Source organism: Streptomyces sp. NWU339, assembly GCF_003143855.1.
Classification (GTDB): Bacteria; Actinomycetota; Actinomycetes; order Streptomycetales; family Streptomycetaceae; genus Streptomyces.
In genome coordinates this window covers 1-54,615 of sequence record NZ_QFRK01000048.1, presented here as the reverse complement: position 1 = coordinate 54,615, position 54,615 = coordinate 1, and the positions used below count along the sequence as shown (strand labels likewise).

General features: G+C 73.0%; 53 protein-coding genes, 1 tRNA gene, 2 pseudogenes and 1 riboswitch. Of the genes and pseudogenes, 24 read left to right on the top strand and 32 right to left on the bottom strand.

Annotation, left to right across the window (positions count from 1 at the left end):
• Nucleotides 1–43: 43 nt before the first annotated feature.
• Together DIZ27_RS35485 and DIZ27_RS35480 are read left to right on the top strand one after the other, a co-directional pair.
• Nucleotides 44–577 (top strand): annotated as a pseudogene (locus tag DIZ27_RS35485) (DUF475 domain-containing protein); the annotation flags it as partial.
• A gap of 157 nt (nt 578–734) precedes the next feature.
• Nucleotides 735–1,472 (top strand): Tellurium resistance, encoded by a 738-nt coding sequence (locus DIZ27_RS35480; protein WP_109382522.1) that lies wholly within the window; start codon nt 735–737, stop codon nt 1,470–1,472.
• A 36-nt stretch (nt 1,473–1,508) separates the two neighbouring features.
• Here the strand turns inward: DIZ27_RS35480 and DIZ27_RS35475 are convergent, their stop codons facing one another.
• Nucleotides 1,509–2,435, bottom strand: coding sequence for a TerD family protein (locus tag DIZ27_RS35475; protein ID WP_109382521.1), 927 nt, complete (start codon nt 2,433–2,435; stop codon nt 1,509–1,511).
• Between the two features lie 185 nt (nt 2,436–2,620).
• On the opposite strand from DIZ27_RS35475, the gene DIZ27_RS35470 reads away from it, so the two are divergent.
• The 3 genes from DIZ27_RS35470 (at nt 2,621) to DIZ27_RS35460 (ending at nt 7,390) form a co-directional block, all read left to right on the top strand.
• Nucleotides 2,621–3,787 carry an HpcH/HpaI aldolase/citrate lyase family protein gene (locus DIZ27_RS35470; RefSeq protein WP_109382520.1) on the top strand — a complete coding sequence of 389 codons (1,167 nt, stop codon included), beginning with the start codon at nt 2,621–2,623 and terminating at the stop codon, nt 3,785–3,787.
• A 112-nt stretch (nt 3,788–3,899) separates the two neighbouring features.
• On the top strand, nt 3,900–6,578 hold the full coding sequence (locus tag DIZ27_RS35465; protein WP_109382530.1) for a phosphoribosyltransferase: 2,679 nt from the start codon (nt 3,900–3,902) through the stop codon (nt 6,576–6,578).
• On the top strand, nt 6,578–7,390 hold the full coding sequence (locus tag DIZ27_RS35460; protein ID WP_109382519.1) for an HAD family hydrolase: 813 nt from the start codon (nt 6,578–6,580) through the stop codon (nt 7,388–7,390). Before DIZ27_RS35465 ends, DIZ27_RS35460 begins: the two co-directional genes overlap by 1 nt.
• Before the next feature lie 68 nt (nt 7,391–7,458).
• Here the strand turns inward: DIZ27_RS35460 and DIZ27_RS35455 are convergent, their stop codons facing one another.
• Both DIZ27_RS35455 and DIZ27_RS35450 read right to left on the bottom strand, forming a co-directional pair.
• A complete protein-coding gene (locus tag DIZ27_RS35455) occupies nt 7,459–7,686 on the bottom strand; it encodes a zinc ribbon domain-containing protein (protein ID WP_109382529.1) in 228 nt (75 codons plus the stop codon).
• Between the two features lie 72 nt (nt 7,687–7,758).
• The gene (locus DIZ27_RS35450) at nt 7,759–9,201 is read right to left on the bottom strand and encodes a hypothetical protein (protein ID WP_109382518.1); all 1,443 of its coding nucleotides are present in this window, start codon (nt 9,199–9,201) and stop codon (nt 7,759–7,761) included.
• A 268-nt stretch (nt 9,202–9,469) separates the two neighbouring features.
• Here DIZ27_RS35450 and DIZ27_RS35445 point away from each other — a divergent pair.
• Nucleotides 9,470–9,541: transfer RNA gene (locus tag DIZ27_RS35445), tRNA-Val, on the top strand.
• A gap of 66 nt (nt 9,542–9,607) precedes the next feature.
• On the opposite strand, the gene DIZ27_RS35440 is transcribed toward DIZ27_RS35445, so the two are convergent.
• Nucleotides 9,608–9,961 carry a hypothetical protein gene (locus DIZ27_RS35440; protein WP_109382517.1) on the bottom strand — a complete coding sequence of 118 codons (354 nt, stop codon included), beginning with the start codon at nt 9,959–9,961 and terminating at the stop codon, nt 9,608–9,610.
• Between the two features lie 106 nt (nt 9,962–10,067).
• On the opposite strand from DIZ27_RS35440, the gene DIZ27_RS35435 reads away from it, so the two are divergent.
• Nucleotides 10,068–10,307, top strand: coding sequence for a DUF2277 domain-containing protein (locus DIZ27_RS35435; protein WP_109382516.1), 240 nt, complete (start codon nt 10,068–10,070; stop codon nt 10,305–10,307).
• 43 nt (nt 10,308–10,350) lie between these two features.
• Here the strand turns inward: DIZ27_RS35435 and DIZ27_RS35430 are convergent, their stop codons facing one another.
• The 4 genes from DIZ27_RS35430 to DIZ27_RS35415 form a co-directional block, all read right to left on the bottom strand.
• Nucleotides 10,351–10,953: a DedA family protein gene (locus DIZ27_RS35430; RefSeq protein WP_109382515.1), complete on the bottom strand. Its 603-nt coding sequence runs from the start codon at nt 10,951–10,953 to the stop codon at nt 10,351–10,353.
• 168 nt (nt 10,954–11,121) lie between these two features.
• A complete protein-coding gene (locus DIZ27_RS35425) occupies nt 11,122–11,574 on the bottom strand; it encodes a DoxX family protein (RefSeq protein ID WP_109382514.1) in 453 nt (150 codons plus the stop codon).
• 292 nt (nt 11,575–11,866) lie between these two features.
• Nucleotides 11,867–13,570: an alkaline phosphatase D family protein gene (locus tag DIZ27_RS35420; protein ID WP_109382513.1), complete on the bottom strand. Its 1,704-nt coding sequence runs from the start codon at nt 13,568–13,570 to the stop codon at nt 11,867–11,869.
• A 67-nt stretch (nt 13,571–13,637) separates the two neighbouring features.
• A complete protein-coding gene (locus DIZ27_RS35415) occupies nt 13,638–14,282 on the bottom strand; it encodes an HNH endonuclease family protein (protein WP_109382512.1) in 645 nt (214 codons plus the stop codon).
• Between the two features lie 423 nt (nt 14,283–14,705).
• On the opposite strand from DIZ27_RS35415, the gene DIZ27_RS35410 reads away from it, so the two are divergent.
• Nucleotides 14,706–15,287, top strand: a complete 582-nt coding sequence (locus tag DIZ27_RS35410; protein ID WP_109382511.1) for a TMEM165/GDT1 family protein — start codon at nt 14,706–14,708, stop codon at nt 15,285–15,287.
• Nucleotides 15,288–15,539: 252 nt separating this feature from the next.
• The gene (locus DIZ27_RS35405; RefSeq protein ID WP_109382510.1) at nt 15,540–16,232 is read left to right on the top strand and encodes an HAD-IA family hydrolase; all 693 of its coding nucleotides are present in this window, start codon (nt 15,540–15,542) and stop codon (nt 16,230–16,232) included.
• Nucleotides 16,233–16,244: 12 nt separating this feature from the next.
• Here the strand turns inward: DIZ27_RS35405 and DIZ27_RS35400 are convergent, their stop codons facing one another.
• Nucleotides 16,245–17,441 (bottom strand): peptidoglycan-binding protein, encoded by a 1,197-nt coding sequence (locus DIZ27_RS35400; protein ID WP_109382509.1) that lies wholly within the window; start codon nt 17,439–17,441, stop codon nt 16,245–16,247.
• A 184-nt stretch (nt 17,442–17,625) separates the two neighbouring features.
• Between DIZ27_RS35400 and DIZ27_RS35395 the strand changes: the two genes are divergently transcribed.
• The gene (locus DIZ27_RS35395; protein WP_109382528.1) at nt 17,626–19,767 is read left to right on the top strand and encodes an MDR family MFS transporter; all 2,142 of its coding nucleotides are present in this window, start codon (nt 17,626–17,628) and stop codon (nt 19,765–19,767) included.
• 46 nt (nt 19,768–19,813) lie between these two features.
• Here DIZ27_RS35395 and DIZ27_RS35390 read toward each other — a convergent pair whose 3' ends face one another.
• On the bottom strand, nt 19,814–20,305 hold the full coding sequence (locus DIZ27_RS35390; RefSeq protein WP_109382508.1) for a GNAT family N-acetyltransferase: 492 nt from the start codon (nt 20,303–20,305) through the stop codon (nt 19,814–19,816).
• 125 nt (nt 20,306–20,430) lie between these two features.
• Between DIZ27_RS35390 and DIZ27_RS35385 the strand changes: the two genes are divergently transcribed.
• Complete coding sequence (locus DIZ27_RS35385) at nt 20,431–21,117, top strand: hypothetical protein (protein WP_109382507.1); 687 nt, start codon at nt 20,431–20,433, stop codon at nt 21,115–21,117.
• Between the two features lie 5 nt (nt 21,118–21,122).
• Complete coding sequence (locus DIZ27_RS46135; RefSeq protein ID WP_181383843.1) at nt 21,123–21,632, top strand: hypothetical protein; 510 nt, start codon at nt 21,123–21,125, stop codon at nt 21,630–21,632.
• A 30-nt stretch (nt 21,633–21,662) separates the two neighbouring features.
• On the opposite strand, the gene DIZ27_RS35375 is transcribed toward DIZ27_RS46135, so the two are convergent.
• Nucleotides 21,663–22,097 (bottom strand): DUF1992 domain-containing protein, encoded by a 435-nt coding sequence (locus DIZ27_RS35375; RefSeq protein ID WP_109382506.1) that lies wholly within the window; start codon nt 22,095–22,097, stop codon nt 21,663–21,665.
• Nucleotides 22,098–22,248: 151 nt separating this feature from the next.
• Here DIZ27_RS35375 and DIZ27_RS35370 point away from each other — a divergent pair, with 151 nt between their 5' ends.
• A complete protein-coding gene (locus DIZ27_RS35370; protein ID WP_109382505.1) occupies nt 22,249–22,641 on the top strand; it encodes an FHA domain-containing protein in 393 nt (130 codons plus the stop codon).
• A gap of 30 nt (nt 22,642–22,671) precedes the next feature.
• Here DIZ27_RS35370 and DIZ27_RS35365 read toward each other — a convergent pair whose 3' ends face one another.
• Complete coding sequence (locus DIZ27_RS35365) at nt 22,672–23,343, bottom strand: O-methyltransferase (protein ID WP_109382526.1); 672 nt, start codon at nt 23,341–23,343, stop codon at nt 22,672–22,674.
• A 315-nt stretch (nt 23,344–23,658) separates the two neighbouring features.
• Between DIZ27_RS35365 and DIZ27_RS35360 the strand changes: the two are divergent.
• A pseudogene (locus tag DIZ27_RS35360) lies at nt 23,659–25,737 on the top strand (bifunctional glycosyltransferase 87/phosphatase PAP2 family protein).
• A 172-nt stretch (nt 25,738–25,909) separates the two neighbouring features.
• On the opposite strand, the gene DIZ27_RS35355 reads toward DIZ27_RS35360, so the two are convergent.
• The 8 genes from DIZ27_RS35355 to DIZ27_RS35320 all read right to left on the bottom strand — a co-directional run bounded on the left by DIZ27_RS35355 (nt 25,910) and on the right by DIZ27_RS35320 (nt 35,084).
• Nucleotides 25,910–26,326, bottom strand: coding sequence for a transglycosylase SLT domain-containing protein (locus DIZ27_RS35355; protein WP_109382504.1), 417 nt, complete (start codon nt 26,324–26,326; stop codon nt 25,910–25,912).
• Nucleotides 26,327–26,685: 359 nt separating this feature from the next.
• Entirely contained in the window at nt 26,686–27,537 is an 852-nt protein-coding gene (locus DIZ27_RS35350; RefSeq protein WP_109382503.1) for an ECF transporter S component, read from the bottom strand.
• Complete coding sequence (locus DIZ27_RS35345) at nt 27,534–29,210, bottom strand: ABC transporter ATP-binding protein (RefSeq protein ID WP_109382502.1); 1,677 nt, start codon at nt 29,208–29,210, stop codon at nt 27,534–27,536. The genes DIZ27_RS35350 and DIZ27_RS35345 overlap by 4 nt, the downstream gene beginning before the upstream one ends.
• Complete coding sequence (locus DIZ27_RS35340) at nt 29,207–30,319, bottom strand: energy-coupling factor transporter transmembrane component T (RefSeq protein WP_109382501.1); 1,113 nt, start codon at nt 30,317–30,319, stop codon at nt 29,207–29,209. Before DIZ27_RS35340 ends, DIZ27_RS35345 begins: the two co-directional genes overlap by 4 nt.
• A 55-nt stretch (nt 30,320–30,374) precedes the next feature.
• Nucleotides 30,375–31,037: an SCO2322 family protein gene (locus DIZ27_RS35335; protein WP_109382500.1), complete on the bottom strand. Its 663-nt coding sequence runs from the start codon at nt 31,035–31,037 to the stop codon at nt 30,375–30,377.
• Nucleotides 31,034–32,308 carry a prenyltransferase/squalene oxidase repeat-containing protein gene (locus tag DIZ27_RS35330; protein WP_109382499.1) on the bottom strand — a complete coding sequence of 425 codons (1,275 nt, stop codon included), beginning with the start codon at nt 32,306–32,308 and terminating at the stop codon, nt 31,034–31,036. The genes DIZ27_RS35335 and DIZ27_RS35330 overlap by 4 nt, the downstream gene beginning before the upstream one ends.
• Nucleotides 32,309–32,419: 111 nt before the next feature.
• Nucleotides 32,420–32,556: riboswitch (cobalamin riboswitch) on the bottom strand.
• A 118-nt stretch (nt 32,557–32,674) separates the two neighbouring features.
• A complete protein-coding gene (locus tag DIZ27_RS35325) occupies nt 32,675–34,063 on the bottom strand; it encodes an endo-1,4-beta-xylanase (RefSeq protein ID WP_109382525.1) in 1,389 nt (462 codons plus the stop codon).
• A 292-nt stretch (nt 34,064–34,355) separates the two neighbouring features.
• Nucleotides 34,356–35,084: a TetR family transcriptional regulator gene (locus tag DIZ27_RS35320; protein WP_375232038.1), complete on the bottom strand. Its 729-nt coding sequence runs from the start codon at nt 35,082–35,084 to the stop codon at nt 34,356–34,358.
• 207 nt (nt 35,085–35,291) lie between these two features.
• Between DIZ27_RS35320 and DIZ27_RS35315 the strand changes: the two genes are divergently transcribed.
• The 3 genes from DIZ27_RS35315 to DIZ27_RS35305 are packed head-to-tail and all read left to right on the top strand — an operon-like array spanning nt 35,292 to nt 38,529.
• Nucleotides 35,292–36,716: a glycosyltransferase family 4 protein gene (locus tag DIZ27_RS35315; protein WP_258308687.1), complete on the top strand. Its 1,425-nt coding sequence runs from the start codon at nt 35,292–35,294 to the stop codon at nt 36,714–36,716.
• Nucleotides 36,710–37,456: a class I SAM-dependent methyltransferase gene (locus tag DIZ27_RS35310; protein ID WP_109382498.1), complete on the top strand. Its 747-nt coding sequence runs from the start codon at nt 36,710–36,712 to the stop codon at nt 37,454–37,456. The genes DIZ27_RS35315 and DIZ27_RS35310 overlap by 7 nt, the downstream gene beginning before the upstream one ends.
• On the top strand, nt 37,453–38,529 hold the full coding sequence (locus DIZ27_RS35305) for a prenyltransferase (protein ID WP_109382497.1): 1,077 nt from the start codon (nt 37,453–37,455) through the stop codon (nt 38,527–38,529). The genes DIZ27_RS35310 and DIZ27_RS35305 overlap by 4 nt, the downstream gene beginning before the upstream one ends.
• A 39-nt stretch (nt 38,530–38,568) precedes the next feature.
• On the opposite strand, the gene DIZ27_RS47770 is transcribed toward DIZ27_RS35305, so the two are convergent.
• The 5 genes from DIZ27_RS47770 to DIZ27_RS35285 all read right to left on the bottom strand — a co-directional run bounded on the left by DIZ27_RS47770 (nt 38,569) and on the right by DIZ27_RS35285 (nt 41,896).
• Nucleotides 38,569–38,694: a hypothetical protein gene (locus DIZ27_RS47770; protein ID WP_258308689.1), complete on the bottom strand. Its 126-nt coding sequence runs from the start codon at nt 38,692–38,694 to the stop codon at nt 38,569–38,571.
• Between the two features lie 67 nt (nt 38,695–38,761).
• Nucleotides 38,762–39,055: a hypothetical protein gene (locus DIZ27_RS35300; RefSeq protein ID WP_109382496.1), complete on the bottom strand. Its 294-nt coding sequence runs from the start codon at nt 39,053–39,055 to the stop codon at nt 38,762–38,764.
• Between the two features lie 134 nt (nt 39,056–39,189).
• A complete protein-coding gene (locus DIZ27_RS35295) occupies nt 39,190–40,011 on the bottom strand; it encodes a DUF5336 domain-containing protein (RefSeq protein WP_109382495.1) in 822 nt (273 codons plus the stop codon).
• A gap of 157 nt (nt 40,012–40,168) precedes the next feature.
• Complete coding sequence (locus tag DIZ27_RS35290; protein ID WP_109382494.1) at nt 40,169–41,173, bottom strand: N-acetylmuramoyl-L-alanine amidase; 1,005 nt, start codon at nt 41,171–41,173, stop codon at nt 40,169–40,171.
• Between the two features lie 60 nt (nt 41,174–41,233).
• On the bottom strand, nt 41,234–41,896 hold the full coding sequence (locus tag DIZ27_RS35285) for a class I SAM-dependent methyltransferase (protein ID WP_109382493.1): 663 nt from the start codon (nt 41,894–41,896) through the stop codon (nt 41,234–41,236).
• 194 nt (nt 41,897–42,090) lie between these two features.
• Between DIZ27_RS35285 and DIZ27_RS35280 the strand changes: the two genes are divergently transcribed.
• Together DIZ27_RS35280 and DIZ27_RS35275 are read left to right on the top strand one after the other, a co-directional pair.
• Nucleotides 42,091–43,527, top strand: a complete 1,437-nt coding sequence (locus DIZ27_RS35280; protein WP_109382492.1) for an MFS transporter — start codon at nt 42,091–42,093, stop codon at nt 43,525–43,527.
• A 276-nt stretch (nt 43,528–43,803) separates the two neighbouring features.
• Complete coding sequence (locus tag DIZ27_RS35275; protein WP_109382491.1) at nt 43,804–44,547, top strand: class I SAM-dependent methyltransferase; 744 nt, start codon at nt 43,804–43,806, stop codon at nt 44,545–44,547.
• Here DIZ27_RS35275 and DIZ27_RS35270 read toward each other — a convergent pair.
• Entirely contained in the window at nt 44,491–45,063 is a 573-nt protein-coding gene (locus DIZ27_RS35270) for a response regulator (protein WP_109382490.1), read from the bottom strand. The genes DIZ27_RS35275 and DIZ27_RS35270 overlap by 57 nt on opposite strands.
• 94 nt (nt 45,064–45,157) lie before the next feature.
• On the opposite strand from DIZ27_RS35270, the gene DIZ27_RS35265 reads away from it, so the two are divergent.
• Nucleotides 45,158–46,015 carry a MaoC/PaaZ C-terminal domain-containing protein gene (locus DIZ27_RS35265; protein WP_109382489.1) on the top strand — a complete coding sequence of 286 codons (858 nt, stop codon included), beginning with the start codon at nt 45,158–45,160 and terminating at the stop codon, nt 46,013–46,015.
• Nucleotides 46,016–46,131: 116 nt separating this feature from the next.
• Here the strand turns inward: DIZ27_RS35265 and DIZ27_RS46130 are convergent, their stop codons facing one another.
• Both DIZ27_RS46130 and DIZ27_RS35260 read right to left on the bottom strand, forming a co-directional pair.
• Nucleotides 46,132–46,299 carry a hypothetical protein gene (locus tag DIZ27_RS46130; RefSeq protein ID WP_181383841.1) on the bottom strand — a complete coding sequence of 56 codons (168 nt, stop codon included), beginning with the start codon at nt 46,297–46,299 and terminating at the stop codon, nt 46,132–46,134.
• Between the two features lie 114 nt (nt 46,300–46,413).
• The gene (locus DIZ27_RS35260; RefSeq protein WP_258308685.1) at nt 46,414–47,775 is read right to left on the bottom strand and encodes a hypothetical protein; all 1,362 of its coding nucleotides are present in this window, start codon (nt 47,773–47,775) and stop codon (nt 46,414–46,416) included.
• 197 nt (nt 47,776–47,972) lie between these two features.
• On the opposite strand from DIZ27_RS35260, the gene DIZ27_RS35255 reads away from it, so the two are divergent.
• Genes DIZ27_RS35255 through DIZ27_RS35245 form a run of 3 tightly spaced genes read left to right on the top strand, consistent with a single transcriptional unit; the run spans nt 47,973 to nt 50,992 of the window.
• Nucleotides 47,973–48,890: a Nif3-like dinuclear metal center hexameric protein gene (locus DIZ27_RS35255; RefSeq protein WP_109382487.1), complete on the top strand. Its 918-nt coding sequence runs from the start codon at nt 47,973–47,975 to the stop codon at nt 48,888–48,890.
• Nucleotides 48,887–49,630, top strand: a complete 744-nt coding sequence (locus DIZ27_RS35250) for a zinc ribbon domain-containing protein (protein WP_109382523.1) — start codon at nt 48,887–48,889, stop codon at nt 49,628–49,630. The genes DIZ27_RS35255 and DIZ27_RS35250 overlap by 4 nt, the downstream gene beginning before the upstream one ends.
• 12 nt (nt 49,631–49,642) lie before the next feature.
• Nucleotides 49,643–50,992 (top strand): bifunctional RNase H/acid phosphatase, encoded by a 1,350-nt coding sequence (locus DIZ27_RS35245; protein ID WP_109382486.1) that lies wholly within the window; start codon nt 49,643–49,645, stop codon nt 50,990–50,992.
• Here the strand turns inward: DIZ27_RS35245 and eda are convergent.
• The 4 genes from eda to DIZ27_RS35225 form a co-directional block, all read right to left on the bottom strand.
• Nucleotides 50,967–51,629 carry a bifunctional 4-hydroxy-2-oxoglutarate aldolase/2-dehydro-3-deoxy-phosphogluconate aldolase gene (gene eda / locus DIZ27_RS35240; protein WP_109382485.1) on the bottom strand — a complete coding sequence of 221 codons (663 nt, stop codon included), beginning with the start codon at nt 51,627–51,629 and terminating at the stop codon, nt 50,967–50,969. The two genes, DIZ27_RS35245 and eda, sit on opposite strands and share 26 nt — an antisense overlap.
• Nucleotides 51,630–51,701: 72 nt before the next feature.
• Nucleotides 51,702–52,484 (bottom strand): peroxide stress protein YaaA, encoded by a 783-nt coding sequence (gene yaaA / locus DIZ27_RS35235; protein WP_109382484.1) that lies wholly within the window; start codon nt 52,482–52,484, stop codon nt 51,702–51,704.
• A 50-nt stretch (nt 52,485–52,534) separates the two neighbouring features.
• On the bottom strand, nt 52,535–53,134 hold the full coding sequence (locus tag DIZ27_RS35230) for a hypothetical protein (RefSeq protein ID WP_109382483.1): 600 nt from the start codon (nt 53,132–53,134) through the stop codon (nt 52,535–52,537).
• A complete protein-coding gene (locus tag DIZ27_RS35225; protein WP_109382482.1) occupies nt 53,131–53,889 on the bottom strand; it encodes a MerR family transcriptional regulator in 759 nt (252 codons plus the stop codon). The genes DIZ27_RS35230 and DIZ27_RS35225 overlap by 4 nt, the downstream gene beginning before the upstream one ends.
• A 134-nt stretch (nt 53,890–54,023) precedes the next feature.
• Here DIZ27_RS35225 and DIZ27_RS35220 point away from each other — a divergent pair, with 134 nt between their 5' ends.
• Nucleotides 54,024–54,590: a Uma2 family endonuclease gene (locus DIZ27_RS35220; RefSeq protein ID WP_109382481.1), complete on the top strand. Its 567-nt coding sequence runs from the start codon at nt 54,024–54,026 to the stop codon at nt 54,588–54,590.
• The last annotated feature ends 25 nt before the right edge of the window (nt 54,591–54,615 follow it).

Below are 54,615 nucleotides of genomic sequence, written 5' to 3'. Positions count from 1 at the left end.
ACAAGGAGTATCGTCGGCTGCGTCAGATGTGTATATGTGACAGCTGATCACCTACATGATCGTGGGCGGACTCTCCGGCTACTTCGAGGACAAACTCGAAGAGGAGGAGGAACGCGAGCACGAGGAGGAGGAGAGGGCCGTGCGCGCCGGGAAGCCCCGCTCGGCGGTCGCGCTGGCCGGCAAGGCCGCGTTCTTCATGTTCCTCTACCTGGAGGTCCTGGACGCGTCCTTCTCCTTCGACGGTGTGATCGGCGCCTTCGCCATCACCAACGACATCGTGCTGATGGCCCTGGGCCTGGGCATCGGCGCCATGTACGTCCGTTCGCTGACGGTCTACCTGGTCCGCCAGGGCACCCTCGACGAGTACGTCTACCTGGAGCACGGCGCGCACTACGCCATCGGCGCGCTCGCCGCCCTGCTGCTCGTCACGATCCAGTACGAGATCAACGAGATCATCACCGGCCTGATCGGTGTCGTCCTGATCGGCGCCTCCTTCTGGTCCTCCGTGCGCCGCAACAAGGCGATCGCGGCGGCCGGGGGGACCCCGGAGAAGACCGAGGTCCCGTCCGGGGTGTGACTGCCCTCCGCGTGAGGAACGCTCTGTTCGGGGCGGCCGTCGAGGACCACTCCTCGGGGCCGCCCCGTCGGCCGTTGCGGGGGCGGCGGAACAGCGGGACGGCGGGACGGCACGGCGGCGGGGCCGGCGGGGTTCCACGAGCGGACTTGGGGCGGGAATGAGATTTCTGGACGGACTGTGGCGCGGGAAAGAGACCGCCTTCGACTCGGGCAACGCGGCCACCAACGCCATCGAGCTGACCAAACGGCACGCGCAGGTGTCCCTGACCAAACAGGGCGCGGCCAACGGCCATCTGCGGATCAACCTGAGCTGGCGGATGCGCACCTCCGACCTGGGCGGCGCCCAGCGGGAGAGCCTGCTGCGGCACCCGCTCAAGGCGCTCAAGCCCCCGGAGGTCGTCGCCCACAGCCAGAGCATGGTCAACGTCGACCTGGACCTGGGCTGTCTGTACGAACTCCAGGACGGCACCAAGGGCGTGGTCCAGCCGCTCGGCGGCTTCCTCGGCGACGTCAACGCGGCGCCGTACGTCAAGCTCAGCGGCGACGACCGGTTCGGCTCGGCCTCCGGTGAGACGATCTACGTCAACCTGGACCACCGCGAGCACATCAAACGCCTGCTGGTCTTCGCGTACATCTACGACCAGACGCCCGCGTTCGACCGTACGCACGCCATCGTCACCCTCTTCCCGAGCAACGGCCCGCGGATCGAGATAGGTCTGGACGAGCGCCATCCGCAGGCCCGCTCCTGCGCGGTGGTGATGATCGAGAACGTCAAGGGCGAGATCGTGGTCCACCGCGAGGTGAAGTTCGTCTACGGCTTCCAGGCGGAGCTCGACCGCCTGTACGGGTGGGGCCTGCAGTGGGGCCGCGGCTTCAAGTCGAAGGTGGACCGTTAGGGCCCCACCCGGGCCGGGGCCCCGTCGGACCGGGCCCTACCGTCCGATGAACTGAGGCCCCTGCGGGGGCAGACGGAAGTCGGGGTCGGGGGCGCCGGGCGCGGGGGGCGGGTAGCCGTAGCCGGACGGCGCTCCCGCGGCGGCCGCCGCGGGAGCCGCCTGCGGGTAACCGTAGGCGGGCCGCCCGGTCGTCTGCGGGTAGCCGTACGCCGGCTGCGCGGCCGGGGGCTGCTGCGGCGGATACCCGTACGCGGGCTGCGCCGGCACCCCTGCCGGCTGCTCGGGCGGCAGGGGCCCGGACAGGTCCGCCGCGGCCGGGGCCTGCGGCTGGGTCAGCGCGTCGGGACGGACCGGGGTCCCGGTCGTGCCGGACGTGTCCGGGCGGCCGGGGTCGGCAGCCGAGGGGTCCTGCGCCGCCTCCGACTCGTCCACCGAGATGCCGAAGTCCGTCGCCAGGCCCTTCAGCCCGTTCGAGTAGCCCTCGCCGAGCGCCCGGAACTTCCAGCCCTCCCCGCGCCGGTACAGCTCACCGCAGATCAGCGCCGTCTCCTGGCCCGTCTCCGGCTTGACGTCGAAGTACGCCAGCGGCTCCGCTTCGGGCGCCTGCGCGTCGAACAACAGGATGCGCAGCGTGTGCACCTGGTCGAAGGTGACGCCGTCCGCCGACGCCACCAGCAGGATCCGCCCCACGCCGTCCTCGACCCCGTCGAGGTCTGTCTGGATCGTGTCGGTCAGACCCTCGGCGACCCGCTTCTTGCCGAGCCGCCACACCGTGCCGGACGGGTGCCGGGGCTGGTTGTAGAAGACGAAGTCCTCGTCCGAGCGCACCCGGTCGTCGAGCCCCAGGAGCAGCGCGGACGCGTCCACGTCCGGCACACCCTGCCCCGGGGACCAGCGCAGGACGGCGCGTACCGTGGTGGCTTGGAGCGGGACGTTCGACCCCTTCAGCATGGCGTGCGTCATACGGTCATCCTGCCCTCTCCGTCCTGATCACGACAATGCGGGGGGTGGCGAGACGGTATGGGAACGACACGGTCGGGCCACCTCGAGTTCACACCGGGCGGGAACCGCCGACATCGTTCCGTACGTACTATTACCGGCCACCTTCCGACATTCCACAGCATGCCCAACGGCCACGGGGGAGTTCAATGCGTCACTTCGGACAGATCGCCCCGGCGGTGCGGAAACGTCTCTTCTACCGGGAGCCGGGCGTGTTCACGCAGGAGTCACCGGCCCAGCTGCTCTCCACGGCGCTGGGCGCCACGCTGTACAGCCCCGCGACCCGCCCCCGGCTCGCCGACGACATCGTCAAGCAGGCCGGGCGCGGTGTGGTCTCGATGGTGCTGTGCCTCGAGGACTCCATCGGCGACGAGGACGTGCTCGCCGGCGAGGTGAACCTCGTCCGTCAGTTCGCCGACCTGGCCGACCGGCCGGCGGCCGATCTGCCGCTGCTGTTCATCCGGGTCCGGACCCCCGACCAGATACCGGACCTCGTCCGGCGTCTCGGCCCGGCCCTCTCGCTGCTGTCCGGATTCGTTCTGCCGAAGTTCACCGAGGAACGCGGCGTGCCCTTCCTGGAGGCCCTCGCCCTCGCCGAGGCCGAGAGCGGGCACCGCCTCTTCGCCATGCCGGTACTGGAGTCGCCGGAGCTGCTCTACCGCGAGACACGCGTGGAGACCCTCGAAGGCATCCTCCGCGCGGTCGACAAGTACCGCGACCGGGTCCTCGCCCTGCGCCTCGGCGTGACCGACTTCTGCTCCCCGTACGGGCTGCGCCGCGGCCCCGACATGACCGCCTACGACATCCAGATCGTCGCCTCCGTGATCGCCGACGTGGTGAACATGCTGGCCCGCGCCGACGGCACCGGATTCACCGTGACGGGACCGGTCTGGGAGTACTTCCGGGTCCAGGAACGCATGTTCAAGCCACAACTGCGGCAGAGCCCCTTCCTGGAGGTACAGGCCGTGGAACTGCGCGCGACACTGATCGAGCACGCCATGGACGGCCTGCTGCGGGAGATCTCCCTCGACCGGGCCAACGGACTGCAGGGCAAGACCTGCATCCACCCCTCGCACGTGCTGCCCGTGCACGCGCTGTCCGTTGTCAGTCACGAGGAGTACAGCGACGCGCAGGACATCCTCCGGCCGGAACGCGACGGCGGGGGTGTCATGAGGTCGGCGTACACGAACAAGATGAACGAGGTGAAGCCGCACCGCGCCTGGGCCGAGCGGACCCTGTTGCGCGCCGAGGCCTTCGGCGTGGCCAACGAGGACATCGGGTTCGTGGAGCTGCTCGCGGCCGGCCTGGCGGAGTGACGTACCGGAGCGACGGCGAGAGGCTCGGAGAAGACAGTGAGAAGGCAGTGAGAAGGCAGTGAACGAGGCAGTGCGCCGTGAGGCGCGCGACGGGTCGCAGGCCGGCGCGGGCATGACCGGCGGGAGCGTCTGGCCCGGGAGCTGGGTCGCGGAGCGGCTGGGTGTCGAACTGGCCGGCGACGACCGGTTGACCGGGATGCTGGGCCTGGCCCTGCGCCGCAACCCCAAGCGGGCCCACCTGCTGGTGTCCAACGTCCTCGGCAAGCACGTGCCCAGCCCGCCGTCCGTCGTGTACGGCCACGGTGTCGCCCTCGGCCGCCGGGTCCGCGAACTGCTGGGCGAACAGGCCCACCGGGCCGTGGTCCTCGGGTACGCGGAGACCGCGACCGGCCTCGGCCACTCGGTCGCCGACGGCCTGGGCGTCGCTCCCTGTCTGCACTCCACCCGCCGCCCGGTCCCCGGGGTGGCCACGGCGGGCGGTTTCGAGGAGTCCCACTCCCACGCGACCTCGCACCTGCTGCTCCCCGAGGACGCCGGGCTGCTGGCCGGGGACGGGCCGCTGGTCCTGGTCGACGACGAGTTCTCCACCGGCAACACGGTCCTGAACACCATCCGCGACCTGCACGCGCGCCATCCTCGGCGGCGGTACGTGGTGGTCGCCCTGGTCGACATGCGCTCGCCCGCCGACGCCGGGCGGCTGGACGGGTTCGCCCGCGAGATCGGGGCGCGGATCGACCTGGTGACGACCGTGTCGGGCACGGTGCGGTTGCCGGAGGGCGTCCTGGAGAAGGGACAGGAGCTGGTGGCGCGGCACGAGGGTGCCACGGGGGGTGCTCGGTCGACTGCGGCGCCGTCCGGATCTGCGGCCACCGCCGCACGGGCGCGAGCAACCCAAGCCGGCCCGCACCCGAGCGACAAGCTCACGCGCGTGGATCTGCGCTGGCCCTCCGGCCTTCCCGACGGCGGGCGGCACGGGTTCACGCCCGAGCACCGCGCCCGCCTGGAGAGCGCACTCCCCGACATGGCGGCCCGTCTCGCGGAGGCGCTCCCCGACGGCGCCCGCCGCGGCCGCGGCCGCATACTCGTCCTCGGCTTCGAGGAGCTGATGTACGCCCCGCTCCGCCTCGCCCACGCGCTGGAACAGAAGCTGGCACCGGAACCGGAACCGGGGCAGAGGCCGGGGCAGGCGGCGGCCGGGGCGACCGGCACCGAGGTGCGCTTCTCGACCACCACCCGCTCACCCGTCCTCGCCGTCGACGACCCCGGCTACGCGATACGCACCCGACTGGTCTTCCCCGCCCACGACGACCCCGCCGACGGCCCCGGCGAGCGCTACGCCTACAACGTCGCGGGCGCCGGCTTCGACGCCGTCGTCGCGGTCGTCGACTCGGCCGCCGACACCCCCGCGCTGCACGCGCCCGGCGGTCTGCTGGCCGAGCTCGCCGCGCACACCCCGCAGGTCCTCCTGGCGGTCATACCGTCGTACGTCCCCGCGCCCTCTCACGGACCCGCCGGACCCGACGTACCCGCCGGACCCGACGTCCTCGAAAGGCCCGCCTCCATGCTGCCCGAGCCCCTCCGCGGCCCCGCCTTCTCCTCGTACGCGCCCGAGGAGGTCGGCTGGCTGCTCCAGGACCTCTCGGACGTCACCCTGGAGGCGCCGACCGAGGAGCGCGAGGAGGCCATCCAGAGCGGCGGCGCGCACTACGCCGAGTCGCTGCCCGTCGAGTACCAGCCGAGCGAGCAGTACCAGCGGCTGTTCCACGCGGCCCTGGAGGTCTCGGCGGCCCGCCTCGCCCACGCGGTCGGCGTGGTCACCGAGACCGTGCTCGCCGAACTCCCCCACTCTCGACTTCTCCCCCACTCTCGGCTTCGCTCGAGCGGGGGGACCCCCATGAGCGGGGGGACCCCCACACCCCGCCCGGTACTCGTCTCCCTGGCCCGCGCCGGCACCCCCGTCGGCATCCTGATGCGCCGCTGGGCCCGGCACCGGCACCAACTCGACCTCCCGCACTACGCCGTCTCCATCGTCCGCGGCCGCGGCATCGACGCCAACGCACTGCGCTGGCTGGCCGAGCATCACGACCCCCGGGACGTCGTCTTCGTCGACGGCTGGACCGGCAAGGGCGCCATCACCCGTGAACTCGCCCAGGCCGTCCAGGAGTTCGAGAAGACCCACGGTGTCACCGGCTTCGACCCGGAGATCGCGGTGCTGGCCGACCCCGGCTCCTGCGTACGGACCTACGGCACCCGCGAGGACTACCTGATCCCCTCCGCCTGCCTCAACTCGACCGTCTCCGGCCTCGTCTCACGCACCGTGCTGCGGGCCGACCTGGTCGGCCCGGACGACTTCCACGGCGCCAAGTTCTACCGCGAACTCGCCGACGCGGACGCCTCGGTGGCCTTCCTGGACGCCGTCTCAGCCCGCTTCCCCGAGGTCACGGACGCCGCCTGCGCCCAGGCCAAGGAACTGCTCGCCACCGACCGCACCCCCACCTGGGAGGGCTGGGCCGCCGTCGAGCGCATCAGCGAGGAGTACGGCATCCACGACGTGAACCTCGTCAAGCCCGGCGTCGGCGAGACCACCCGGGTGCTGCTGCGCCGGGTGCCCTGGAGGATACTGGCGCGGTCCGGGGCGGGCAGCGACCTCGACCACGTCCGGCTGCTGGCCGAACAGCGGGGCGTCCCCGTCGAGGAGGTCGACGGACTCCCGTACACCTGCGTCGGGTTGATCCACCCCCGGTACACGCGCGGCGCGACCGGCGCCGACGGCAGGGCGGTGACCCGCTGATGCCCGTCCTCGTCGCCAGTGACCTCGACCGCACGCTCATCTACTCCACCGGCGCGCTCGCCCTGGCCGTGCCCGACGCCGAGGCGCCCCGCCTGCTGTGCGTGGAGGTCTACGAGAGCCGCCCGCTGTCCTTCATGACGGAGACGGCGGCCGGGCTGCTCGCCGAACTCGGTGACAGCGCGGTGTTCGTACCGACGACCACCCGCACCCGCGAGCAGTACGGGCGCATCAGCCTCCCCGGCCCCCCGCCGGCCTACGCCATCTGCGCCAACGGCGGCCATCTCCTGGTCGACGGCGTGTCCGACCCCGACTGGCACGCCCGGGTGACCGCACACCTCGCCGCCGAGTGCGCCCCGCTCTCCGAGGTGCAGGACCATCTGCTGCGGACCGCCGAACCGGCCTGGACCCTCAAGCACCGGGTCGCCGAGAACCTCTTCGCCTACCTCGTCGTCGAGCGCCGGCTGCTGGACGAGGAGTGGGTGAAGGAACTCGCCGTGTGGGCGGAGAACCGGGGCTGGACGGTCTCCCTGCAGGGGCGCAAGATCTACGCCGTACCGAAACCGCTCACCAAGAGCGCGGCCATGCGTGAGGTCGCCCGCCGCACCGGCGCCGACCTCACCCTCGCGGCCGGCGACTCCCTCCTCGACGCCGACCTGCTGCTCGCCGCCGACCGGGGCTGGCGCCCCGGCCACGGCGAACTGGCCGACGCCGAATGGACGGCCCCCGGGATCACGGCACTGCCCGAGCGCGGGGTGCCGGCCGGCGAGCGCATCCTGCGGGAGTTCCTGCACACGGTGCGCGCGCCGCACTGACGGAACCGGCGAGGACCCCGCCGAGGGGCGGGGTCCTCGCCGTCGGTGCCGGGGAGCAGCCGGGCCCGTCAGCCGCAGCAGCCCCCGCCGCAGCAGCCACCACCCCCGCCGCCCCCGCCCGCGCGGGGTGCGGCGGCAGGGGCGGAGGCGGCACCGCCCACGGCGACCGTGGACAGGAGCTTCACCGTGTCGTCGTGTCCCGACGGACAGTCGGCCGGGGCGGCGGACTCCGCCATGGGACGGCTCAGTTCGAAGGTGTCGCCGCAGGTCCGGCAGCGGTACTCATAACGAGGCATGAGCACAGGCTAACCGGCCGCCCCTGTTCGTGGCGGGGGAGCGGGGCGCGGGAGCGACGTGCCGGTCGGGCCCTAGCCTGCGGAGCCGCCGCGGTCCTCGCGGATCAGGGCCACCACCTGTGCCACCGAATCGCGGACCGCCTCCGTCTCCGTCAGGAAGTGCCAGTAGTCGGGGTGACGGCCCTCCAGGGCGTCGACGGCCCGGTCCAGGCGGGCCACGGCGGCGTCCAGCGGTCGGGCGTGGCGCGGGTCCGGGGTGTGGCGGCCGGCCATGGCCAGGCGCTGGGCGTCCCGGACGGCGAAGCGGGTGCGTTCGATCTCCTGCTCGGGGTCCTTCTGCACGGCGTTCAGCCGGCGCAGCCGGTCACCGGCGGCGGACACGGCCTCGTCGGTCGTGTTCAACAGCGCCCGTACGGTCGACAGCAGGGCGGTCGCGTCCGCCCAGCGCTGTTCCTCACGCGCGGTCCTCGCCTCGGCGAGCCTGCCCTCGGCCTGGCGCACGTGCTCCGCGGCCACCTCGGGGACGCGCTGCAGGTCCTGCCAGCAGGCGGCGGTGAAGCGGCGGCGCAGCTCGCTGAGGACGGGTTCCACCTGTGCGGACCGGGTGGTGAGGGCCTGGGCGCGGGTCCGCAGGGAGACCAGTCGGCGGTCGGTCTCGGCGGCCCGTTCCGGCAGCCGCTCGGCCTCCGCGCGGACGGCCTCGGCCTGGCGCGTGACCTGCTCGGCCCGCTCGAGGGTCTGCGGCACACCGTGCTGCCCGGCACCCTGGTTCAGCTTGGTCAGCTCCGGGGAGAGCGCGGCGAGCCGGGCGGCGAGATCGTCGGCCCGCAGCCCCGACCCGCGGGCGGTGTCCAGTGCGTTCGACGCGGCGAGCAGGGCCTGCCGGGCACGCTCCACGGCGGGCGCGAGCCGGGCCAGCTGGGTCTCGGCCTTGCCGAGGAGGGGGCCCAGTCCGTCGGTGAAGCGGTCCAGTTCCCGTTTGACCCGGTCGAGCTCGCCCTTGGCGGTGGTCAGCTCGGTGCGGGCCCGGGAGGCGACCGAGGCCTCCAGGTCGTCGCGGTCCAGGTCATGGGCGTCGACGGCCTCGATGTACTGGTGACTGGCCTCGTCGATACGGCGGCCGAGTGCCTCGAAGTCGGCGACGGCCCGGCGGGCGGCGGGGGAGCTGTCGACGGCGGTGATCGTCTCGATGGAGATCCGCAGGTCCCGCTGGGCGGTGTCGAGCTCGTAGAACGCGGCCGCCGCCGCGTCCTTGGCGGCCTGCGCCTCGGCCCGCTGGTTCTCGGCCCGCCCGCCGAACCAGCGCCGGGTGCCGCCCCCGGCGAACGCGGCGGCCAGCGTCGGCGCCGCCACCAGCGGCAGGGCCAGCAGGGCGAGCGTGTCCCGGAGCGGACCGGCCGCCCGGCGAAGGCGCACCGGGCGAAGGCGCGGCCACGAGGGAGGAGACAGAACACCACGCGTACGGTGCACGCGTGGTCTCGACGGCGAGTACGGCTGCTCTGGTGTCGCCGTCACATCCCTCTCCCGTACTGTCGTTCGCCCTGCCGGTGCCATTGTCCCACCGGTGGAGGACGAACACACGGGTCGGTCAGTTCGCCGTACGGACCGTGAGACTTCCGTCGCCGGTGTGGAGGTTCAGCACACGGGAGCCGGTGTCGTCACGGGGCATCCCGGAGGAACCCCGGTGGCAGGGTGCCGGGCCGTCGTCGGGGCGGGTGTTTACCGGACCGCGCCCCGGGCCATGTAGGCTGTCGATTCGGCCTGGGCGGTGCGTCCGGGTCCCGGGTGCGTAGCTCAGGGGTAGAGCGCCTGCCTTACAAGCAGGATGTCGGCGGTTCGAAACCGTCCGCGCCCACCGTGTGACGATCAAGGGCCTCCGGAGACGTTCCGGGGGCCCTTCTCGCTGTGGACGGCGGCACCCTCACGGGGACTGCTCCGTGCCCTCCGGCGGGTTCTCGTGGGCGTGCTTCAGCCGGGAGCGGGCGCGGACCCGGTCGGCGCCGGTGAGTTCGGTCCAGTAGCGATGGGTGCTGACGAACACCACCAGCTCGTGCTCCCGGCGCCGCAGCTTCTCCACCTCGGCCTGTTCGTCGTCGGTCCAGCCGGGCGAGGCGGGGCGCTCGACCCGGCGCCAGCCGGTGTCGTCGCTGAACCCGTCGACGGGCTCCACCGACCAGGGAAGCCGCTTCAACAGGGTCGACAGCTCGGCTTGGACCTGACGCAACTCCTCCTGACCGGCGAGGAGATCACTCGGGAAGTCATAGGTCGCAGCCACACCTCGATGATACGCCTGTTCGATTTTGGGTGGCGAGTTGCTCGGGGGACTCCCCGGTGGTTCACCCTCGTGGCCCGCGGGGGCCCGGCGGGGTCAGACTGGGGGCATGTGCCGGAGTATCAAGACCCTGCGTCCGCCCGCCCTGCCCGAGGAGGCCACCGAGGACGAGATCCGGGCCGCCGCCCTGCAGTACGTGCGGAAGGTGTCCGGCTTCCGGGCGCCGGCCGCCCACAACCGCGAGGTCTTCGACCGGGCCGTGGACGCGATCGCCGAGGCCACGGCCGACCTGCTGGACGGCCTGGAGGTGCGCGGCGCGGGCGCGAGTGCGGCGCGGGAGGCGGGGTGAGCCGGCGGCCCCGGTCCACCACGACGCCCCGGACGCGCCGTCCCTACGAGGCCTCCGCCGGTACCGGGTGCCGACGCACCAGGTAGGTCGCTCCCGCGCCCGCCGCGAACAGCGCGCCGACCGACACCGCGGTGGCGAGCCAGGACGCGCCCAGCCAGTGGGCGCCGAAGTAACCGAGGGCCACGCTGTAGGCGGCCCAGGACAGGCCCGCCAGCGCCGACCAGGGCAGGAAGTCACGGGCCCGGCGGCGGGCGGCACCCGCCCCGAGCGAGACCAGCGAACGGCCCGCCGGGGCGAAACGGGCGAGGACGACCAGGCCGCCACCGCCCCGGGCCAGCGCCGAGCCGAGACGTTCCTGCGCGCCGGTCAGCCGACGGGACCGGGCGATCGCCCGGTCCAGACGGGCGCCGCCGCGCCAGGCGAGACGCCAGGCGACCAGGTCGCCCAGGACGGAGGCGGTGGCGGCGCAGAGGGTCAGCGCCAGGATGTCGGGCACGTCGGTCGCGGTGCCCGCGGCGGCGGCCGTGGCCGCCGTGATCACCAGGACCCCGCTCGGCAGCACCGGCAGGAACACGTCGAGCAGGACCGAGAGGGCCACCACCGCGTAGACCCATGGACTGCCGACCAGCGACCCGAAACTCTCCACCCGAACTCCCCATGGCTCCCCCGTGGGCCAGACCGTGCCGCGTCGTCGCGGGGGGAGCGGCAGGGGTGGCCTTGACAACCGACGAGCCTACGCCGGGCATGTGACGGAAAGGTCACGGGAGGTTCGTGTGCCCGGTGCCTGGAGTTCGTGTTCCGGACTGTCGGGTCGTCAGGCGGCGACCGGGGTCTGCTCCGTCGGCTTCGGCTGCGCGGCGCGGGCGCGCCGGGTGAACAGCCGGTCCAGGCCGAAGGCGCCGGAGCCGGTGAACACCAGCAGGAACATGGCCCAGCAGTACATCGCCGCGCCCTCGCCGTCGTTCTGGACGGGCCACAGGGCTTCGGGCTGGTGCACGCTGAAGTAGGCGTAGGCCATGGCGCCCGACGAGATGAACGCGGCGACGCGGGTGCCGAGTCCGAGCAGGACCAGGCTGCCGCCGACGAGCTCGATCAGGCCCGCGTACCAGTGGGGCCAGGCGCCGAGTTCGACGGTGCCGCCCTTTCCGTCCGTGCCGCCGAGCGCACCGAGCAGTGCGACGGCGCCGTGGCAGGCGAACAGCAGCCCGACGACGATCCGGAACAGGCCGAGGGCGTACGGCTGGGCGCTGTCGAGGCGTCCGGACATGGGGGAGGTCTCCTTCGGTAGGCCGGCCCGGAAGGGACCGGTCCGGGAACGGAGCCGAGCCGTGGGCCCACGTCAGGTGCCCCTGACTCATGCTCGCGAGATCACCATGTGGCCGCGGGGGATCGCCTCCCTGGAAAGGCCGATCGTCCGCCGCCGCACGTGAATACGGCTCCGCCCCCGCCCGCGCGTTCAACGGTGTGGCCGAACCCACACTCCGTGTCACAGTCATCCCGCGGGCAACTCGCATTGATCTCAGGGATTCTGACGTGACATCACCCGGCCACCACCCCCGCTAATCGCTCAGCCGGAGCTCCGCCACCGTCCTCAGTCGCGCCCCCGTCTCCCGTCCGCTTCCGGTCTCCGGCCTCGTCTCCCCCGGCTTTTCCGTGCGTGCGTGGTCCAGTCGCAGCACCGCCGAACGCCCCCGCAGCGTCAGCGTCATGAGCTGGTTGCCGAACCAGGGCCCGCCCGTCCTGCGCCACGTGACCGGCGGTTTCCCGGACCCCCCGTGCCGGGCGAAGGCGCGGCCCAGGGCACGGGCGGCGGCGCTCCAGCCGAAGCGGAAACCCAGCCGGATCGACAGGGGAATGGAGTTGTGCACGGGGGAGCAGGTCAGCTGCGTCACCCGGGCGTCCGGTTCCCGCCCCGGCCAGCTCGGCTCGGCCGTGTACGCGTGGTGGACGTCACCGGAGAGCACGGACACCGTCGCCGGCGCGTCCGGCCCCGTACCGGCCTCGGCGATCAGCTCCGCCAGCTCTCCGAAGGACTCCGGGAACGCCGCCCAGTGCTCCAGGTCCGCCGCGCGCCGGAGCCGCTCCCCGAACCGCGCCCACCGGGGGCCCTTGTCACCCCGGCACAGCACGGAACTCCACGCCTCGACGTCGTGCACCAGGTGCGGCAGCAGCCAGGGCAGGGACGTGCCGATGAGGAGGTGGTCGTACGAACCGGGCTCGTCCCGTACCTGTTCGCGCAGCCACGCCGCCTCGCCCGGGTCGAGCATTGAACGCTCGCCCTCCGTCAGGACGCGGGCCGCCCTGCTGTCCACCATCAGCAGCCGCACCCGGCCGAAGTCGCGCCGGTAGCTCCAGCGGGTGGAGGCCGTGTCCGACTCGGCCTCGGCGGCGAAGGCACGCAGCGCCTCCGTACCGTCGGGGCTCTCCCGGACGGACGCGTACAAGGGGTCCGCCGCCAGCTCGCGCGGGGAGAGGTTGCCCAGGTGCTGGTACACCCAGTACGACATCAGGCCGCTGCGCACCCGCTCCCCCCACCAGGAGGTGGCGCGCATGTCGGCGACCCAGGAGGCGGAGGTGTTCCAGTCGTCCGCGACGTCGTGGTCGTCGAAGATCATGCAGGTGGGGACGGTGGACAGCAGCCAGCGCACCGGGGGGTCGAGCCAGGACTCGTCGTAGAGGTGGGTGTACTCCTCGTAGTCCGCCACCTCGCCGCCCGGGGGGTCCTCGAGGCCGCGGCGGGCGGCGAGGTACGCGCGGGTCGCGTCGGAGGTCTCGTCGGCGTACACCTGGTCTCCCAGGAGGAGCAGCACGTCGGGCCGCTCCCCGTCCGGGTCGGCCGCGATGCGGGCGGCCAGGGCGTGCAGCGCGTCGGGGCCGACGGGGTCGTGCTCGCCGGTCGGCGGGGACGCCCAGTGGCAGGAGCCGAAGGCGACGCGCAGGCCGCGGCCGGTGGTGGGGCCGGTGGCGGGAGCGGGGGTGGTGATGACGGAGGGCGGGAGGGACCGGAAGGGCTCCTCCTCGGCCGACGGCCACGCGCGCGTGCCGTCGAGGAACACCTCGTACGGCGTCGCCGTGCCCGGGGTCAGGCCGGTCACCTCGACCAGTGCGTAGTGGTGGCCCGCGATCTGGAAGGTGCGGGCCGTCCCGCCGGACCCGTCCGCGCAGCGCACCTCGGCGGTGCCCGGCCGGCTCGTCTCGGCCCAGACGGTCGCGGAGGAACCGTCGACGTACCTCAGCAGTGGCCCGAGGCGCAGTGCGGTCATGGTGTCCCCTTCCTCCGTCGCCCCGTACGGTACGCAGCGACGGAGGTCAGTGGGGAGAACCCGGCACTCAGCAGCTCGCGAGGTACCCCTGCAGGGCGGACTTCTCGGTCGAGTCGACCGACAGGTTGTAGTAGTACTTCACCTGCACCCAGGCGCGCACGTAGGTGCAGCGGTAGGCGGTGCGGGACGGCATCCACTCGGCGGGGTCCTTGTCGCCCTTGGCCTGGTTGACGTTGTCCGTGACCGCGAGCAGCTGCGGACGGGTCAGGTCGTTGGCGAAGGTCTGGCGCTGGGAGGTGCTCCAGTTCCGGGCGCCGGAGTCCCAGGCCTCGGCGAGCGGGACGACGTGGTCGATGTCGACGTCGGAGGCGGCGGACCAGGTGGCGCCGTCGTACGGGGAGTACCAACTGCCGCTGGTGGCCGCGCAGGAGGAGTCGGTGACGACGTTCGTGCCGTCGCGCTTGAGGACCGTCTCGCGGGTGTTGCAGGTGCCGCTGATGGTGATCCAGTGGGGGAAGAGGTCGCGGTTGTAGCCGGTGCGGACCTCGGCGGAGACGGGCAGTGAGGCGAGGTAGGTACGGGCGGTGGCGGCGCTGACCGGGGTGGGGAGGGCGGCGGAGGCGCTGGGGCCGTTGAGCATTCCGGCGGAGGCGATGAGTCCGGTGAGCGCCGCGACTATGCTCAGCCGTCGACGCGCGTAGAACTTCGGCATGTGCGAACTCCCTTGTGGGGTGGGTCCGTTGGAGTGTGAGCAGGGGAATGCTCGGCCCGTGGTGTTACGGGGAGGGGTGGGTTTGGTGAGAAGTTAATGACGCGACCATGACATGTCTAGGGTCGGGGCGGTGTGGATCCGGTGCGGGTGCGATGTGTCCGCGCGCACAGACGGTCCGCGGCGCCTCGCGTACCATGGACGGCGCAGAGGGGGAGTAGCCCTTCGCCGGACCGTCGACATACTGCTCAGCCGCGGCTGAGCCGGCGCCCGGAGGCAGGTCCCGCAGGGGCCGGCCGGCGAGACCTTCGGCAAGCAGTGCACCGCCCGTGCCTCTCGGCGCGGGTGCCACGTGTGCTGTCGTGCCGAGGTGTCCGCGAACGCACAGCACTCTCGGTGGGGCAGCCCCGACCGATCGAGGAACCGTTGATCAACCTGACCGTGACGGCCGTCGTGTTCGGCGTCGTCTTCCTGGCCGAGCTGCCGGACAAGACCGCGCTCGCCGGCCTCGTCCTCGGCACCCGTTACCGGGCCTCCTACGTCTTCGCCGGTGTCGCCGCCGCCTTCGCGGTGCACGTCGCGCTCGCGGTGGCGGCGGGGAGCGTGCTCACCCTGCTGCCGCAGCAGCTCGTGAGCGCGATCACAGGTGTGCTCTTCCTGGGCGGCGCGGCGGTGCTGCTGTTCAGGAAGGGCGAGGACGAGGAGGAGATCCGCAAGCCGGAGAACCAGTCCTTCTGGAAGGTGTCCGGGGCGGGCTTTATGCTCATCCTGGTCGCCGAGTTCGGCGATCTCACCCAGATCATGACGGCCAACCTCGCCGCCCGTTACGACGCCCCGCTCTCCGTCGGCCTGGGCGCGGTGCTCGCGCTGTGGGCGGTGGCCGGACTGGGCATCGTCGGCGGGAAGGCCCTGATGAAGCGGGTGCCGCTGAAGCTGATCACGCGGATCGCGGCGCTGCTGATGCTGGGGCTCGGGGTGTGGAGCCTGTGGGAGGCGGTCACCGGCTGACCGGCCCGAGGGGCGCCCGGGTGCCGGGCGCCCGGGCCCCGTGGAGGGGTGCGGGAGCGGCGGCGGGGCCAACGAATGGTGAACGGTCGGCGGAGGGGCTGGCGGGATGCCGGGCAGGTTTTGTACCGTGGGTGAACAAAGTGGCTCCCGCCCGTTCTCCCTGACCGGCGGGCGGGGCCGCCTTGTCTCCTCCGGGCCCCACTCCCGGCCCGCAGCCGGGCCCGGCCCCACCCCCGCGCTTTGGAGCTGCCGATGACAGCCACCGCCGTACTCACCGCCCGCGCCCTCCTGCTGGACATGGACGGCACCCTTGTCAACTCGGACGCCTCGGTCGAGCGCGTCTGGCGGCGCTGGGCCGAGCGGCACGGGCTCGACGGGGACGAGGTCATGAAGGTCGTGCACGGGCGGCAGGGCTACGCCTCGATGGCGCTGCTGCTGCCGAACAGGCCGATGGCGCAGAACCTCGCCGACAACGCGCGCATGCTCGCCGAGGAGACCTCGGACACCGATGGCGTCGTCGAGATACCGGGCGCCCGTGACTTCCTCGCCTCGCTCGACGGCCTGCCGCACGCGCTGGTGACCTCGGCCGACGTCGGCCTCTCCACGGCCCGGATGGCCGCCGCCGGGCTGGCGCTGCCCGAGGTGCGGGTGACCGCCGAGTCCGTCGGCGCGAGCAAGCCCGACCCCGAGGGCTTCCTCAAGGGCGCGGCGGAACTGGGCGTCGACCCCGCCGACTGCGTGGTCTTCGAGGACTCCGGAGCGGGTATCGCCGCGGGGCGCGCGGCCGGGATGCGGGTCGTCGGGATCGGCCCCCGCGCCGGATTCCACGCCCCGGACGTGGTCGTACGGGACCTGACCCGGGTGCGGGTCGAGCGCGGGACGGACGGGACGATCCAGCTGCACGTCACCGGAGTCGTGGCCGGAGCCGGAGGCGTGGGGGCGTAGCGCCCGCCCGGCCTACGGCTCCCGGGTCTCCGACTCCAGCCGGCTCCGGGTCTCCGGTCCGTACACGCCCAGCTCGTCGCCGCTGATGCCCCGGGACCACTGGTAGTGGCGCAGGGCGTCCTCCACCCGGCGGTTGAACCGGCCGTGGAGCTCGCTGTTGTACAGGTACAACTGGCGCAGGCGATGCTGGAGTTCGACGACCTCCGGCCCGTGGTCGCCGCGGCGCAGTACGGCACCGGTGACTTCGCGGACCTCCTCGTCCGCCACCTCCGCGGGGGCGTCGGCCGGGGCGGTGGTCGGCGCGGCCGACGACGACTCCGCCGTGTCCGACGGGGACGCCGAAGCGCTGGACTCCGACGCCGAGACCGACGGGGACGCCGACGGGCTCGCGCTCTCGGACGGCGAGGCCGAGGCCGAGACCAGGAGTGACGGTGATGCCGCCGGGTTCGCGCTCTCGGACGGCGAGGCCGAGGGTGAGACCGACGGGGCGTCCGGCACGCTCACCCGCACGTCGTCCGGCAGCGCGCCGTCCTGGGACGGCGCCTCGTACGCGAACAGCCCGCTCGCCCACCCGGCGGCCCCGGCCACCGCCACGACCGCCCCGGCGGCCGTGAGCAGCGCGGTACGGCGACGGCGGCGGCCCCGGGGGGTGGATCCCCCGGCGTCCGGGCCCAGGTCCAGGTTCGTGGCCGGCCCCGCCGCTGCGGGCACCGTCCGGGTCGGGCGGGTGGCCTCGAACAGGTGGAGGTCGGTGGCGTTCGGCTCGGTCGTGGGCGGCGCGAGCGGCGCGGCGAGCGGTGTGGGCGCGGGGGTCGGCTCGGGCGGGGCGGAGGGGGGCACGGATGTCGCGTCCGGCGGGACGACGCGCAGTTGCATGGTCGCGTCGGCGGCGGGCGGCGCGTCCGGTCGGTCCTCGGCCGGGGCAGGGGGCGCGGCCTCCGGTCCGGCTTCCGGCTCGGGGGCGTGCTCGGGTGCGGCGTCGTGCTCGGACACGGGGTCGTGCCCCGGTGCGGCATTCGGCGTAGTCGCCGGCGTTCCGTCGTCGAACTCCACGTATGGGCGTATGCGGAGCGGATGGAAGTCCTCCACCGCTGCCGCCTGAGCCGTACGGGCGTCGCGGAGGGCGTCGGACGCGCGCGGACCGCAGGCGCAGGACGGAGTGTTGTCCCTGTTCCTGGGCGCACCGCACTCCGGGCACGGGGTTTCCATCGGCTGTACCACGCGTTGTCCCTCCCCTCGTGATCTCCAGAGATTATGCAGATCTCCTCCACACCCCGCTGCACAAGCCCCCGGAACGCGGTCTTCCGGAGGCAATCGACGGGCTGTTCAACAGGAGAAAAACGGTCATACCGATCACGATGGGCCCTGGGAACCAGAACCTGTGGAGGTCGCCATGGCCGGGTACGCGCACGGTAGGACGGAGCGGGCGGGCAGCGCGCGGCCCTCATCCGGTGCCGGCTCCGGTCCGCCGTCCTCCTCCGCCGGTCCGCCGCCCTCCGACCCGGGCCCCCCGGAGCAGGCGGCCAAGAACCTCGTCGTCTCGATCGGCGCCCTGCTCCTCGGTCTGCTCCTCGCCGCCCTCGACCAGACCATCGTGGCCACCGCGCTGCCCACCATCGTCAGCGAACTGGGCGGTCTGGAGCACCTGTCCTGGGTGGTCACCGCGTATCTGCTGGCCTCGACCGCGGCCACCCCGTTGTGGGGCAAGCTCGGCGACCAGTACGGCCGCAAGCGGCTGTTCCAGTTCGCCATCCTCATCTTCCTGCTGGGCTCCGCGCTGTGCGGCGCGGCACAGGACATGTCCCAGCTGATCGCCTTCCGGGCGCTCCAGGGGCTGGGCGGCGGCGGACTGGTCGTGCTGTCCATGGCGATCGTCGGCGACCTCGTCCCGCCCCGTGAACGCGGCAAGTACCAGGGCATGTTCGGCGCGGTCTTCGGCACGACGAGTGTCCTCGGGCCGCTCCTGGGCGGACTGTTCACCGAACATCTGAGCTGGCGCTGGGTGTTCTACGTCAACCTGCCCCTCGGAGTCGTCGCGCTCGCCGTGATCGCGACGGTGCTGCACATCCCGCGCAGAGCAACCCGGCACGTCATCGACTACCTCGGCACCTTCCTCATCGCCTCCGTCGCGACCTGCCTCGTCCTGGTCGCCTCCCTCGGCGGCACCACCTGGGGCTGGGGCTCGCCGCAGACCGTCGTCCTCGCGGTCCTGGGCGTCGTCCTCGCCGTCGTCTTCGTCGCGGTGGAGCGGCGGGCCGCCGAACCCGTACTGCCGCTGAAACTGTTCCGGATCCGCACCTTCACGCTCTCCGTCGTGATCAGCTTCATCATCGGCTTCGCCATGTTCGGCGCGCTGACCTATCTGCCGGCGTTCCTCCAGATGGTCCACGGGGTGAGCCCGACCATGTCCGGCGTGCACATGCTGCCGATGGTGGTCGGCACGTTGTCGGCCTCGACCGCCTCCGGACAGATCGTCAGCCGCACCGGCCGCTGGAGGGTGTTCCCCATCGCGGGCACCGCCGTCACCACCGTCGGCCTGCTGCTGCTCCACCAGCTCGACGAGCACAGCTCCACCGCCGTGATGAGCGCCTTCTTCTTCGTCTTCGGCCTCGGGCTCGGGCTGGTCATGCAGGTACTGGTGCTGATCGTGCAGAACGCCGTCTCCTACCGGGACCTGGGCGTCGCCACCTCCGGCTCGACCTTCTTCCGCTCCATCGGCGCCTCCTTCGGTGTCGCCGTCTACGGCACGATCTTCGCGAGCGGCCTCGACGACCGGCTCAGCGACGCCTTCCGCGGCGCCCGGCTCCCGCCCGGCGTCTCCGTCGGCGCGCTGGAGGCCGACCCGCGCGGCATGGCGGACCTGCCGGCCGCCCTGCGCCCCGAAGCCGTCCACGCGTACGCCGCCGCCATCACGGACGTCTTCCTGTACGCCGTCCCCCTCGCCCTCCTCGGCTTCGTACTGGCCTGGCTGCTCAAGGAGGACAAGCTGCGTGCCTCGGTCCCCTCGCCCGACGGCACCGGGGCGCCGGCCGGCGAGCCGGTGGAACGGCCGTCCCCCGACGAGGTGGGTCGCGCGCTGTCGCTGCTCGGCACCCACGAGGGACGGCGCGAGATCTACCGGACGACCACCGCCCGCGCGGGCTGCGACCTGCTGCCCGCGACGAGCTGGCTGCTGCTGGGGATCAGGAAGCGCGGCTCGATGGAACCGGCCCTGCTCGCCGAGCGCGGAACCATCCCGCTCACCGTCGTCCTGGAGGCCGCCCGCCAGGCCGAGGTGCGGCACCTCGTCACACGCGAGGGCCCCGGCCTCGTACTGACCGACGGCGGGTACGCGGTCGTGGAGCGGTTGGCGCGGGCGCAGGAGGAGTTCCTGGCCGAGCTGCTCGGCGACCGGTGGGGGCCGGACCGGCCGACCGATCTGGAGCGGCTGGCGCACGAGCTGACGGAGGAACTGGGCGGATCACGAGCCGGAAGCCCGCACGACGACAGCCCGGAAGGCCCGCACGGCGAGCGGCCGGGGGCGCCCGTCGGTTGAGCCGGATGGTTCAGCCGGGTGATTCGGACGGGGACAGACAGGTGGCTCACACGAGGTGCTTGGCGAACCAGTGCTCGGCGTACGACATCGAGTTGTGCGGCTCGGTCTCGGTGAAACCGAGCCGGGCGTACAGGGCACGGGCCTCCACGAGGTCCGAGCGCGTGTCGAGGACCAGCCGGGTGGCCCCCGACGCGCGGGCCGCTTCCTCGGCGGCGCCCACCAGGAGCGCCGCACCGCCCTTGCCGCGCATCGCCTCGTAGAGGAAGACCCGGGTGAGTTCGGCGGTCGCGGCGTCCAGCAGCCGGACCCCCGCGCTGCCCGCCGGCTCGCCCGCGTACCGCGCGACCAGCAGATGCCCCCGCGGCGGCACGAGGTCGGCGCCCGACTGGGCGGCGATCTCGCGCTCCAGCTCCGCCGGGTCGGTCCGGCGCCCCTCGTGCAGCAGATACCAGCGGTCGCTGACCTCGGTGTAGTACGCACGCCAGAGCGCGGCGGCGGCAGGGGAGTCGGGGCGTTCGGGGCGGATGGTCCACGTCACGACCGCATTCTGCGTCCATCCACAGCCGGACGCGCAACTCCTGTTTGCAATCGGGCCTTTCGGCTACCCGTCCGGCGAACCGGCGCATGAGGAGTGCCGGTTGGCCGACACACCGGAAGGCATCCATGTCCACTGGCCTGATCATCGCTTTGATCGTGATCGTGGCGGTCGTTGTCGTCGCGGCGGCCGCACTGACCCTGCGCGCCCGCGGTCCGTACCGCGGCGCGCACCTGAAGCGGCGCTTCGGACCCGAGTACGACCGGGCCGTCGCCCGGCACGACGGGGACGCCGAAGCCGCCGAACGCGAACTGGCCCAGCGCGTACGGCTCCACGGCGACCTGCGGACACGACCGCTGGAACGCGCCGAACGGGAGAGGTACGAGGCGGGCTGGACGGCCGCGCAGGAGCGGTTCGTCGACTCGCCGGGGGCCGCGGTCGCCGAGGCGGACCGGCTGCTCGCCGACCTCGCCTCCGCCCGGGGCTTCCCCAACGGCGGACAGTACGAGGAGCAGCTCGCCGCGCTGTCCGTGCACCACGCCCGGCACGTCGACGGCTACCGGCGGGTGCACCGGGTGGCGCAGGCCCGCGCCGACGGCACGCACGGCACACACGGAGGCGGCGCGGGCACCGAGGAGATGCGCGAGGCGATGGTCGAGGCGCGCGCCCTCTTCGACGACCTGGTGCGGCCGTCCCGTCACGACGGCGGAGACCATCGCGCCGGCCCGCACGGCAACCGCGGGAAGACGGCCGCACACGGCCGCTCCCCCCACATGCCGTCGTTGCTGCACCGGCGACAGGCGAAGGAGAGCTGAGCGAGATGACCGACACGACCCGGCGCCCCGGCGACGCACCGACGGGCGAGGCGCCCCCCACCACGACCATCCGCCCGACCAGCCGAACGACCGCTCCCGGGACCCACGACGGCCTCCCCGAGGACGTGCACGACGACCCCCGTCGTGACGTCCACGAGGAGGGCGCCCGCCACGGCGGTGACCGCGACCCCGAGGGGGCGGGCGGTACCCGTCTGCTCCCGCACGACGACTGGCACAAGCTCTCCGAGCAGTTGCAGCACGCCGTGGCCGGGTTCGTGGACGCCCCGAGGGACTCCGTGGAGCAGGCCGATCACGTGCTGCAGGAACTCGCCGCCCGCTTCACCGACGCGGTGACCGAGCGGCGCCGTACCCTGCGCCGGTCCTGGCAGACCGCGGACGGGGGCGAGGGCCCGGACACCGCCGTGACCGGCACCATGACCAGTACCGACACCGAGCAGCTGCGCCTGGCCCTGCGGGACTACCGCGGGCTGGCGGAACGGCTGCTGCGCGTCTGACCGGGACCGCTCCGAGCAACCGGCGGGCTGTCAGGCGGGCGGGCCCTGCGGCCCGTCCCCCGCCCCCGTCCGGCGCTCCCGCCACTGCCGTACGACGTCCTCGACGTCGTACGGCTTCTTGCCCAGCGGGGGGCCGGGCGGGGGCTTGAACATCATGTCGCGGATCTTGGCGTTGACGTCCGTGATGATCTTCCGGACGATCCGTTCGGAGGGGGCCGCGTAGGCCGCCGCCAGGGCGTCCTCGGCCTCCTTGCGCAGGGCCAGCGTCGGCGGCAGCACGGAGTGGCCCTCGCGGGCCAGCTTCCGCCTGACCCACCACAACTCGTCGTACGGGGACTCCATGTCAGGGGGCAGCGGCTTGCCCGCTCCCGGCAGCCGTTCGAACTCCCCGCGCGCCTCGGCGTCACGGATCTGCTTGTCCACCCAGGACTCGAAGTCGACGCCCGGCGGCTTTCGCTCGGTCATATGACCATTGTGCCCACCGGGCAGACGCGGTGGAACCGGGCGTTTTATCATTCGGCGGCAGCGAGCGAGTCGTACCGGTCGCCGCGCCAGGCCGTTCCGGCCGCCGCAGGGCCGGCCCCCGGCCCGCCAGGACGTCTCAGGAGGAGCGCACGTGCTCGAACTCACCATGGCCGCCGTGTCCGCGGAGGAATCGGGGGCCACGGCCGGCATGCTCATGGCCGACGCGCCGAGCGAGCCGGGTGCCGTGCTGCGGGTGGGGCGGGACAGGTCGGTGTGCCGGCTCTCCACGCCGGACGACTGGCTGTTCGTGTCCAGGGTCCATCTGGAGTTCCAGTGCGCCCAGGACGGCACCTGGTATCTGAGCTGGCTGCGCGGCTCGCTGCCCGAGCCGTCCTCCGAGGTCCGGCTGACCGTCGGTGAGCAGGTCCACCCGGTCGCCTACGGCGGCAGCGTCGCGCTGCCCCGGGGCGGCAACGGCGAGGTCGTCATCCTGGACCGTGCCGCCCCGCGCAGCGTCAACGTGGGCTTCTACCACGAGGTGTGAGACCGGCGGGCACCGCGAGGGCCCACCGGCTCACTCCAGCACCCGCGCCAGCGCGAAGCCGTCGTAGCCCTTGCCGCCGACCGTCTGGATCGCCGTACCGGCCAGCCTCGGGTGGCTGCCGATCAGGTCGAGGGCGGCGCGGGTGCCCAGCACGTCCGGGGAGGTGCTCTCCGCGTCGATCACCCGGCCGCCCCGGACGACGTTGTCGAGGACGATCAGGCTGCCCGCGCGGGTGAGCCTCAGGGCCCACTCCAGGTAGTGCGGGTTGTTGACCTTGTCGGCGTCGATGAAGACCAGGTCGAACGGGGGCGGGTTCTCGTCGGCCAGCCGGGGCAGCGACTCCAGCGCCGGACCCACCCGCACCTCGACGAGCCGGTCCAGGCCCGCGCGGCCGATGTTGCGGGTGGCGACCTCGGCGTGGAGCGGCTCGTACTCCAGCGTGATCAGCCGCCCGTCGGCCGGGAGGGCGCGGGCCAGCCAGATGGTGCTGTAGCCGCCGAGGGTGCCGATCTCCAGGACGTACCGGGCGCCCTGCGTCTGAGCGAGGAGCTGGAGCAGCTTGCCCTGGTTGGGGGTGACGGCGATGGGCGGGAGCCCGGCGGCCTCGCTGTCCCGCAGGGCGGCCGCCAGAGCCTCGTCGTCGGGTGCGAGGCGGGCGGCGAAGTAGTCGTCCACCGCGCGCCAGAGCTGCGATTCGCTCATGCCCTTCACCTCTCGTCCTTCTCCGTCCGGTCGGTCCGGTGGCTGGCTCAGCCGGCTCGTGCGGCCGATGAGCACGACGTCACCAACCCTCCCATGTGGTCCGTCTCGCGTCCCCGCGGGCAACCCGACCCCCCGCCGTCCATCGTCTTCCGGGATCGAAGCCGGACCAAAGGCAGGACCAAAGCAGGACGGACGTCAGGTGAAACGGGGGTTGCCTGCGTCTCCTTCCGGGGGCGGCGCGGGCCTCATAGGGTTTGCGGAGGTACCCCCACGCGGGGGACGTGTGGGACCGACGGGGCGGGAGGCCGACGAGGCGTGGCGAACGCGGCACACAGGGGGCGACCGGCGGAGGCGTTCGGAGCCACGACCGTCGACGGTACCCGGACACGTCTGCACACGGCGCGCCTCGGACTGTGGCTGCTCGCCGCCGTCCTGGTCGTACGACAGGTCGTCGCCGTCCTGACCACCCCGCGCGGGGAACGGCTCACGGACCTCGAGACCTGGTTCGGGCACGACGGGGTGCTGCAGGCCAGCGGCTCGCTCTACGAGTCGACCCGCTTCACCGGCACCCCCTTCGGCGGGCTCGTCCTCAAACCGCTCAGCAGATCCGCCGAACAGGCCCTGGGCTGGGGCTGGACCTTCGGCACGCTGCTGCTGGTCGTCGCCCTCGGTCTGGTCGCCGTCCGCGCCCTGCCCCAGCCGGTCGGCCGGCGCACGGCGCTGCTGGCCGCGCCGGTCGCGGTCAGCCTGCTCATGCTGTCGCTGCCCGTGCGCAACACGCTGTGGCTCGGCCAGACCAGCGTCATCCCCGTCCTGCTCGTCCTGCTCGGCTGCTTCGTCGCCCGCGGGCAGCGGGCCGGCGGGGTGCTGATCGGTGTCGCCGCCGCCCTCCAGCCCACCCTGCTGCTCTTCGCCCCGCTGCTGTGGTTCACCGGCCGCCGCCGGGCCGCCGCGGCCTCCGGCGTCACCTTCGCCGCGAGCACCGCGCTCACCTGGGCCGCGATGCCGCAGGACTCGTACACCTACTGGGTGCGCCACATGGCGGGCGTGGGCCTCGGTGGCCGGGCCGACGACCTCGCCAACCAGTCCCTGCACGGCGCCCTGCTCCGCCTCGGCCTTGAAGGGCCCGTCGAGGTCGGGCTCTTCCTGCTGCTCGGCGCGGCCGTCGCGACGCTCGGTCTGCGCCGCGCCGTCCGCTACGCCCACGACGGCCAGCTGCTGCTCGCGGTCGCGATCACCGGCTGCGCGGCCATCGCCGTCTCCCCGACCGCGTGGCAGCACCAGCTGCTGTGGGTGCTGCTCGCCCTCGTCGGCACCGTCGGCAGACGCGCCGGTGACCGGCTGCTGTGGCCGGTGGCCGTCGTCCTGGTGATGACGCTGCCCGCCCAGATGATCCTGCCGAACCTGGCGGTCCTCCACCCCGTCCGCGACAACGTGGTGCTGCTCGCCGCGCTCGCCGCCGCCACGGTGATCCCGTTCCTGTCGCGCACCTCGCCGTACTTCGGCTCACCCGTCCCGACCCGGTACGCCCCGCCCGTCCCGACCCGCTTCCGGCACGTCCCGCCGCTGCCGTTCCTGCGCCGGGTCCTGAGCCGCCCCAACCTGCTGCTGGAGCTGCTGCTGATCCGGGTCACCTAAGCCGCCTACTCCCAGGTGCGGCTCGCGGCGACCGGCGGCAGGGAGCGCGCGGAGGAGCACGCCCAGCAGATCCTCGACCTCGAGCGCGTGCTCCACCTGGACATCGAGCACGCGGTCAACCACGCCGTCGTGGAGATCGACTGGCTGCGGAACTTCTTCGACTTCTACTACACGTCGTTCCACTTCCTCGTCCCGCTCACGGTCCTCGGGCTGCTGTACTGGCGCCGCCCGGTCGACTACCGCTGGGCCCGCGCGAGCCTCGGCTTCGCCACCCTGCTCGCCCTGCTCGGCTTCTGGCTCTACCCGCTGACCCCGCCGCGCCTGATGCCGAACCTCGGGATCATCGACACCGTGCACGGCGTCCAGGACTTCTCCAAGCCGGACTACGGCACCCTCACCGCCCTCACCAACCAGTACGCGGCGATGCCGTCCCTGCACTTCGGCTGGTCCCTGTGGTGCGGCGTGGTCATCGCGATCATCGCCCCGAAGCTGTGGATGAAGGCACTCGGCCTGCTGCACCCCCTGTTCACGGCCGCCGCGATCGTCGCCACCGGCAACCACTGGGTCCTGGACGCGGTCGGCGGCGCTCTGGTCGTCGCCGCCGGCTTCGGCCTGACCCACCTCTTCCAGGGCCCCCGCGCCCGCACGACCATGGCCGCGGCGCCCGTGACCGAGGGCGCACCGGTGGTACCGCACCAGGCGGCGAGCCCGGAGCGGGCGGAGAGACCGGAGCGGTCGGAGAAGGAGCGCGCCTGACCGGCCCGACGGCCGGGCCGCCCTCCACCGTCTCGTCCTCGACACGCCGACTCTCCTGGCGTTCTCAGGGATCGGTGTGAACGGCGAAGGCGGCGGCCCCGGGGATCAGGGGGCCGCCGCCTTCGGTATGCGGGGTGGTGCGGGTGGTGCAGGGGGGCTGGTGCCGGGTGGATCAGTACCAGTTGTTGGACTGCCAGAAGTCCCAGGCCTCGCAGGGGCTGCCGTAGCGCTCGTTCATGTAGCCGAGACCCCACTTGATCTGGGTGGAGGGGTTGGTCTTCCAGTCGGAACCGGCCGAGGCCATCTTGGTGGCGGGCAGGGCCTGGACCAGGCCGTAGGCGCCGCTGGAGGCGTTGGTGGCGGTCGGGTTCCAGTTGCTCTCACGCTGGACGATGTTGGAGAAGCACTGGTACTGCGCCGAGTCACCGATCATCTGCTGCGCGGTCGCCTGGGCCGAGCCCGTGGTCGTGGTGGCCGCCTGCGCGGGGGTGGCGGCGATCAGCGTGCCGCAGGTCGCGGCGGCGAGGGCGGCACCGGCGAGGGCCTTCTTCGGGGTGGCGACGGCGCGGAGGATGGAAACGGCGGACACGTGGGGCCTTTCTTCGGGTGCAGGGCGGTCGCCGTGGGCCCGGTGCCGGACCGCACATGGTGCGGGGGCGGGGCATACGTCGGCGCCGCGGCCCGTGGGGGCACGTCGGCGCCTGGCGACTGCTCCACAGAAGCAGTTCCGAGGGTTCGTCCGCAATGACCGTATTTACTATTGGTGGTCGCATTCGGTGCGGTTTGTCGGCGTGCGGTCCGTGGCCATGCGCGCAGTTCGGAGGGGGCGGAGGAAGAGGAGCGGGGCGCGCTGAGGGCTACGACACCGCTTCGTATGTGATCGAGGTCATGTGGGGTGGTTCACCGTGGTCGGCCGTCGCCGTCACCGTGGGCGTGCGGGGCGATTACTCAGCGGTGCCCCGTAAAAGTGACCGGCGTCTCGAAAGCCGCTCGGCGGGTGGCACGGCGCAGGGCGCGGAGGACCGGGGCGCCCAGGGTCAGGGCCAGGACGACGGTGAGCAGGGCCCGGCCCAGGTCCCAGCCGAGGGACGTGGCCAGGCAGTACGCCATGAAGCGGGCCAGGTTGGCGGGGACCGACGCGTCCGGGTCGAAGGAGATGTTCGAGGCGAGGGCGGCCATGAAGGGCCAGCCCGCCATGTTCATCACCGTGCCGTAGGCGAAGGCCGCCAGAAAGCCGTAGGCGGCGAGCATCCACAGCTCGGCGCGGCCCCGGAGGCGGTCCGGGCCCGGGAGCAGGCCCGCGCCCATCGTGAACCAGCCCATCGCCAGCATCTGGAACGGGAGCCACGGGCCGACCCCGCCCGTGAGCAGCGCGGACGCGAACATCGTCACCGAGCCGAGCACGAAGCCGAAGCCGGGACCGAGGACCCGGCCGCTCAGCACCATCAGGAAGAACATGGGTTCCAGACCGGCCGTCCCCGCGCCGATGGGGCGCAGGGCCGCGCCCGTCGCCGCCAGGACGCCCAGCATCGCGACCGCCTTCGGGCCGAGGCCCGACTCCGAGATCGTCGCCGCCACCACCGCGACCAGCAGCACCAGCAGCCCCGCGAAGAGCCACGGCGCGTCCTGCGCGTGGGCGTTGAGGGTGGAGGCGGGCGGGGCCAGGAAGGGCCAGCCGAAGGCGGCCACGCCCACCGCGCTCACCAGGGCCAGCGCCAGGAGCGAACGCGGTCCCAGCCGGACGGCCCGCGCCTGGCGCTGCGCGCCGGTGAGGGCGGTCGGGGTACGTGCGGGGGTCATGACAGGGCCGCCCGCACCTGGGAGACCGTGAGCCACTGCTGCGGGGCCAGGACCTTCGCCACCTGGGGGGCGAAGGACGGTGACGCGACGACCACCTCGGCCGCCGGACCGTCGGCGATGACCTCGCCCTCGGCGAGCAGGACCACCCGGTGGGCGAGTTCCGCCGCCAGTTCCACGTCGTGCGTGGCCAGGACGATGGCGTGGCCCTCGGCGGCCAGCCCCCGCAGTACGGCGACCAGGCGGGCCTTCGCCGCGTAGTCCAGGCCGCGGGTCGGCTCGTCGAGGAGGAGCAGGGGCGGGCGGGCGGTGAGGACGACGGCCAGGGCGAGGGCCAGGCGCTGGCCCTCGGACAGGTCACGGGGGTGCGTGTCGTCCGCGACCCCGGGGAGCAGCTCCGACAGTAGGGCGCGGCAGGTGCCCGCCTCCGCCTCCGCGTCCCGGTCCGCGGCGGCGCACTCCGCGCCGACCGTGTCCGCGTACAGCAGGTCGCGCGGCTCCTGCGGGACGAGTCCCACCCGGCGGACCAGGTCGCGGGGACGGGTGCGGTGGGGCACGGCGTCACCGGTGCGGACCGAACCGGCGGACGGTTCGACCAGGCCGACGAGGGCGCCGAGCAGCGTCGACTTCCCGGCGCCGTTGCGGCCCATCAGGGCGACCGTCTCGCCGGGGGCGACCGTCAGGTCGATGTGGCGCAGGGCCTGGATGCGGTCACGGCGGACGGCGAGGGAGCGGACTTCCGCCACGGGGGCGGGAGTCGAGGCGTCCGTCTCGGTGCGCTTGAACAGGCGCCGACCAAAGGGCGCGGGCGCCGCGTCCTCGGCGGTCTCCCGGGCGGGCTCCCGCGGCGGCCTCGCCGCGTCGGCCAGCCGCTCCCGCAGACCGGCCGCCCGACGGCGTGCGTCCCGCACGGTCAGCGGCAGCGGGGACCACCCCGCGAGCCGGCCCAGCGCCACCACCGGCGGGAACACCGGGGAAACCGCCATCACCTCGGCCGGCGTGCCGAGCAGCGGGGGCTCGCCCGGCCCCGGCAGCAGCGCCACCTGGTCGGCGTACTGGATGACGCGTTCCAGCCGGTGCTCGGCCATGAGGACGGTGGTGCCGAGGTCGTGGACCAGGCGCTGGAGGACCGCGAGGACCTCCTCGGCCGCCGCGGGGTCCAGCGCGGACGTCGGTTCGTCCAGGACCAGCACCCGCGGGTGCGGGGTGAGCACCGAGCCGATGGCGACCCGCTGCTGCTGGCCGCCGGAGAGCGTCGAGATGGGACGGTCGCGCAGGCCGGCCAGGCCCAGCAGATCCAGGGTCTCCTCGACGCGGCGCCGCATCACGTCCGGAGGCAGACCCAACGACTCCATGCCGTAGGCGAGTTCGTCCTCGACCACGTCCGTCACGAAATGGGACAGCGGGTCCTGACCCACCGTGCCCACGACATCGGCGAGTTCGCGCGGCTTGTGGGTGCGGGTGTCGCGGCCGGCCACCGTGACCCTGCCGTGCAGAGTGCCGCCGGTGAAGTGCGGGACGAGGCCGCTGACCGCGCCCAGTACGGTGGACTTGCCGACCCCGGACGGACCGGCGAGCAGGACGAGTTCACCCTCCAGCACCTCGAAGTCGACGCCCCGTACGGAGGGTTCGGGCATGCCGTCGTACGTCACGGAGACGTTCTCGAAGCGGATCACGACGGCTCCTTGCCGGTGTCCTCGGGTGCGGGGGTGACGAAGGCGGGGAGCAGGCCGATCAGTACGGCCGCCGCCGGCCACAGGGGGAGCGCGGGCGCGACCAGCGGCACCACACCGGGGTGCAGGGCCGCCGGATCGCGTGCGGCGGCGAGCGCGAGCAGCGCCGCGACCGCCGCGCCGGAGCCGGCGACCAGCCAGGCGCGGGCGTCCCAGCGGTCCGGTCGGTAACGGGTGCGCAGGGAACGCCGGCCGCCCAGCCACAGGCCCGCGAGCGCGGCGGCGAGACCGGCCAGGAGCAAGGGCAGGCCGTGGACGGCGCCCTCGGCGGTGAGCAGTCCGTACGTTCCGGCGCAGACGCCGAGCAGCCCGCCGAGGGTGAGGGCGGCGGTGGTGCGGCGGATCCCGGCCGGGACCTGCGCGGTACGGCCGTAACCGCGGGCGTCCATCGCGGCGGCGAGCGCGACCGAACGCTCCAACGCGCCCTCCAGGACCGGCAGTCCGACCTGCAGCAGCCCCCGGACACCCCGGTCGGGGCGGCCCCGCAGCCGACGGGCGGCGCGCAGCCGCTGGACGTCCGCGATCAGGTTCGGCGCGAACGTCAGCGCCACGACGACGGCCACCCCCGTCTCGTACAGGGCGCCGGGCAGGGACTTCAGCAGACGGGAGGGGTTGGCGAGGGCGTTCGCGGCGCCGACGCAGATGAGCAGCGTGGCCAGTTTCAGGCCGTCGTACAGGGCGAACGTGAGGGCCTCGGCCGTGACCTCGCCGCCCAGGCGGATGCCCTGCGCCCAGTCGGGGAGCGGGACTTCGGGCAGATCGACGAGCACATGCGTGCCGGGTACGGGGGAGCCGAGGACGATCGCGAAGAGCAGGCGGATGGCGAGCACGGCGAGCGCCAGCTTGACGAACGCGCCGTAGGAGCGGGCCCAGGGCGCGTTCGGGCGGCGGGCGGCCACGACATACGCGGAGACGGTGACGAGGAGCGCGAGCAGCAGGGGGTTGGTGGTACGGGTGGCGGCGACACCGAGGGCCAGGGCCCACAGCCACCAGGCGCCGGGATGCAGGGCGTCGCCCTGCCGGCGGCGCGAGGCGGGGGCGCCCGACGGCACCGGACGTCCGGTGCCGGTGCGCCCCCGCGGCCGGGCGTCGCCGGGTTTCACCGACCTAGGCACGACGGCGTACCCGCAGGACCGCCGCCGCACCCAGCAACGCCACCGCGGCGATCCCGGCGACCAGACCGAGCGAGGGGCCGCCGTCGTCGTCCGAGGACGCCGACGATGCCGAGGACTTCGCGTCGCCCTCCTTCTCGGGCGCCGGTGTGCCGCCGCCCGACACCTGCTCCCCGCAGCCCTTCTCCGGGTAGCCCGCGATCGCGCACAGCAGGGCGTTGCTGTTGTAGCGCAGGGGCCCGGCGACGGAGGCCAGGGCCTCGGCCGTCGTGGCGTCCGCGGGGACCCGGGCGCAGGCGGTGCGGCCGTCCGGCGGGGCCTCGCCGGACGGGGCGTCGGCGGCCGTACCGAAGTCGATGACCAGGGCCACCCGCTTCTCGCCGTCCTTCGCCGGGGTCTTCGCGCAGATCGCGGCGAAGTCGGCGGCGCCCCTGGGCCGCGTCGCGTCGGCGGAGTCCTCGCTGACGGCGAACCGGAAGCCCTGGACGTCGCCGTCGGCGGGACGGGCCGTGGAGGGGCCCTGGGTGGCGTACGTCCACGCGTCGCCGTCCAGGTCCCAGAACGACCAGTACCGGTAGCCGGCGGCCTGCGCCTGGCCCACGCCCGCCAGCAGCGGCAGGAGCAGGGCCAGGAACAGCACGGTGGCCCGGCGTATCACGACTGCTGCTTCCTGCTCCGGCCGCGCAGCAGGAAGCCGATGCCGGCAGCGGCGACGAGGCACACCCCGACGATGGAGCCGACCCACCAGAGGCCGGACCCGGAGTCCGACTCGGCCTTCGCCTCGTCCTTCTCGTCCTGCCCGGCCTTGTCGTCGTTCGCCGTCTGCGAGGACTTCTCGGCGGCCGGCCCGGTCGCCGTGAGCTGCTTCACCAGGTCGCTGCCGCCGAAGGCGCGCGGGTCGGTGCCGGTCGCGTGGGCGGCGAAGATCAGCTGGGCGTAGGCGGCGGGGCCGCTCTGGGCGGCCCAGTCGGCGGCGTTCTTCTCCAGCCAGGCCACGGACTTCGCGGCCTGCTCGGTGGCGCCCTGCGCGGCGAGCGCGACCACCGCGTCGGCGGTGTTGCCGTAGTCGGGCTGGTCCTCGGAGCCGGGGAGGGCGGAGACGAGGTGGCCGTCCTCGGCGAGCACGCCGATGAGGTGGGCGGCGCCGTTGGCTGCGGCCTGCTCGGGCGTGTCCGCCTTCTCGCAACCGGCGTCCGCCGCCTCGCCCTTGCCGGGTTCGACCACCAGGCCCACGCCGAGGGAGCCGACCACGCCCGCCGCCGTGGCGTCGGCGTTGGCGACCAGTTCGCCCTTCTTGTCCGGCTGGAAGGCGAACGCGCCCGCACCGTCGGCCCCGCCCTTGCCGCCCTTGCTGTCGCACGGCAGCGCCAGCTTCAGCAGGGCGTCGTGGGGGGACTTGCCGTCCTTGACCACCTCGGCCGGCTTCTCGCCCGTCGCGGCGAGCGCGCCGATGACGACGGAGGTGGAGTTGGCGTCGCTGGCCCCGCCCGCCGTGTAGCCCCAGCCGCCGTCCTTGTTCTGCACGGACTTCAGCCAGTCGACGGCCTTGCCGGTGACGGCGTCGTGCCCGCCGAGGGCGGCGAGGGCCTGGACGGCGGCGGCGGTCTGGTTGGTGTCGACCATGGTCTTGGCGTCGCACGCCGTGCCGGTGTCCGCACGGTACGGGGCGAACGAGCCGTCGGCGCACTGCTGCCCCGCCAGCCAGTCGACGGACGCCTTCGGCGGCTCGACGCCCACCGTGTGCTGGGCGAGCAGGGCGAGCGACTGCCGCCACACGCCGTCGTACTGCGGATCGCCGTCGCCGTACAGGGCGGTGGGCAGGGCCTGCTGGGACGGCGAGGGGGACGGGGACGAGTCGGCGGCGGCCGGTACGGCGGCACCGATCACGGCGACGGCGGCCAGGACCGCTGCGCTGCTACGGACGTTCATGATCGGCGGATGCCTCTCTCCCTGTGGGGAGCCAGGCAGCACGGGACATCCCGGCGGCTCGGCTCCGTATCCCTCGACGGTGCCGCGCTCCGGCGGACCGCCGGGCGCGTGAGCCGGTCACGAACCGTTCGGGGCATTCCGGCTCGCCGTCCCGGTGGACGGCTCACGGTTGCGGGTCAGCGCCGGAATTGCACCGGCTTCCCCCCGTACGGGTGATGACGACGCCGTCACTCTACCCGTACGTAAGAAAGTGGCCGGAAGTGGCTTGAACCGAGGTGGCCGAGGTCACGTCGCCACGGACCGGCCCGCCTCGTCGGCGGAGGCGGGCCGGTCCGTGGGGTCCCGTGGGGTCGGGCGGGGATTCGGTCAGGAGGCCGTGCAGGGGCCGAGCTGCGGGGGCGTCGAGTTGCCGTTCCGGTTCACGGTGAACCCGAAGCTGGTCGAGGCTCCGGCCTCCAGCGTGCCGTTCCAACTGGACCGCACCGTCATGACGTTGCCGCTGCCGTCCCAGGTGGGCGTGCCGTTCCAGACCGAGATGACCTTCTGCGGGGCGGTCAGCGTGACGTTCACGCTCCAGCCGCTGATCCGTGAACCACCCGCCTTGATGGTCACCTGGCCGTTGTAACCGCTGCCCCAGTCCTCCGTCGTGGTGTAGGTGGCGGTGCAGGCGGCGCCCGGGTTGCCGGGGCCGCCGGGGTCGCCGCTGGAGGAGCCGCCGAGCGCGCTCAGCACGGTGTGGTAGGCGGGCTTCTTGCCGTAGTTGTCGTCGAACAGCAGCGGCGTTCCGCTCGCCCGCCACGAGTACTTGTCCGGGATGCCCCACACCGTGATGCCGGTGCAGCGCGTCACCGTCAGGCAGGCCCGCACGACGTTGCCGTAGTTGGTGGCCTGCGCGGTGCCCGAGCCCTCGATGTCCAGCTCGGTGATCTGCACGTCGACCCCGAGGTCGGCGAAGCGCTGGATGTTGGCCTGGTAGTCCGAGGGAACGGGGGAGTTGGGGTTGAAGTGGGACTGGAGGCCGATGCAGTCGATCGGCACGCCGCGGGCCTTGAAGTCCCTGACCATGGCGTAGACGGCATTGCTCTTCGCGTTGACGCCGTCAGTGTTGTAGTCGTTGTAGCAGAGCTTGGCGTTCGGGTCGGCCGCCCGGGCGGTGCGGAAGGCCTCCTCGATGAAGCCGTTGCCGAGTTTGTCCTGGAAGGGCGAGCTGCGCCGGGCGCCGCTGCCGCCGTCCTGGAACGCCTCGTTCACCACGTCCCAGGAGTGGATCTTGCCCTTGTAGTGGGTCATGACCTGGGTGATGTGGTTGTTCATGGCCGACCGGAGGTCGGCGGCGCCGAGCCCGGAGACCCAGCCCGGCAGCTGGGAGTGCCACACCAGGGTGTGCCCACGGACCGACATGCCCCGGCCTTGGGCATGGTTCACGATCCTGTCGGCGTTGCCGAAGCTGAACGAGCCGCGGCTGGGCTCGAGGGCGTCCCACTTCATCTCGTTCTCCGGCGTCACCGAGTTGAACTCGGTGTTGAGCGTGGCGGCGTACTGCGCCTCGCCCAGACGGTTCGCGGCGACCGCGGCACCGAAGTAGCGGCCCTGCTCGGCCGCCGCCGCGCCCAGGGTGTCGGCGGCGTGGGCGGTGCTCTGGGGGAGGGCCACGAGCGCGGTGACGGTGAGGAGTGCGGTCGTGAGGATGCCGGCCCTGACGCCGGCGCCCCTTCTCACGCTCCTTCCGATGCCGATGGTTCCGGTTCCAATCATGAGCATGTCATCCCTTCTCCGGTGGGGTCCCGTGTTCCGTGGTGCGGGTCGTGCGGGTGGTGCGGATGCCGGGGATCGTCTGCCGCGCTGTGCCGTGTTCCGCTGCGTCTGGGGCTGGGCCTGGGTGCGAAAGTTTCGGGCTCAACTCCGAATTGCAGCGCAGACGATACGAATGACTGCGGAGCGGTCAACCGTTCACGCGCAACTGGGCCGCGGATGGCCGAAGGTTGACCGGCGGTGGAGGAGGGAGTGGTGCGCGGCGACTAACGGAAAGTCGTCGAAAGTTTCGGTTTCACGGCGCTTCACCCTTCGGAGCCGTCAAGTCGATCAGTCGGCACGCCGTCTCGATGTCGATCCTGACCTGGGCGATCGAGGCGCGTCCCGACAGCCAGGTGATCAGGGCCGAGTGCCAGGTGTGCTCGATGACGCGGACCGCCGAGAGCTGGTCCGGTGTGGGATCCCTGAGGTCCATGGCGTCCAGGATGATCATCGTCGTCCGGCGGGAGACCTGGTCGACTTCCGGGCTCACGCTGCGGTCCGCGAAAGTCAGCGCGCGCACCATCGCGTCGGCGAGCTGTGGCTCGCGCTGGAGCGCGCGGAAGGCCAGCATCAGGGTCCCGGTGACCCGTTCCGCGGCCGTGTCGCCCGCCGGGGGCTTCTTCCGCAGGGTGCGGTGCATGCGTTCCAGCTGGTCCTGCATGGTGGCCACCAGGAGGTGGACCTTGGACGGGAAGTAGCGGTACAGCGTGCCCAGCGCCACCTGCGACGACTCCGCGACCTCCCGCATCTGCACCGCGTCGAAGCCGCCCCGGCCGGCCAGCCGGGCGCTCGCGTCCAGGATGCGGCGCCTGCGCGCCTCCTGCCGCTCGGTCAGGGGTGAGGCGGCGGAGGTTCCGGTGGTGCAGGCTTCCATGATCGCCGCCATGTCGGCCCTGTCCGCCCTGTCGGCCTTGTTCGGTTTGTTCGGCTTGGGTGGCATCGCCGCCTTGGCCGCCTTCTTCGTGTTGGCTTCCGCGGGCATGGGCCCCGTTCCGTGACCGTCGGTGAGGGTGGGTGATCGGACAGCATGGCACGCGTCCCGTCGTGGCGTGAATCACCTGATCCACTGCTCCCGGCGTCCCTACCTGCCGGTAGATTCGGAGCCTCGGAACGATCAACTCTGAAACTTGTTCCAGGTTAACGTCCCGACGTAGAGTCGCGGGACCGTGCAGGGAGAAGGGGGCCCAGGGTGACCGCTGAGGCCAGTCAGGCCGGGCCCTCGCGGGGTCCCTCCGCCGCCGATGGCTTGCGACCGCTCCGCATCGCACTCCTCACCTACAAGGGAAACCCGTTCTGCGGCGGACAGGGCGTCTACGTACGCCACCTCTCCCGCGAACTCGCCCGCCTCGGACACCAGGTCGAGGTCATCGGCGCCCAGCCCTACCCCGTCCTCGACGAGGGCCACGACGGGCTGAGCCTCACCGAGCTGCCCAGCCTCGACCTCTACCGCCAGCCCGACCCCTTCCGCACCCCGGGCCGCGACGAGTACCGCGACTGGATCGACGCGCTCGAGGTCGGCACGATGTGGACCGGCGGCTTCCCCGAACCGCTGACCTTCTCCCTGCGGGCCCGCCGCCATCTGCGGGCCCGACGCGGCGACTTCGACGTCGTGCACGACAACCAGACGCTCGGCTACGGCCTGCTCGGCGACCTCGGCGCACCCCTGGTGACCACGATCCACCACCCCATCACCGTCGACCGGCAGTTGGAGCTGGACGCCGCCGGGAGCAGGCGACGACGCGCCTCGGTGCGCCGCTGGTACGCCTTCACCAGGATGCAGAAGCGGGTGGCCCGCCGGCTGCCGTCCGTGCTCACCGTCTCCGGCACCTCCCGCGAGGAGATCGCCGAGCACCTGGGCGTACGGCAGGACCGGATCCACGTCGTCCACATCGGCGCCGACACCGACCTGTTCTCGCCGGACGCGTCGGTGCCCGTCGTGCCGGGCCGGATCGTGACCACGTCCAGTGCGGACGTGCCGCTCAAGGGCCTGGTCTTCCTCGTCGAGGCGCTGGCGAAGGTCCGCGTCGAGCAGCCCGAGGCCCATCTCGTCGTGGTCGGCAAGCGCCCCACCAAGGGGCCTGTCGCGCACGCCGTGGAGCACTACGGGCTCGAAGGCGCCGTCAAGTTCGTCAAGGGCATCTCGGACGCGGAACTGGTCGACCTCGTGCGCTCCGCCCAGGTCGCCTGCGTGCCGTCGCTGTACGAGGGCTTCTCGCTCCCGGCCGCCGAGGCCATGGCCACGGGCACGCCGCTGCTCGCCACGACCGGCGGCGCGATCCCGGAGGTGGCCGGCCGCGACGGCGAGACCTGCCTGGCCGTCCCGCCCGGCGACGCGGGCGCGCTGGCCGCCGGACTGAACCGGCTGCTCGGCGACCCCGAGCTGCGCGCGCGACTCGGCGCGGCCGGCCGGGAGCGGGTGCTGCGGCACTTCACCTGGGCCCGCGCGGCCGAGGGCACGGTGGCCCGCTACCGCGAGGCGATGGCCCGCGCCGGGGTCGCAGGGGCTGCGGAGGCCGTAGGCGCCGCCCCCGTCGTCGCCGGTCCCGCGGCGGACCGGCCGCTCGTCGCAGAAGAACCCGTCACCTCCCACCGCGAAAGCAGGGCCACGTGCTGACCGTCGACTTCTCCCGGTTCCCGCTCGCCCCGGGCGACCGTGTCCTGGACCTCGGTTGCGGAGCCGGCCGGCACGCGTTCGAGTGCTACCGGCGCGGGGCGCGGGTCGTGGCGCTGGACCGGAACGGCGAGGAGATCCGCGAGGTCGCCAAGTGGTTCGCGGCGATGAAGGAGGCCGGGGAGGCGCCCGCCGGGGCCACCGCCACGGCGATGGAGGGCGACGCCCTGGCCCTGCCCTTCCCCGACGCGTCCTTCGACGTCGTGATCATCTCCGAGGTGATGGAGCACATCCCCGACGACAAGGGCGTCCTCGCCGAGATGGTCCGCGTGCTCAAGCCCGGCGGCCGCATCGCGGTCACCGTCCCGCGCTACGGGCCCGAGAAGGTGTGCTGGACCCTGTCCGACGCCTACCACGAGGTGGAGGGCGGCCACATCCGCATCTACAAGGCCGACGAACTGCTGGCCAGGATGCGCGAGGCCGGCCTGCGCCCCTACGGCACCCACCACGCGCACGCGCTGCACTCGCCGTACTGGTGGCTGAAGTGCGCCTTCGGCGTGGACAACGACAAGGCGCTGCCGGTGCGGGCGTACCACAAGCTGCTGGTCTGGGACATCATGAAGAAACCGCTGGCGACCCGCATCGCGGAGCGGACCCTGAACCCGGTGATGGGCAAGAGCTTCGTGGCGTACGCGACCAAACCACATCTGCCGCGCACCGAGGCCGGGGCGGGCGCCAAGTGACCACCTCCCGGACAGAACACCTCGTCCTGCCCGGGGTCCTCACCGCCGGGCAGGCCGCCGCGACCGTCGCGGGCATCCTCGCCGTGCAGCGTGAGGACGGGGCGATCCCGTGGTTCCGCGGACACCACCTCGACCCGTGGGACCACATCGAGGCCGCGATGGCGCTGGACGCCGCGGGCGCCCACGAGGCCGCCGAGCGGGCCTACCTGTGGCTGGCCAGGCACCAGTTGGCGGACGGTTCCTGGTACGCGGCGTACGCCGACGGCGACCCGCACGACGTCACCGACCGGGGCCGGGAGACCAACTTCGTCGCCTACGTCGCCGTCGGCGTCTGGCACCACTACCTCTCCACCGGCGACGACACCTTCCTGGACCGCCTGTGGCCCACCGTGTACGCGGCGGTGGAGTACGTACTGAAACTGCAGCAGCCCGGCGGGCAGATCGGCTGGCGGCGCGACGACGACGGCACGGTCACCACCGACGCGCTGCTCACCGGCTGCTCCTCCGTCCACCACGCGCTGCGCTGCGCGCTGGCCATCGCCGAGCAGCGGGAAGAGCCGCAGCCGGACTGGGAGTTGGCGGCGGGCGCGCTCCGGCACGCGATCCGGCACCACCCGGAGCGGTTCCTCGACAAGGGCCGCTACTCGATGGACTGGTACTACCCCGTACTGGGCGGCGCCCTCACCGACACGGAGGCCAAGGCCCGGATCGCGGAGGGCTGGGACCGTTTCGTCGTCCCCGGACTCGGGGTGCGCTGTGTGATCCCCAACCCGTGGGTGACCGGCGGGGAGTCGGCCGAACTCGCCCTGGCCCTGTGGGTGATGGGCGAGTCCGACTGGGCGCTGGAGATCCTCCAGTCCATCCAGCACCTGCGCGATCCGGAGAGCGGCCTGTACTGGACGGGGTACGTCTTCGACGACGAGGCGATCTGGCCGGTCGAGTTGACCACCTGGACGGCCGGCTCGCTGCTGCTGGCCGTCGCCGCGCTCGGCGGCCACGAGGCCACCTGCGCGGTGTTCGGCGGCGACCGCCTGCCCCGGGGCCTCGACCCGGACTGCTGCGCCCTGGACTGACCCGACCGGCTCAGGTGCCGGGGAGGGAACCGAAGGCCCTCAGCGCCGGTGGAGGCGGTTGGCGATGGCGTGGCCGATGAACAGGTAGACGACCGCGGCCAGTCCGTATCCGGCGACCACGCGCGCCCACTCCGCGTCGAACGTGCTGTGTTCTCCGGGGGACACCCCCAGACCCCCTGGTCACGCGATCAGCCGCTCGGGCGGTCGGGTCGTGGCCGAAGGGGAGTGGGGATCAGCGCCGGTGGAGGCGGTTGGCGATGGCGTGGCCGATGAACAGGTAGACGACCGCGGCCAGTCCGTATCCGGCGACCACGCGCGCCCACTCCGCGTCGAACGTGAACAGGTCACGCGACCAGCCGGCCAGCCAGGAGGCCGCGTCATGGACGAACTGGACCAGGTCGTTGGCCCGGTTGGCGTCCAACAGGTACATCAGAATCCACAGTCCGAGGATGACGGCCATGATGTCCGCGATCACCGCGACGACCGTCCCCGCGGAGGTGGAACCCGTGCGATTTCGAGGGGACATGGTGTCCGTCTGGCCCCGGAATCCCGATGCAAACCCGAAGGGCGGTCCACCGCCGTGAATTCCACCGGGAATTCAGCTGTACGACAACGGCCCCCCGCCCGGCGGGGCGAGGGGCCGTACGGCACGGGGCGGGGTCAGCCGCGTTGGATGCCCGAGGTGTCCTGGAGCACGCCGCGGCGGCCGTCCTGCGTCTGGGCGACGAGGGCCGGGCCGCGCTGCTCGACGGCCAGGTACCAGGTACCGGGGGCCAGTTCGGCGATCGGCGTCTGCGAACCGTCCTCCGGGAACAGCGGCCGGGGCACCGGGACGGCGAACCAGAACGGCGAGAAGTCGGCGGCGGGCGGCGCGGCCGGTTGGCCGGGCTGCTGACCGCCGAACGACTGCCCGGGCTGGCCCGGCTGCGGCTGACCGCCGAAACCGGCCTGCTGTGCACCCGGGTAGCCGTAACCGGCGGGCGGCTGGGCGCCGTAGGGCTGCGGGGCGGCGGGACGGGCCGCCGGCATGAGGGCGCCCTTGAGAGCCGGAACCAGAGGGGTGGCCACGGCGGCGGCAGCCATGACCAGCGTGGCGATGAGGGCCAGGATGAGGCCGAGACCCGCGTCGGGCCCGTCGGTGGCGGAGCCGCTGGTGACGTTGTTGGCGCCACCGGCCGGGTCGAAGATGTTGCCGAGCGCGCTCCAGGCCGCGAAGACGGTGAACGCGACGCCGAACTGGCCGAGGTCCAGCCCCACGACCTTCGGCGGCTGCGGCAGTCCGCGGGACACGACGACGAGCGCTGCGCCGATGATGCCCGCCAGTACGACCCCGAGTACGACCGGGCCGCTTGCCCACAAGCTGGGAAGGACGTCGTCCGGGGCGCCGTCGATCGAGTAGAGGTCGAGGAACGACGCGATGAACAGCAATACCGCTGCTCCGATCACCACGCCGTCGCCTCGAGTGAGGGAGCGGATATTCACTTCAGGTCCTTCTGGGTCGTCTCGTCGTCGGTAGAGGCGTCGCTGTCACCACCTCGCCCTCGGGGCCCGGTGTGAAGCGCGGGGGTGACCCCTCATCGTAGGGACGACACTATCGTCCGCACGATCGGGATGTCCGCCTGGATCAGCGCGCTGATCTCTACCCGCGCAGGAAACTCACGATTCCCTCAGAGATTCCTTGCGCCGCCTTCTGCCGCCAGGCACCGCTGGTCAGAAGTGCCGCGTCCTTGCTATCGCGCATGTTGCCGCACTCGATGAACACCTTGGGAACCGTTGACAGATTGAGACCGCCCAAGTCCTTACGCGTGACGAGACCGGTGCCGTCGCCCACGTAATTGGAGGGCGCGTTGCCGGTGACGCGTACGAAGTTGCCCGCGATGCGCTCACCGAGTTCGCGGGAGGGACCGACGATCGCCCGGGTGTCCGCCGCGCCGGAGTGCACGGAGCCGGGGAGGATCACGTGGAAGCCGCGGTTCCCGGTGCCCGAACCGTCCGCGTGGATCGACACGACGGCATCCGCCTTCGCCTTGTTGCCGATCTCGGCCCGCTCGTCGATGCACGGCCCGAACGGCCGGTCGGCGTCCTGGGTCAGCTTCACCGTGGCGCCCTGCTCCTCGAGGAGTTCACGCATCCGGTGGGCGACGTCCAGAGTGAACTTCGCCTCGGCGTAACCGTCGTCGGTGGACGTGCCGGTGGTGTCGCACTCCTTGGAGTTCGTCCCGATGTCCACCTGGCGGTTGATCTCGGCGGTGTGCCGGAAGTTGCCCGGATTGTGCCCGGGGTCGATGACGACGACCTTCCCCTTGAGCGGCCCGGACCCGGAGGACGCGGACGAGGAGGCGGGATCGGACGGGGAACCGGAAGCGGCGGAGTCGCTCGGCTTCCCGCCGTCCGGGTCGCCGGACTCGTCCGACGGCGAGGAGCCGGCGGAGGACGGCGCACGCGATGAAGCAGACCCCGAGGACACTGAGGCCCCCGCGGACCCCGCGGCAGCGCCCCCGTCGTCCCCCGACCCGCTCACGGCCGCGTAGACGGCCCACCCGAGCAGCGCCCCCGGGACGAGCGCGGCCAGCGCCACGGTCAGGAGCCTGCTCCGGGAGCGGCGGGAGGGGGGCGGTTCGAAGCCGGGTCCGGTGTACGACACCCGGCCACCCTAACGGCCGCCGCGCACCGCCATCGTCTTCCTGGGGGTGGCTTCCGAGCCTCAGATCCCGTGCCCGGTGCGGCGCAGGACCCGCAGCGAGCCCGTGGCCGAGACCTCCGTGAAGGCGCCGGAGGCCAGGGCGCGGAGGTAGATGCGGTAGGGGGCCTGGCCGGTGAACTCGTCGACCGGGTCGGGAAAGACGTCGTGGATGACGAGCAGGCCGCCCTCGGCGACGTGCGGGGCCCAGCCCTCGTAGTCGGCCGTGGCGTGCTCGTCGGTGTGGCCGCCGTCGACGAAGACCAGGGCGAGGGGGGAGTTCCACAGGGCCGCGATCACCGGGGAGCGACCGACCAGGGCGACCACGTGGTCCTCCAGGCCCGCCCGGTGGAGCGTGCGGCGGAAGGTCGGCAGGGTGTCCATCACCCCCAGCTCGGGATCGACCGTCTCCGGGTCGTGGTAGTCCCAGCCCGGCTGCTGCTCCTCGCTGCCGCGGTGGTGGTCCACGGTGAGCGCGGTGACGCCGGCCTCGCGGGCCGCGTCGGCCAGCAGGACCGTCGACCGGCCGCAGTAGGTGCCGACCTCCAGCAGGGGCAGGCCCAGCCGTCCCGCCTCGGCCGCCGCCGCGTACAGGGCCAGGCCCTCGTCCGCGGGCATGAAGCCCTTCGCCGCCTCGAACGCGGCCAGGATCTCGGGCTCGGGTGCCGGGGGGTTCGGCGTCGGCATCGGTTCCGGCGTCCTCTCGGTCGTACGCGTCCGGTCGTACGCGTCTCGGGGTGCTCATGGTGCCGTACCCGTCGGGAGCGGCGGACGGGGGGCTCGCAGCGCCGCTGTGGGCGGCTCCGGGTCGTCCTAAGTCGGAAGGACCAGGACCCGTCCCGGCGAATTCCCGATGCAAGGGGTGCTCGCCGGTTGAGATCATGACGTCCATGCTCGAAGTTCCGGACATCACCGTCACCCGCACACCCCGTCGCAGCGCGCCTCCTCCGTGGCTGGCGGTGGCGCTCGCGTGTGTCGGGCAGTTCCTCGTCGTGCTCGACGTCTCCGTGGTCAACGTCGCGCTGCCGTCGATGCGGACCGGCCTCGGGCTCAGCGGGCAGGGCCTGCAGTGGGTGGTGAACGCGTACGCCATCGCCTTCGCCGGTTTCATGCTGCTCGGCGGACGCGCCGGTGACCTCTACGGACGCAAGCGGATGTTCCTCGTCGGCCTCGGCCTGTTCACGCTGGCCTCGCTGGCCGGCGGACTGGCCCAGGACGGCTGGCAGCTGCTGCTGGCGCGGGCGGTGCAGGGGCTCGGGGCGGCCGTCCTGGCGCCCTCCACCCTGACCATCGTCACCTCGGCGGTCCCCGAGGGCGCCGCCCGCGCCCGCGCCATCGCGACCTGGACCGCCGTCGGGGCGGGCGGCGGCGCGGCCGGCGGCTTCGTCGGCGGGCTGCTCACGGACGCGCTGTCGTGGCGGTGGGTCCTGCTGATCAACGTGCCGATCGGGGTGGTGGTGCTGGCCGGGGCCGCCTGGTGGCTGGCGGAGGGCCGGGCCGGGGACGGACGGCGGCTCGACCTGCCCGGCGCGCTGCTCGTGACGGCCGGCCTCGCCACCTTCGCCTACGGGATCTCCCAGACCGAGGCCGAGGGCTGGACGGCGACGCCCACCCTGGTGCCGCTGCTCGCCGGACTCGTCCTCATCGCGCTGTTCCTCCTCGTCGAGGCGCGGGCCAAGGCCCCGCTGATGCCGCTGGGGCTGTTCCGGGTGCGGTCGGTGTCGTCGGCGAACGTGGCGATGTTCCTGAGCGGCGCCGCGATGTTCTCCATGTGGTTCTTCATGATCCTCTACGCGCAGAACGTCCTCGGCTACACCCCGCTGGAGGCCGGGGTCGCCCTGGTGCCGAGTTCGCTCGCCGTGGTCGTCGGCTCCAAGGTCGCGCCCCGGCTGATGCGGGTGACCGGGGCGCGCGCCGTGGCCGTGCTCGGCACCTTCGTCGCGATGACCGGCTTCGCCTGGCAGTCGACCATGACGGCGGACGGGGCGTATCTGACGTCGATCATGTTCCCCGGCATCCTGATGATGCTGGGCGGGGGCCTCTCCGGGACCCCGCTCGCCGCGCTCGCGACCTCCGGCGCGGCCCCAGAGGAGGCCGGCCTGGTCTCCGGGCTGATCAACACCTCGCGCACGATGGGCGGTTCGCTGGGCCTGGCGGTCCTGTCGACGATCGCGGCGGCCCGTACGGCGGGCAGCGGGACGCCGGAGGCCCTGACCGAGGGGTACGCCCTGTCGTTCCGCACGGGGGCGGTGGTGCTGGCCGTCGGCATGGTGCTGATGTGGCTCTGGCTGCCCCGGAGAGCCACGGCGGCGCACTGAGAGCGCACTGAGAGCGAACCGAGAGCGCCCTGGGGGAGGGCAGCGGGAGAAGCAGTGGAGAAAGGGGGCGTCGGGCCGGTCGGAGAGGTGCCGTGACGGCCCGTGGCAGGGGCCGACACGGATGTTCCTCCCCGTCCCCGAACGGCCCCTCGGCGCCGGTCGCACCGGCCCCTCCCAGGGGTCGCCGAAGCCTCCGCGGAAGACCCAACCAGCCCCGCTGGCCTGGGACTTCACGCCCCCTGCGGATACGGTCGCCGCATACGGAAGGGGGCCCGGATGGACCGGAGCACACGCACCGTGGACGACGTACTCGACCTGCTGGACGGCCTGTTCGCACCGGAGGCCGACCGGTGGACGCGGCAGGGCGCCGACTGGTGGGACGGCTTCTACGCCGACCGCTCCCGGCCGGTGCCGTTCTTCGTGGCGAAGCCGGACGAGAGCCTGGTGTCGTACGTCGAGCGGGGCCTGCTCACCGGGGGCCGGGCGCTGGACGTGGGCTGCGGCCCCGGCCGCAACGCGCTGTATCTGGCCGCGCACGGCTTCGAGGTCGACGCGGTCGACCTCTCCCCGGCCGCCGTCGCATGGGCACGGGAGCAGGCCCGCGAAACGGGTGCGCGCGGCGTCCGGTTCCACTGCGGCGACGCCTTCGCCCTCACCCGTGACGGCGGGGAACTCGCCGGACCGTACGACCTGGTGTACGACTCCGGCTGCTTCCACCACCTGCCCCCGCACCGCCGGATCAGTCACCTCGCGCTGCTCGACCGGGTCCTCGCCCCGGGCGGCCGGTTCGCGCTCACCTGCTTCGCGGCGGGCGCGATGGGCTCGGAGCTGTCCGACGCGGAGTTCTACCGGGGGCAGGGCGGCCTCCGGGGCGGGCTCGCCTACACGGACGAGTCGCTGCGCCGGATCTTCTCCGACCTGACCGGGATCGAACTGCGCCGCATGCGGAAGGAACCGGAGGACTCACCGCTCTTCGGGGAGGACTTCCTCTGGACGGCACTGTTCCAGCGGGACGCATGACGGCAGGCCCGAAGCGGAGCCATGGGCCGTGAGCGGTGGCGGCGGGACGGTGGTGTCGGTGGCGGCGGCGGTTTCGGCCGCCGCCACGGCGGCGAGCGCGGGATCGATCACCGTCTCCCCGGCCAGCACCCGGCGGATCGCGGAGGCCAGCTCCCGCACCGAACCGTCCTTGACGAGGAAACCGGCGGCCCCCGCCGCCATGGCCCGCCGCAGCCGGTCGGGTCCGCCGACCGTGGTGAGGATCAGCACCCGGCAGTCGGGCACCTGGTCGCGCAGTGCGGCGGCGGTGTCCAGACCGTTCGGGCCGCTCGGGCCGGCCGGCCCGAGGTCGAGGAGGGCGACGTCGGGGCGGTGGGTGAGTGCCGTCTCCACGACCGATCGCCCCGCCGCCACCTGGGCCACGACCTCGATGCCCGGCTCCATCCGGAGCAGTAAGGCGAGCGCCCCGTGCCTCGTGACGGGGTCCTCCGCGAGCAGGACCCGGGCGGAGGTGGCGGGCCGGTGGTCCCGGGGCATCTCGTTCACGGACGAAGCGTAGGACGAACGGGCGGAATGTGCCGCTTCACGTCCCGCGTCTTGACCCGAACGCGTTCCAGAACCGGGAGACCCCATGCCCATCGACGCAGCCGAGGCGCTCGCCGCCGAACCCCGGACCGACGAGATCACCTGGGGGCACAAGGACGTCCAGCTCTACCACCTCGGCATCGGCGCGGGCGTCCCCGCCACCGACCCCGACGAACTGCGCTACACCCTGGAGTCCCGGCTGCACGTCCTGCCGAGCTTCGCCACCGTCGCGGGCGCCGGGGCCCCCGGGGTGATCGCCGGGCTGTCGATGCCCGGCGTCGACGTCGACCTCGCGCGCGTCCTGCACGCCGGCCAGTCGCTGACCCTGCACCGTCCCCTGCCCGTCGCGGGCACCGCCACCGCGACCAGCGGGATCGCGGCGGTGTACGACAAGGGCGGGGCGGCCATCCTGGTGATGCGCACCGACGTCGCCGACGCCGACGGCCCGCTGTGGACCGACGAGGCACGGATCCACGTACGCGGCGCGGGCGGCTGGGGCGGCGACCGGGGCCCGTCCGCGCGGCGCGAGCCCCCCGTCGGGCCGCCCGACCTGACGGTGGAGCGGACGACCCGGGAGGACCAGGCGCTGCTCTACCGCCTCTCCGGCGACTGGAACCCGCTGCACGCCGACCCCGGGTTCGCGAGACTCGGCGGGTTCGAGCGGCCGATCCTGCACGGGCTGTGCACCTACGGCATGACGCTCAAGGCGGTCGTCGACACACTGCTCGGCGGGGACGTCACCCGCGTCCGTCGCTACGGCACCCGGTTCGCCGGGGTCGTGTACCCGGGCGAGACACTGCGGATCCGCATGTGGCGCGGGTCCGGTGAGGTGCGGGTGGTCGTGAGCGCACTGGACAGGGACGACGCGCCCGTGCTCGCCGACACCGTCGTCGAACACCTCTGAACCGAACCGGCCCGCGGCCGAGGAAACGTGACGGACCAGGAACGGCCCCGCCCGTCGTGCGACGGGCGGGGCCGGCTACCGATCCACCTGATATCCGACTGATATCTGACGTCTCGTCAGGCGGCCTGCCCCGACTGCTCGTTCTCCTCAGCGGGCCTGCGGTGACGGCCCCGAGGGGCCACCGCGGAGTCCTGCTGGGAAACCGGTCCGCGGTGCCTGCCCTGCCCGGCGGCGATCTGCCCGCCGTCGGCGGTCTGCGGCTGGTTCGTGCTGGCATCGTTCATTGGAAGGAACTCACCCCGTAAAACTGATCTTCCTGCAACCGGGCGAGTTTAACCGGCGGGCCACGGTGCGTATCCAGGCGACCACGCCAACCGCCGCTACTTCGTTACAAGCCGCTACTTCGTTACAAGCGGTCCCAGTGGCGCCTGTTGCAGGGGGATGGGGCGGGGTACGGGGACGGTCGTCCGCATCGCGGGGCCGACCGCGGACGTGGGTACCGGGGGCTCCGCTTCCGACGGGGCGTGCGGGGCGTGCGGGGCGTGCGGGGTGTCCTCTTTTTGCTGTCGTCCCCGCTGTCGCTCCGATGCCGGCGGGTACAGCAGGGCCACCGCGCACGGCACCGCCGGTGTGGCGCAGGGCAGCCGCAGCACCCCGTCCGCCGTCCACAGCCCGGTTCCGGCCAACCACCCCTCGGGTGCGGGGAGATGGCGCACCTGCCGCAGCCCCGGCCGCCACACCCCGACCCAGCTGCCGAGCACGCCGTCCGCGTCGTCCGTGCTGTTGACGCGCAGCGCCACCGAGCAGCTCTCCGGCGTCAGCGCCTGGCCGGGCTGGATCGCGAACGGCGTGACCGTGCAGTCCGGCAGCCGCAGGCACTCCGGGAAACGCACCGGCAGCGTGCTGCCCAGCACCCCCCAGCCCAGCCGGGCCCGTCCCGGTGAGGGCGCGTCCGAGCGGATCAGCAGCAGCCCGCTGTCCGGGTCGGCGAGCAGGACCCGGTCGTCACTCTCCGGGGCGAGCTGCAACAGGGGCGACACCTCGCCCCCGCGGCCCAGGTCCACCACGACCGACTTGGTGCGCCCGCCGGTCTCCCGGTCCAGGGCCAGCATCCGGCCGGTGCGGTCCAGCCACACCCCGCCCGAGCAGCGGCCCGGGATCTCGGCGAGGCGCTCGGGCCCGAGGGCGTCGCCCGCCACCAGCCACAGGGCCGTCGACCGCGGGCCCACGGCCACGGCGTACGCCCGCCGCCCGCAGGGGGCGGGCGGCAGCAGCCGCAGCCGGGTCCCCTCGTCCGGGCACGTGATCGCGCCGAGCGACAGCTCGCCGGTCCCGGGGCCGGCCGGGTACAGGAGGGAGAAGGTGTGGCTCCCGTGGCGACCCCCGTCGTGCCGCCCGTCCGCCGGCCGGTGGACGAGGACCCGCCCGTCGCCCAGGGGCTGCACCTCGGTCCCGGGCTCCTCGGGCCGACCGCCGGGCAGCGGTACCGCGTAGGGCTCGGGGCCGTCCAGGGTCCAGCGCTCCGGGACCAGGGAGCCGTCGACGGGGGCGAGGCGTGCGGCGTAGGAACCGTCGGCGGTGAGGACGCAGCCCGGCGCGGGTCTCCCGTCCCCGTGTTCCGTACCGCCCTCGCCCTCCGTACGGTCCGTGTTCTTGGCGTTCTCCGGGTTCTCTGGGTTCTCCGTACGGGACCTGTGCTCCGCGTCCGCGCGCCCGGTGTCCGAGTGGCCCGTCGAAGGCTCGATCGCACACATCGTCATCGTTCGGTCACCTCCGGCGACGAACGTAGTTTTCGTACGCGCGGGCGGAGGACCCGGCGGCCCCCGCTTCACACATAAGGGTGTTCCAGGAACGATTCACCTGAGGAAACGAGGGCTTATGTGCTCGTCGGCATCGGGTCCGTTCCAGGTGCCCGCACCGGTACTGCAGCGCCAAAGGGGCAGGTAGCCTTGCGCTTGTGCCCCGTCTGTCTGAAGTCATCACCGCGCTGGAGACCCTGTGGCCCGCCGAGCGGGCCGATTCCTGGGACGCGGTCGGCACCGTCGCGGGCGACCCCGACCAGGAGGTCACCCGGGTCCTGTTCGCGGTCGACCCCGTCCTGGAGATCGTCGACGAGGCGGTGAAGCTGAACGCCGACCTGCTGATCACCCACCACCCGCTCTATCTGCGCGGGACGACCACCGTCGCGGCCTCCACCGCCAAGGGCCGGGTGGTGCACAGGCTCATCAAGAACGACATCGCGCTGCACGTCGCCCACACCAACGCCGACACGGCCGACCCCGGGGTGAGCGACGCCCTGGCCGGCGCGCTCGACCTGCGCGTCGTACGGCCGCTCGTGCCGGACACCTCCGACCCCGAGGGCCGCCGCGGGCTCGGCCGGGTCTGCGAACTGGACCACCCGCTGACCGTCCGCGAATTCGCCGCCCGCGCCGCCGAACGCCTCCCCGCCACCGCGCAGGGCATCCGCGTCGCCGGCGACCCCGAGGCGCTCGTCCGCAGGGTCGCCGTCAGCGGCGGCTCCGGCGACAGCCTCTTCGCCTACGTCCGGGCGGCCGAGGTGGACGCGTACCTCACCGCGGACCTGCGCCACCACCCGGCGTCGGAGTTCGCGGCGGACCATGCCGCCCACCGTCCCCTCGCGCTGCTCGACGCGGCGCACTGGGCCACCGAGTGGCCCTGGTGCGAGCTGGCCGCAGCCCAGCTCGACGAGATCTCCGACCGTCACGGATGGGGCCTTCGGGTCCACGTCTCCGCCACGGTCACCGACCCCTGGACCGCCCACGCGGCGTCCTTCGTCCACCCGTCGCCCACCACCCCTCCGGGGAGCGCTTCGCGCGCCCCTTCCCACTCCGATACATCTGGAGCCCCCAACTGAACGCCGCGTCCGCCGACCAGATCCGACTCCTCGACGTCCAGGACCTCGACGTCCGCCTCCAGCAACTCGCGCACAAGCGGAAGTCGCTCCCCGAGCACGCCGAGATCGAGTCGCTGACCCGGGACCTCGCCCAGCTGCGCGACCTGCACGTGGCCGCGCAGACCGAGGAGAGCGACTGCGCCCGCGAGCAGACCAAGGCCGAGCAGGACGTGGACCAGGTGCGCCAGCGCGCCGCCCGCGACCAGCAGCGCCTCGACTCCGGCGCCGTCTCCTCGCCCAAGGACCTGGAGAACCTCCAGCACGAGATCGCCTCCCTCGCCAAGCGCCAGGGTGACCTCGAGGACGTCGTCCTGGAGGTCATGGAGCGCCGCGAGTCCGCGCAGGAGCGGGTCGCCGAGCTGGCCGAGCGGGTCACCTCCGTCCAGTCGCGGATCGACGACGCGACCGGCCGCCGGGACGCGGCCTGCGCGGAGATCGACGGCGAGGCCGCCACGGTCACCAAGGAGCGCGCGGTCGTCGCCGGAGCCGTTCCCGCGGACCTGCTCAAGCTGTACGAGAAGCTGCGCGAGCAGCACGGCGGCATCGGCGCGGCGAAGCTGTACGCGCGCAGCTGCCAGGGCTGCCGCCAGGAGTTCGCCATCACCGAGCTGAACGAGATCCGCCAGGCCGCGCCCGACACCGTGGTGCGCTGCGAGAACTGCCGCCGCATCCTGGTCCGCACCGCCGATTCGGGGCTGTAGGGGTTGTCTCCGGTGCGGGAGTTCATCGTCGAGGCCGACGGTGGGTCGCGGGGCAACCCCGGACCCGCGGGCTACGGGGCCGTGGTGAGCGACGCGGCGACGGGGGAGACGCTGCGGGAGGCGGCCGAGTACCTCGGCGTCGTCACGAACAACGTCGCCGAGTACTCGGGCCTGCTGGCCGGCCTGCGGGCCGCCCGTGAGCTGGACCCGGAGGCCACGGTCCACGTCCGGATGGACTCCAAGCTCGTCGTCGAGCAGATGTCGGGCCGCTGGAAGATCAAGCACCCCGGCATCAAGCCGCTGGCGGCCGAAGCGGCGCGGGTCTTCCCGCCCGGCCGGGTCACCTACGAGTGGATCCCGCGCGAGCAGAACAAGCACGCGGACCTCCTGGCCAACGAGGCGATGGACGCGGGAGCGCGGGGTGGGGCGTGGAGCGCGTCGGACTCGCGCGCCGCACTGGACACACCGGCGGCACGGCCCGTGGCACCGGGGCCGACGGAGCCGTCCGAGCGGTCCGGTCCGACCGGGGGTGCCGACGCCGACGCGGGTGACGCCTCTGTCGGAAACGCCCCTGCCGGAAAGGCGGCAGCCGACGTCCGGGCCGCGCAGGCCGTGGCCGCCCCCGGCACCGAGACGGCAGCCGATCCCGGCGGCACCGGGACGGCCGCCGCCCGAGGTCCGGCGTCGGCCGCCACCCCCTCGTCCACCCCCTCATCGGGCTGGGCGCCCGCCGACATGGGACCGCCGGCCACCTTCGTACTCCTCCGGCACGGCGAGACCCCGCTGACCCCCCAGAAACGGTTCTCCGGCAGCGGCGGCAGCGACCCTTCCCTCTCCGACATCGGCAGGGAGCAGGCCGAGAAGACCGCCGCCCACCTCGCCCGGCGCGGCACCGTCCAGGCGATCGTCGCCTCGCCCCTGGCCCGCACCCGCGAGACCGCCGGCGTCATCGCCGCCCGCCTGGGTCTCGACGTCACCGTCGACGACGGGCTGCGCGAGACCGACTTCGGCGCGTGGGAGGGCCTCACCTTCGCCGAGGTGCGCGAACGCCACCCCGACGACCTGAACGCCTGGCTGTCCTCCCCGGACGCCGAGCCCACCGGCGGCGGGGAGAGCTTCGCGGCCACCGCGAACCGGGTCGCGGCCGCCCGGGACCGGCTGACCGCCGCGTACGCGGGCCGCACGGTCCTGCTCGTCACCCATGTGACCCCGATCAAGACCTTCGTGCGCCTCGCCCTGGGCGCCCCGCCCGAGGCCCTGTTCCGGATGGAACTGTCGGCGGCCTCGCTGTCGGCGGTGGCGTACTACGCCGACGGCAACGCCAGCGTCCGGCTGTTCAACGAGACGTCCCACCTGCGCTGAGGTCCGCCGCCGCGCGGGCCAGCCGTTCGATCCGGGCCCAGTCGCGAGTCGTCACCGCATCCGCCGGGAGCATCCAACTGCCGCCCACGCAGGCGACGTTGGGCAGCGCGAGATAGTCCGGCGCGGAGTCCGGGCCGATCCCGCCGGTCGGGCAGAAGCGGGCCTGGGGGAGCGGCCCGGCGATCGCCTTCAGATACGCCGTGCCGCCCGCGGCCTGCGCCGGGAAGAACTTCATCTCCCGCACCCCGCGTTCCAGCAGCGCCACGACCTCCGAGACCGTTGACACCCCCGGCAGGAACGGCACCCCGGACGCCAGCATCGACTCCAGCAGTACGTCCGTCCAGCCCGGACTGACCAGGAACCGGGCCCCGGCCGCGACGACCTCGCCCACCTGTTCCGGCGTGATCACCGTGCCGGCCCCGACCACCGCGTCCGGCACCTCGGCGGCGATCGCGCGGACGGCGTCCAGGGCGGCGGGCGTCCGCAGGGTCACCTCGATCGCGGGCAGCCCACCGGCGACCAGCGCCCGCGCCAGCGGTACGGCGTCGGCGGCGTCCTCCACCACGACGACGGGCACGACGGGCGCGAGATCCAGCACGGAGGCGGAGGGGGCCGGCGAGGGCAGGGGTGAACTCATGAGCGTCATCCTGCCTTCACTGAAGCACCCTGCGCAAAGGGTGTTGCGCTGTGTGCAACACGACCGATGTCGTCAGTGGATCTCCTCCACCAGCACATCCAGCGCCCAGGGCGTCCCCGCCCGCCCCGGCGCCTGTGCCTCCACCACGTACCCGAGATCCCGCAACGCCTCCACCAGGGAGGCGGGGTCCTTGGGCGCGGTCCCGGCCGTCAGCAGGCTGCGGACGATCCGCCCCTTGGTCGCCTTGTTGAAGTGGCTGACCACCTTCCGGGTCGGCGCGTGCAGCACCCGTACCGTCGCCGTACGCGCGGCCACCTCGCCCTTCGGCTTCCACGCCGTCGCGTACGCGGCCGACCGCAGGTCCAGCACCAGACCGCCGCCGGCCGCCTCCGGCAGCACCGAGGCCATCGGCGTACGCCAGTACGCACCCAGCGCCCCGAGCCCCGGCAGCCGTACGCCCATCGAGCAGCGGTAGGACGGAATCCGGTCGGTGACCCGGACCGCGCCCCACAGCCCCGAGAACACCAACAGCGAACGGGCGGCCCTGCGTTTGGCGGCCGGGTCGAGCGAGGCCAGGTCCAGGGCGTCGTAGAGCACCCCGGTGTAGATCTCCCCGGCGGGCCGGGCCCCGGCGGTGCGCAGCTCCACGTTCTTCGCGACCTCGCCCCGCAGCCCCTCGCTCAGCCCCAGCACCTCACGCGCCTTGTCCTCGTCACCGGCGCACAGGTCCACCAGTTCGGCGAGGACGGCCTCCCGGGCCTCGGCCAGCCCCGGCAGCGACAGGGACTCCGGCTTCAGCGGGGCGCCGCGGCCGGAAGCGGCCTTGCCTTCGGACGGCGGCAGCAGGACAAGCACGCGTTGCTCCTCACGGTAGAACTCAGCCGACAGCGTACGGTGCCCCGGCCCTACGCCTGAGGGGCCCACCGCCCCGTCGCCAGCGCCCGGACCAGGGCGTCGGGCTCGTCGGCGTGGAACCGTACGACGCGCACCTCCCGGGACCGCCCGAAGAACGTGACCTGGGTGACCGGCTCCGTGAGTTCCAGCGTGACCGTGGTCTGCGAGCCGACCTCGACGTTCAACTCACCGTCGGTCCGCTCATGGCTCAACCGCAGCTCACGCCGGACGGAGGCGATCCGCTCCAGCGGTATCCGCAGGTCGACGTGGACGGCCCCGCGGACCCGCAGCATGCCGGAGTCCGGGTCCAGTACGTGAGGACGTACGACGTTGGCGGCGTGCAACGCCACGACGAAGACGATGGTGTACACGTCCAGGAACAGCACCACCGCGTGGACCGTCGGCCAGTCGAGCAGCAGCACGGACATCACCACCGTCTCGACCACGCACACGAACGCGAACCCGAACATCACCGCGCCGTGCCCCCGCGCGTACCCGAAGGCCGTCCCGCCCCCGACGCCGTGCGTCCGCCGCGCCAGCCACAGCACCAGACTCACCATCAGCCGCAGCTCGTGCCGGACGAGAACCCCGGCGCCCCTGACGGCCCTCATGATCGCCCGCCCTCCACGACGATCCGCATGGTCCGGCGGATCGCCTCGGCCTGGGCGGGGGCGAAGTCGGCGTAGAAGGCCCGCAGGAAGCTGTGGTCCTGGTCGACGGCGATGTCGTCCGGCAGCAGTCCGGCCGGTAGACACGCGGCGAGGGCACGGGCGGCCTCGTCCACCCGGGGGTCGTCCGGCGCGGCGTCGACGAGCGCGTCGAGCAGCGCGTACGCGTCGAGCGCCCGCTCCATCCCGCCCGGAGCCCCCGTCACACCGCTGAACAGTTCCATGAACCGCGCCCGTTCCTCCGGGTCCGCCGTCGTCTCGATCAGTGCGAGCATCTCCCGGTCCTTGGCGGCCATGGGTGAGCCGGACACGTCCGGCATCTCCCGGAACAGTGAGGCCAGTTCGGGGGAGACCGGCCCCTCGGCGGTCAGCCCGCCCTCCGTCTCCAGCAGGGCCCGCAGCCGCGCCCGGCGGTCCCGGAGCGCGGCCTCCTGCCGGGCCAGGTCCTCGTCCAGCTCGGTCAGCACCTCGGCGAGGTCCTTCCCGGCGTCGTCCGCGAGCACGTCCCGCACCTCGGCCAGCCCGAGCCCCAGCTCGGTCAGCCGCCTGATCCGCGCCAGCACGACGGCGTGCCGCAGCGTGTAGTCCCGGTACCCGTTGGCCCGCCGCTCCGGCTCCGGGAGCAGCCCCAGATGGTGGTAGTGCCGCACGGTCCGCGTGGTGACACCGACGACCGTGGCGAGTTCTCCGATCCGCATGCCCCCAGTAGAAACGTTGACGCCGCGACAGGGTCAAGCGCACACGGTCGGGTGAACGGGACCTGGCGGACGCGACGAGGGACGACTGCGGGACCCAGCCTGGCAAGCGACCGAAAGAGAGGCACAACACCGTGATGACCTACGACCCGATCTCGGAGCAGCTCCTGCTGGACTGGTTCGTCGTTCTCGACCCTCCGGAGGGATTCCGGGCGGAACTCATCGAGGGCGAACTCGTCCTCACCCCACTGCCCGACGGGTCTCACGCGCACTGCCTCAGCCTGATCGCAAGCCAGATGTACACCCGCTCCCGGACCGCCATGGACTTCTCCGGGAACAAAGGACTGAAGCTGAAGGGCGCCACCACCTGCCCACAGGACCACGTGATCCCCGACGGCACCCTAGCTCCCACGGAACTGCGCCTCTACCGGGGAGCCGACCCATGGATGCCCTGCGAAGGCGTCGCCCTGGTGGTGGAAGCGACCTGGACCAAACCCGAGATCGACCGCGAGACGAAGCCACGCTGCTACGCCCGCGGCGGCATCCCCCTCTACCTCCTCATCGACCGCGAGGCCGCCTCGGTCACCCTGTTCAGCGCTCCGGAAGGGGACACCTACCGCGAGCAGCGCACCCGCCCCCTGGGCAAGCCGCTGCCCCTCCCCGTCCCCTTCGGCTTCGACCTGGACACCGCCGACTTCCTCTGATCCCCTGTGTGCGGGGGTGCGGGGG

What these genes read in the sequence shown, in the direction of transcription:
- DIZ27_RS35320 (WP_375232038.1), bottom strand. Translation starts at nt 35,084, where the DNA reads ATGCCCGCGGAAGCCAACACGAAGAAGGCGGCCAAGGCGGCGATGCCA.
- DIZ27_RS35285 (WP_109382493.1), bottom strand. Translation starts at nt 41,896, where the DNA reads ATGCCGACGCCGAACCCCCCGGCACCCGAGCCCGAGATCCTGGCCGCG.
- DIZ27_RS35480 (WP_109382522.1), top strand. Translation starts at nt 735, where the DNA reads ATGAGATTTCTGGACGGACTGTGGCGCGGGAAAGAGACCGCCTTCGAC.
- DIZ27_RS35470 (WP_109382520.1), top strand. Translation starts at nt 2,621, where the DNA reads ATGCGTCACTTCGGACAGATCGCCCCGGCGGTGCGGAAACGTCTCTTC.
- DIZ27_RS35425 (WP_109382514.1), bottom strand. Translation starts at nt 11,574, where the DNA reads ATGTCCGGACGCCTCGACAGCGCCCAGCCGTACGCCCTCGGCCTGTTC.
- DIZ27_RS35465 (WP_109382530.1), top strand. Translation starts at nt 3,900, where the DNA reads ATGACCGGCGGGAGCGTCTGGCCCGGGAGCTGGGTCGCGGAGCGGCTG.
- DIZ27_RS35280 (WP_109382492.1), top strand. Translation starts at nt 42,091, where the DNA reads ATGACGTCCATGCTCGAAGTTCCGGACATCACCGTCACCCGCACACCC.
- DIZ27_RS35395 (WP_109382528.1), top strand. Translation starts at nt 17,626, where the DNA reads ATGGCCGGGTACGCGCACGGTAGGACGGAGCGGGCGGGCAGCGCGCGG.
- DIZ27_RS35435 (WP_109382516.1), top strand. Translation starts at nt 10,068, where the DNA reads ATGTGCCGGAGTATCAAGACCCTGCGTCCGCCCGCCCTGCCCGAGGAG.
- DIZ27_RS35300 (WP_109382496.1), bottom strand. Translation starts at nt 39,055, where the DNA reads ATGTCCCCTCGAAATCGCACGGGTTCCACCTCCGCGGGGACGGTCGTC.
- DIZ27_RS35400 (WP_109382509.1), bottom strand. Translation starts at nt 17,441, where the DNA reads ATGGAAACCCCGTGCCCGGAGTGCGGTGCGCCCAGGAACAGGGACAAC.
- DIZ27_RS35225 (WP_109382482.1), bottom strand. Translation starts at nt 53,889, where the DNA reads ATGCGGATCGGAGAACTCGCCACGGTCGTCGGTGTCACCACGCGGACC.
- DIZ27_RS35275 (WP_109382491.1), top strand. Translation starts at nt 43,804, where the DNA reads ATGGACCGGAGCACACGCACCGTGGACGACGTACTCGACCTGCTGGAC.
- DIZ27_RS46130 (WP_181383841.1), bottom strand. Translation starts at nt 46,299, where the DNA reads ATGAACGATGCCAGCACGAACCAGCCGCAGACCGCCGACGGCGGGCAG.
- DIZ27_RS35415 (WP_109382512.1), bottom strand. Translation starts at nt 14,282, where the DNA reads ATGCCGAAGTTCTACGCGCGTCGACGGCTGAGCATAGTCGCGGCGCTC.
- eda (WP_109382485.1), bottom strand. Translation starts at nt 51,629, where the DNA reads ATGAGTTCACCCCTGCCCTCGCCGGCCCCCTCCGCCTCCGTGCTGGAT.
- DIZ27_RS46135 (WP_181383843.1), top strand. Translation starts at nt 21,123, where the DNA reads ATGACCGACACGACCCGGCGCCCCGGCGACGCACCGACGGGCGAGGCG.
- DIZ27_RS35455 (WP_109382529.1), bottom strand. Translation starts at nt 7,686, where the DNA reads ATGCCTCGTTATGAGTACCGCTGCCGGACCTGCGGCGACACCTTCGAA.
- DIZ27_RS35265 (WP_109382489.1), top strand. Translation starts at nt 45,158, where the DNA reads ATGCCCATCGACGCAGCCGAGGCGCTCGCCGCCGAACCCCGGACCGAC.
- DIZ27_RS35460 (WP_109382519.1), top strand. Translation starts at nt 6,578, where the DNA reads ATGCCCGTCCTCGTCGCCAGTGACCTCGACCGCACGCTCATCTACTCC.
- DIZ27_RS35230 (WP_109382483.1), bottom strand. Translation starts at nt 53,134, where the DNA reads ATGAGGGCCGTCAGGGGCGCCGGGGTTCTCGTCCGGCACGAGCTGCGG.
- DIZ27_RS35270 (WP_109382490.1), bottom strand. Translation starts at nt 45,063, where the DNA reads ATGCCCCGGGACCACCGGCCCGCCACCTCCGCCCGGGTCCTGCTCGCG.
- DIZ27_RS35220 (WP_109382481.1), top strand. Translation starts at nt 54,024, where the DNA reads ATGACCTACGACCCGATCTCGGAGCAGCTCCTGCTGGACTGGTTCGTC.
- DIZ27_RS35375 (WP_109382506.1), bottom strand. Translation starts at nt 22,097, where the DNA reads ATGACCGAGCGAAAGCCGCCGGGCGTCGACTTCGAGTCCTGGGTGGAC.
- DIZ27_RS35405 (WP_109382510.1), top strand. Translation starts at nt 15,540, where the DNA reads ATGACAGCCACCGCCGTACTCACCGCCCGCGCCCTCCTGCTGGACATG.
- DIZ27_RS35420 (WP_109382513.1), bottom strand. Translation starts at nt 13,570, where the DNA reads ATGACCGCACTGCGCCTCGGGCCACTGCTGAGGTACGTCGACGGTTCC.
- DIZ27_RS35325 (WP_109382525.1), bottom strand. Translation starts at nt 34,063, where the DNA reads ATGATTGGAACCGGAACCATCGGCATCGGAAGGAGCGTGAGAAGGGGC.
- DIZ27_RS35330 (WP_109382499.1), bottom strand. Translation starts at nt 32,308, where the DNA reads ATGAACGTCCGTAGCAGCGCAGCGGTCCTGGCCGCCGTCGCCGTGATC.
- DIZ27_RS35385 (WP_109382507.1), top strand. Translation starts at nt 20,431, where the DNA reads ATGTCCACTGGCCTGATCATCGCTTTGATCGTGATCGTGGCGGTCGTT.
- DIZ27_RS35475 (WP_109382521.1), bottom strand. Translation starts at nt 2,435, where the DNA reads ATGACGCACGCCATGCTGAAGGGGTCGAACGTCCCGCTCCAAGCCACC.
- DIZ27_RS35260 (WP_258308685.1), bottom strand. Translation starts at nt 47,775, where the DNA reads ATGACGATGTGTGCGATCGAGCCTTCGACGGGCCACTCGGACACCGGG.
- DIZ27_RS35350 (WP_109382503.1), bottom strand. Translation starts at nt 27,537, where the DNA reads ATGACCCCCGCACGTACCCCGACCGCCCTCACCGGCGCGCAGCGCCAG.
- DIZ27_RS35365 (WP_109382526.1), bottom strand. Translation starts at nt 23,343, where the DNA reads ATGAGCGAATCGCAGCTCTGGCGCGCGGTGGACGACTACTTCGCCGCC.